This window comes from Lysobacter enzymogenes (assembly GCF_900106525.1).
GTDB classification, from domain to species: domain Bacteria; phylum Pseudomonadota; class Gammaproteobacteria; order Xanthomonadales; family Xanthomonadaceae; genus Lysobacter; species Lysobacter enzymogenes.
Genome location: NZ_FNOG01000009.1, coordinates 187,021 through 233,509, shown reverse-complemented (window position 1 = coordinate 233,509; position 46,489 = coordinate 187,021). Strand labels below are relative to the sequence as shown.

General features: G+C 69.5%; 43 protein-coding genes and 2 pseudogenes. 22 read left to right on the top strand and 23 right to left on the bottom strand.

What is annotated here, in order from left to right; translation table 11 throughout:
- Nucleotides 1-77 precede the first annotated feature (77 nt).
- The 6 genes from bioH to folE all read left to right on the top strand — a co-directional run bounded on the left by bioH (nucleotide 78) and on the right by folE (nucleotide 5,964).
- Nucleotides 78-872 (top strand): pimeloyl-ACP methyl ester esterase BioH, encoded by a 795-nt coding sequence (gene bioH, locus BLU84_RS21310; protein ID WP_074871873.1) that lies wholly within the window; start codon nucleotides 78-80, stop codon nucleotides 870-872.
- An 8-nt stretch (nucleotides 873-880) separates the two neighbouring features.
- A complete protein-coding gene (gene bioC, locus BLU84_RS21305) occupies nucleotides 881-1,792 on the top strand; it encodes a malonyl-ACP O-methyltransferase BioC (protein ID WP_074871870.1) in 912 nt (303 codons plus the stop codon).
- On the top strand, nucleotides 1,789-2,781 hold the full coding sequence (locus BLU84_RS21300; protein ID WP_233431198.1) for a multidrug resistance efflux transporter family protein: 993 nt from the start codon (nucleotides 1,789-1,791) through the stop codon (nucleotides 2,779-2,781). The genes bioC and BLU84_RS21300 overlap by 4 nt, the downstream gene beginning before the upstream one ends.
- 142 nt (nucleotides 2,782-2,923) lie before the next feature.
- A complete protein-coding gene (locus BLU84_RS21295) occupies nucleotides 2,924-4,624 on the top strand; it encodes a sensor domain-containing diguanylate cyclase (RefSeq protein ID WP_074871868.1) in 1,701 nt (566 codons plus the stop codon).
- A gap of 173 nt (nucleotides 4,625-4,797) precedes the next feature.
- A complete protein-coding gene (locus BLU84_RS21290; RefSeq protein WP_074871866.1) occupies nucleotides 4,798-5,139 on the top strand; it encodes a hypothetical protein in 342 nt (113 codons plus the stop codon).
- 231 nt (nucleotides 5,140-5,370) lie between these two features.
- A complete protein-coding gene (folE, locus tag BLU84_RS21285; protein ID WP_074871864.1) occupies nucleotides 5,371-5,964 on the top strand; it encodes a GTP cyclohydrolase I FolE in 594 nt (197 codons plus the stop codon).
- Nucleotides 5,965-6,159: 195 nt separating this feature from the next.
- On the opposite strand, the gene BLU84_RS21280 is transcribed toward folE, so the two are convergent.
- The 3 genes from BLU84_RS21280 to gltB all read right to left on the bottom strand — a co-directional run bounded on the left by BLU84_RS21280 (nucleotide 6,160) and on the right by gltB (nucleotide 12,880).
- A complete protein-coding gene (locus BLU84_RS21280; RefSeq protein ID WP_074871862.1) occupies nucleotides 6,160-6,525 on the bottom strand; it encodes a hypothetical protein in 366 nt (121 codons plus the stop codon).
- Between the two features lie 153 nt (nucleotides 6,526-6,678).
- On the bottom strand, nucleotides 6,679-8,211 hold the full coding sequence (locus BLU84_RS21275; protein WP_074871860.1) for an FAD-dependent oxidoreductase: 1,533 nt from the start codon (nucleotides 8,209-8,211) through the stop codon (nucleotides 6,679-6,681).
- 181 nt (nucleotides 8,212-8,392) lie between these two features.
- A complete protein-coding gene (gene gltB, locus BLU84_RS21270; RefSeq protein WP_074871858.1) occupies nucleotides 8,393-12,880 on the bottom strand; it encodes a glutamate synthase large subunit in 4,488 nt (1,495 codons plus the stop codon).
- A 532-nt stretch (nucleotides 12,881-13,412) separates the two neighbouring features.
- Here gltB and BLU84_RS21265 point away from each other — a divergent pair.
- Nucleotides 13,413-14,693, top strand: coding sequence for a TCR/Tet family MFS transporter (locus tag BLU84_RS21265; protein WP_074871856.1), 1,281 nt, complete (start codon nucleotides 13,413-13,415; stop codon nucleotides 14,691-14,693).
- Between the two features lie 89 nt (nucleotides 14,694-14,782).
- Nucleotides 14,783-15,019, top strand: a complete 237-nt coding sequence (locus BLU84_RS21260) for a hypothetical protein (protein WP_074871854.1) — start codon at nucleotides 14,783-14,785, stop codon at nucleotides 15,017-15,019.
- Between the two features lie 299 nt (nucleotides 15,020-15,318).
- Here the strand turns inward: BLU84_RS21260 and BLU84_RS21255 are convergent, their stop codons facing one another.
- The 3 genes from BLU84_RS21255 to BLU84_RS21245 form a co-directional block, all read right to left on the bottom strand.
- Complete coding sequence (locus BLU84_RS21255; RefSeq protein WP_074871852.1) at nucleotides 15,319-15,756, bottom strand: barstar family protein; 438 nt, start codon at nucleotides 15,754-15,756, stop codon at nucleotides 15,319-15,321.
- Nucleotides 15,753-16,199 carry a guanyl-specific ribonuclease gene (locus BLU84_RS21250; RefSeq protein ID WP_074871850.1) on the bottom strand — a complete coding sequence of 149 codons (447 nt, stop codon included), beginning with the start codon at nucleotides 16,197-16,199 and terminating at the stop codon, nucleotides 15,753-15,755. Before BLU84_RS21250 ends, BLU84_RS21255 begins: the two co-directional genes overlap by 4 nt.
- 81 nt (nucleotides 16,200-16,280) lie before the next feature.
- Nucleotides 16,281-16,685, bottom strand: a complete 405-nt coding sequence (locus BLU84_RS21245) for an I78 family peptidase inhibitor (protein ID WP_074871846.1) — start codon at nucleotides 16,683-16,685, stop codon at nucleotides 16,281-16,283.
- A gap of 72 nt (nucleotides 16,686-16,757) precedes the next feature.
- Here BLU84_RS21245 and BLU84_RS28865 point away from each other — a divergent pair.
- Nucleotides 16,758-16,907, top strand: a pseudogene (locus BLU84_RS28865) (DUF6053 domain-containing protein); the annotation flags it as partial.
- A 15-nt stretch (nucleotides 16,908-16,922) separates the two neighbouring features.
- Here the strand turns inward: BLU84_RS28865 and BLU84_RS21240 are convergent.
- Nucleotides 16,923-17,225, bottom strand: a complete 303-nt coding sequence (locus BLU84_RS21240) for an I78 family peptidase inhibitor (protein WP_074871844.1) — start codon at nucleotides 17,223-17,225, stop codon at nucleotides 16,923-16,925.
- 214 nt (nucleotides 17,226-17,439) lie between these two features.
- On the opposite strand from BLU84_RS21240, the gene BLU84_RS28860 reads away from it, so the two are divergent.
- On the top strand, nucleotides 17,440-17,601 hold the full coding sequence (locus BLU84_RS28860; RefSeq protein ID WP_425479430.1) for a DUF6053 domain-containing protein: 162 nt from the start codon (nucleotides 17,440-17,442) through the stop codon (nucleotides 17,599-17,601).
- On the opposite strand, the pseudogene BLU84_RS21235 reads toward BLU84_RS28860, so the two are convergent.
- The 3 genes and pseudogenes from BLU84_RS21235 to BLU84_RS28855 all read right to left on the bottom strand — a co-directional run.
- Nucleotides 17,533-18,258, bottom strand: a pseudogene (locus BLU84_RS21235) (ribonuclease H-like domain-containing protein); the annotation flags it as partial. The gene BLU84_RS28860 and the pseudogene BLU84_RS21235 sit on opposite strands and share 69 nt — an antisense overlap.
- Before the next feature lie 428 nt (nucleotides 18,259-18,686).
- The gene (locus BLU84_RS21230; protein ID WP_074871840.1) at nucleotides 18,687-21,161 is read right to left on the bottom strand and encodes a DEAD/DEAH box helicase; all 2,475 of its coding nucleotides are present in this window, start codon (nucleotides 21,159-21,161) and stop codon (nucleotides 18,687-18,689) included.
- Nucleotides 21,162-21,206: 45 nt separating this feature from the next.
- Entirely contained in the window at nucleotides 21,207-21,371 is a 165-nt protein-coding gene (locus BLU84_RS28855; protein ID WP_425479429.1) for a DUF6053 domain-containing protein, read from the bottom strand.
- A gap of 53 nt (nucleotides 21,372-21,424) precedes the next feature.
- On the opposite strand from BLU84_RS28855, the gene BLU84_RS21225 reads away from it, so the two are divergent.
- From BLU84_RS21225 to BLU84_RS21210, 4 genes are all read left to right on the top strand, one after another.
- Nucleotides 21,425-22,792, top strand: a complete 1,368-nt coding sequence (locus BLU84_RS21225; RefSeq protein ID WP_074871838.1) for an Hsp70 family protein — start codon at nucleotides 21,425-21,427, stop codon at nucleotides 22,790-22,792.
- Between the two features lie 76 nt (nucleotides 22,793-22,868).
- Entirely contained in the window at nucleotides 22,869-24,002 is a 1,134-nt protein-coding gene (locus BLU84_RS21220) for a hypothetical protein (RefSeq protein ID WP_139175168.1), read from the top strand.
- Nucleotides 23,999-24,634, top strand: a complete 636-nt coding sequence (locus tag BLU84_RS21215) for a DUF938 domain-containing protein (RefSeq protein WP_074871833.1) — start codon at nucleotides 23,999-24,001, stop codon at nucleotides 24,632-24,634. Before BLU84_RS21220 ends, BLU84_RS21215 begins: the two co-directional genes overlap by 4 nt.
- 77 nt (nucleotides 24,635-24,711) lie before the next feature.
- Entirely contained in the window at nucleotides 24,712-26,091 is a 1,380-nt protein-coding gene (locus BLU84_RS21210; protein ID WP_139175167.1) for a sialidase family protein, read from the top strand.
- Here the strand turns inward: BLU84_RS21210 and BLU84_RS21205 are convergent.
- Both BLU84_RS21205 and BLU84_RS21200 read right to left on the bottom strand, forming a co-directional pair.
- Nucleotides 26,001-26,603, bottom strand: a complete 603-nt coding sequence (locus BLU84_RS21205) for a YiiX family permuted papain-like enzyme (RefSeq protein WP_074871829.1) — start codon at nucleotides 26,601-26,603, stop codon at nucleotides 26,001-26,003. The two genes, BLU84_RS21210 and BLU84_RS21205, sit on opposite strands and share 91 nt — an antisense overlap.
- A 10-nt stretch (nucleotides 26,604-26,613) precedes the next feature.
- Entirely contained in the window at nucleotides 26,614-27,141 is a 528-nt protein-coding gene (locus BLU84_RS21200; RefSeq protein WP_074871827.1) for a GNAT family N-acetyltransferase, read from the bottom strand.
- 139 nt (nucleotides 27,142-27,280) lie between these two features.
- On the opposite strand from BLU84_RS21200, the gene BLU84_RS21195 reads away from it, so the two are divergent.
- On the top strand, nucleotides 27,281-28,096 hold the full coding sequence (locus BLU84_RS21195) for a nucleotidyltransferase domain-containing protein (protein WP_074872108.1): 816 nt from the start codon (nucleotides 27,281-27,283) through the stop codon (nucleotides 28,094-28,096).
- A 202-nt stretch (nucleotides 28,097-28,298) separates the two neighbouring features.
- Here the strand turns inward: BLU84_RS21195 and BLU84_RS21190 are convergent, their stop codons facing one another.
- On the bottom strand, nucleotides 28,299-28,925 hold the full coding sequence (locus BLU84_RS21190; protein WP_074871824.1) for a thymidine kinase: 627 nt from the start codon (nucleotides 28,923-28,925) through the stop codon (nucleotides 28,299-28,301).
- Nucleotides 28,926-29,009: 84 nt separating this feature from the next.
- Nucleotides 29,010-29,786 (bottom strand): SEL1-like repeat protein, encoded by a 777-nt coding sequence (locus BLU84_RS21185; protein WP_074871822.1) that lies wholly within the window; start codon nucleotides 29,784-29,786, stop codon nucleotides 29,010-29,012.
- A 121-nt stretch (nucleotides 29,787-29,907) separates the two neighbouring features.
- Between BLU84_RS21185 and BLU84_RS21180 the strand changes: the two genes are divergently transcribed.
- From BLU84_RS21180 to BLU84_RS21170, 3 genes are all read left to right on the top strand, one after another.
- Complete coding sequence (locus tag BLU84_RS21180; protein ID WP_074871820.1) at nucleotides 29,908-31,890, top strand: UvrD-helicase domain-containing protein; 1,983 nt, start codon at nucleotides 29,908-29,910, stop codon at nucleotides 31,888-31,890.
- 205 nt (nucleotides 31,891-32,095) lie between these two features.
- Nucleotides 32,096-33,121 (top strand): DUF4272 domain-containing protein, encoded by a 1,026-nt coding sequence (locus BLU84_RS21175; protein WP_074871818.1) that lies wholly within the window; start codon nucleotides 32,096-32,098, stop codon nucleotides 33,119-33,121.
- A 90-nt stretch (nucleotides 33,122-33,211) separates the two neighbouring features.
- The gene (locus BLU84_RS21170) at nucleotides 33,212-33,712 is read left to right on the top strand and encodes a GNAT family N-acetyltransferase (protein ID WP_074871816.1); all 501 of its coding nucleotides are present in this window, start codon (nucleotides 33,212-33,214) and stop codon (nucleotides 33,710-33,712) included.
- A gap of 7 nt (nucleotides 33,713-33,719) precedes the next feature.
- Here the strand turns inward: BLU84_RS21170 and BLU84_RS21165 are convergent, their stop codons facing one another.
- From BLU84_RS21165 to BLU84_RS21155, 4 genes are all read right to left on the bottom strand, one after another.
- Entirely contained in the window at nucleotides 33,720-36,134 is a 2,415-nt protein-coding gene (locus BLU84_RS21165; protein ID WP_139175166.1) for a hypothetical protein, read from the bottom strand.
- Between the two features lie 15 nt (nucleotides 36,135-36,149).
- Complete coding sequence (locus tag BLU84_RS21160) at nucleotides 36,150-36,554, bottom strand: hypothetical protein (RefSeq protein WP_074871811.1); 405 nt, start codon at nucleotides 36,552-36,554, stop codon at nucleotides 36,150-36,152.
- Nucleotides 36,555-36,646: 92 nt separating this feature from the next.
- Nucleotides 36,647-36,922 carry a hypothetical protein gene (locus BLU84_RS27600; protein WP_139175165.1) on the bottom strand — a complete coding sequence of 92 codons (276 nt, stop codon included), beginning with the start codon at nucleotides 36,920-36,922 and terminating at the stop codon, nucleotides 36,647-36,649.
- Between the two features lie 179 nt (nucleotides 36,923-37,101).
- A complete protein-coding gene (locus tag BLU84_RS21155; protein WP_074871809.1) occupies nucleotides 37,102-37,557 on the bottom strand; it encodes a hypothetical protein in 456 nt (151 codons plus the stop codon).
- A 506-nt stretch (nucleotides 37,558-38,063) separates the two neighbouring features.
- Between BLU84_RS21155 and BLU84_RS21150 the strand changes: the two genes are divergently transcribed.
- The 3 genes from BLU84_RS21150 to BLU84_RS21140 all read left to right on the top strand — a co-directional run bounded on the left by BLU84_RS21150 (nucleotide 38,064) and on the right by BLU84_RS21140 (nucleotide 39,690).
- Nucleotides 38,064-38,576 (top strand): GNAT family N-acetyltransferase, encoded by a 513-nt coding sequence (locus BLU84_RS21150; RefSeq protein ID WP_170849219.1) that lies wholly within the window; start codon nucleotides 38,064-38,066, stop codon nucleotides 38,574-38,576.
- Between the two features lie 68 nt (nucleotides 38,577-38,644).
- A complete protein-coding gene (locus BLU84_RS21145; RefSeq protein WP_083382979.1) occupies nucleotides 38,645-39,115 on the top strand; it encodes a RidA family protein in 471 nt (156 codons plus the stop codon).
- On the top strand, nucleotides 39,112-39,690 hold the full coding sequence (locus BLU84_RS21140; protein ID WP_074871804.1) for a hypothetical protein: 579 nt from the start codon (nucleotides 39,112-39,114) through the stop codon (nucleotides 39,688-39,690). The genes BLU84_RS21145 and BLU84_RS21140 overlap by 4 nt, the downstream gene beginning before the upstream one ends.
- Before the next feature lie 76 nt (nucleotides 39,691-39,766).
- Here BLU84_RS21140 and BLU84_RS21135 read toward each other — a convergent pair whose 3' ends face one another.
- Entirely contained in the window at nucleotides 39,767-39,979 is a 213-nt protein-coding gene (locus tag BLU84_RS21135; protein ID WP_074871801.1) for a hypothetical protein, read from the bottom strand.
- Between the two features lie 51 nt (nucleotides 39,980-40,030).
- On the opposite strand from BLU84_RS21135, the gene BLU84_RS21130 reads away from it, so the two are divergent.
- Complete coding sequence (locus BLU84_RS21130; RefSeq protein ID WP_074871798.1) at nucleotides 40,031-40,963, top strand: 5'-nucleotidase, lipoprotein e(P4) family; 933 nt, start codon at nucleotides 40,031-40,033, stop codon at nucleotides 40,961-40,963.
- Between the two features lie 557 nt (nucleotides 40,964-41,520).
- Here the strand turns inward: BLU84_RS21130 and BLU84_RS21125 are convergent.
- Genes BLU84_RS21125 through BLU84_RS21110 form a run of 4 tightly spaced genes read right to left on the bottom strand, consistent with a single transcriptional unit; the run spans nucleotide 41,521 to nucleotide 46,205 of the window.
- A complete protein-coding gene (locus tag BLU84_RS21125; protein WP_074871796.1) occupies nucleotides 41,521-42,540 on the bottom strand; it encodes a Csu type fimbrial protein in 1,020 nt (339 codons plus the stop codon).
- On the bottom strand, nucleotides 42,537-44,897 hold the full coding sequence (locus BLU84_RS21120; RefSeq protein ID WP_139175164.1) for a fimbria/pilus outer membrane usher protein: 2,361 nt from the start codon (nucleotides 44,895-44,897) through the stop codon (nucleotides 42,537-42,539). Before BLU84_RS21120 ends, BLU84_RS21125 begins: the two co-directional genes overlap by 4 nt.
- Before the next feature lie 4 nt (nucleotides 44,898-44,901).
- Entirely contained in the window at nucleotides 44,902-45,660 is a 759-nt protein-coding gene (locus tag BLU84_RS21115) for a fimbrial biogenesis chaperone (RefSeq protein WP_139175163.1), read from the bottom strand.
- 11 nt (nucleotides 45,661-45,671) lie between these two features.
- Nucleotides 45,672-46,205, bottom strand: coding sequence for a Csu type fimbrial protein (locus tag BLU84_RS21110; protein ID WP_233431197.1), 534 nt, complete (start codon nucleotides 46,203-46,205; stop codon nucleotides 45,672-45,674).
- Nucleotides 46,206-46,489: the final 284 nt, after the last annotated feature.

Here is a 46,489-nt window from a genome sequence, read left to right as displayed (position 1 = left end):
GCGAAAACGCACCACCCTCCGTCGCATCGCCCCCGCGCTGCGACGGCGGCACGCAAACGCAGCAGCACGGACTTTCCATGTACATCCAAACCGCCGGCGCTCCCGCCGGCAGCGGGCGCCCGGCGCTGGCGCTGATCCACGGCTGGGCCATGCACGCCGGCCTGTTCGCGCCGCTGGTCGAACGCCTGGGCGATGCCTTCACCGCGCACCTGATCGATCTGCCCGGCCACGGCTACGCCCGCGACGACGCTACGGCGCTGGACCCGAAGGCCCTGGCCGACGAGCTCACCCAGCGCATTCCCGATGCCTTCTGGCTCGGCTGGTCGCTCGGCGGCCAGGTCGCGCTGCGCGCGGGCCTGGACCATCCCGAGCGCGTGCGCGGCCTGATCCTGATCGCGTCCTCTCCTCGCTTCGTGGTCGGCGACGACTGGCCGCACGGCGTGCAGCCGAGCCTGTTCCGCAACTTCGGCGAAGCGCTCGAGCGCGATTTCCGCGGCACCCTCGACGGCTTTTTGGCGCTGGAAGCGCTGGGCTCGGCCAAGGCCCAGGAAGAACTGCGCCATCTGCGCCAGCTCGCCTTCGAGCGCGGCGAACCGGCGCCGCGCGCGCTGCAGGAAGGGTTGGTGCTGCTCGACGAATTCGACGTGCGCGCCGAACTTCCGCAGCTGCGCGTGCCGAGCCTGTGGATCTCCGGCCGCCGCGACCGCCTGGTGCCGGCCGGGGCGATGCCGGCCGCCGCCGCGCTCGCGCCGCACGGCCGCAGCGAAGTCATCGCCAGCGCCGGCCACGCGCCGTTCCTCGGCGCCACCGACGAAGTCGCCGCCGCCATCGAAGCCTTCGCCGCGCAGGCGTCGGCCGCCGTCGCCTCTTGAGTTCCGCCATGACCGATCTGTTCGACCACCGCCAAGTGCGCCGCTCGTTCTCGCGCGCCGCGCACGGCTACGACCAGGCCGCCGCGCTGCAGCGCGAAGTCGGCGCGCGCCTGAGCGAAACCCTGGATTACCTCGAAGAACGCGTGCCCGACGTGGTCGTCGATGTCGGCTGCGGCCCCGGCCATCTCAGCGCGGCGATGCAAAAGCGCTGGCCGCGCGCGCAAGTGGTCGCGCTCGACCTGGCGCTGCCGATGCTGCGCCAGGCGCGCGAGAACTTCGGCGGCGGCGGTTGGCGTCAACGCCTGCTCGGCGGCGCGCGCCGGCCCGAGGCGGTGTGCGCCGACGCGCGCGCGCTGCCGCTGCGCGACGCCAGCGTCGATGTGCTGTTCTCCAACCTGTGCCTGCAATGGGTCGAAGACCTGCCGGCGGTGTTCGCCGGCTTCCGCCGCGTGCTCAAGCCCGGCGGCCTGCTGCTGGTGTCCACGTTCGGCCCGGACACCTTGTTCGAACTGCGCGGCGCCTTCGCCGAAGCCGACGCGGCGCCGCACGTGAGCCCGTTCGCCTCGATCGCCCAGTTCGGCGACGCGCTGATCGCGGCCGGCTTCAAGAACCCGGTGCTGGACCGCGACGAGTTCGTGCTCGGCCATCCGGACCTGGGTCATCTGATGCGCGAGCTGCGCACGCTCGGCGCCACCAACGCCAGCGTCGAGCGCCGCCGCAGCCTCACCGGCCGCGCCCGCTTCGCCCGCGCGGCCCAGGCCTACGAGCCGCTGCGCGGCGCCGACGGTCGCCTGCCGGCGACCTGGGAAGTCATCTACGCCCACGCCTGGGGCCCGGAGCCGGGCACGCCGATCCGGGTCGGCGGGGTCGACGAGGTGCAGGTGCCGGTGTCGAGCATCCGCGTGCGGCCGCGGCCGTGAGCGCGCAGCGCCGGGCCTTGTGGGCGGTGCTGATCGCGCTGGCCTCGGCGCTGTTCTTCACCTGCACCTACGTGCTCAACCGCGCCGCCGCCAGCAGCGGCGGGCATTGGGCCTGGACCGCGTCGCTGCGTTACCTGTTCACCCTGCCGATGCTGCTGCTGGCGATGCCGCTGCAAGGCGGGATCGTGCCGGTGTGGCGGGCGATCCGCGCCCATCCGGGGCCGTGGCTGGCCTGGAGCGCGATCGGCTTCGGCCTGTTCTACCTGTGCCTGAGCTACGCCGCCGCCAGCGGCCCGTCGTGGCTGATCGCCGCGACCTTCCAGCTCACCGTGATCGCCGGGATGCTGTGCGCGCCGTTCCTCTACCGCGACGAACGCGCGCGGGTGCCGCTGCCGGCGCTGCTGGTCGGCGCGCTGATCGTCGCCGGCGTGCTGCTGATGCAGCTCGGCCACGGCGGCGGCCGGCTCGACCGCGCCGGCTGGATCGCGCTGGTGTGCGTGGCGGTGGCGGCGGTCGCCTATCCGCTCGGCAACCGCGGCCTGTTGCTGCACCTGGAGCGGGCCGGGACCGAGCTCAACGCCACCCAGCGCGTGTTCGGCATGACCCTGGCGAGCCAGCCGCTGTGGTGGGCGACCGCGCTGTACGCCGGCGCCCAGGCCGGCGCGCCGCCGCCGGCGCAGCTGTGGCTGGCCGCGGGCGTGGCGCTGGGCGCCGGGGTGATCGCCACGATCCTGTTCTTCCAGGCCACCGGCATGGTCCGCAACGACCCGACCGCGCTGGCCGCGGCCGAGGCGATGCAGGCGGCGGAAATCGTGTTCGCCACCGCGATCGGCGCGCTGTGGCTGGGCGAGGCCTGGCCGCACGGCCAGGCGCTGGCCGGGGCCGGGCTGGTGGTGCTGGGCATCGTCGCCTTCAGCGCGGTCGCCGCGCGCGCCGCGGCCGGCGACGAGCGCCGGCTCAAGCGCCTGCGCAGCGATCGCGGCGGCTGAGCGCGGCCGCGCGGCCGCATCGCCGCGGCGCGATGCGCCGGCGCATGTTGCATCGCGCCAAGCAGTCGCCGCGCCGCCATCCCCGCGCGCGCCCGCAGCGGCTAGACTTCGACGTTCTTCGTAGGCGGGAGCGGACCGGGACATGCGCAAGGCGGTGTGGGCGCTGACGATCGCGATGCTGTGCGCGCTGCTGTTGGGCGCGCCGGCCGCGGCGCAATCGCTCAAGGTCGAGGTGCTGATGACCGAAACCGACCTGCAGACCCCGCCGGTCGGCGCGCCGGTGCTGCGCAGCATGGTCGCCGAGCGCCCGCACGACTTCGTCCGCTTCAGCCTGCCGCGGCGCGAGGCCGGCTACTGGCTGCGCCTGACCAGCCAGCGCACGATCAAGCCCGGCGACGGCCAGATGCTGGTGGTGCGCGGCTCGCGCGCGATGGGCCCGCTGCTGTACTACCCGCCCGGCGCGGCCACCGCGCGCGAGATCGACGACGCCGAACACGGCGGCGTGCCGCTGATGCGGCGCGGCTGGGTGATGCCGCTGCCCAACGGCTGGCCGACCTCGTCGGTGGCCTATGTGCGGATCAAGGGCCGCGCGGCCATGAGCGAGATCCGCCTCAACTTCGCCAGCATTCCCGAGCTGGCCCGGCAGGAGCGCGGCGACGCCCGCTTCATGGCCGCCGCCTTCACCGCGATGATGCTGATGGCGGTGGCGATGGTCGGCGTGTGGGTGGCGTTCCGCGATTTCGTCTACCTCGGCTACGGCGCGTACCTGGCGTGCATGGCCACCTACCTGCTGCTGCGCTCCGGCGACGCCTCGGAGATGTGGGGGCTGGCCGGGCTGGCCAGCGAACCGGCGGTGGGGTGGGCGCTGGCGACGCTGGCGACGATCTTCCAGCTCGGCTTCAGCGTGCGCTTCCTCGACCTGCCGCGGCTGATGCCGCGCATCACCTGGGCGCTGCGCATCGTGCAGTGGGCCAACATCGGCTGGCTGCTGGTGCTGCTGCTCCTGCGCGAGCACGTCTACGGCTGGTGGTACATCGGCGGCAACATCCTGCTGCTGTTGGGCGTGCCGCTGATGCTGGTGATCGCGGTCGCCGCCTGGCGCAAGGGCGCGCCGTACGCAGGCTATTACCTGCTGGGCTGGACGCCGATGCTGGTGCTGGCCGCGGCGCTGGCGGCCAACATCCTCGGCCTGCAGGACGCCGAATGGGCCGAGCGCGGGCTGGCGCTGACCGCGGTGCTGGAATCGGCGGTGCTGGCGCTGGCCTTGAGCCAGCACGCCGCCAACCGCCACCGCATCGTGCTGCTGGCGCGCCAGTCGGTGGAGCGCGACCCGCTCACCGGCGCGCTCAACGCCCAGGTGCTGGAGCAGATGCTGCAGGCGTGGTCGTCGCCGGGCAGCCTCAACGTCAACAACTACGCGCTGCTGCTGGTCGACCTGGACGGCTTCGCCGAGGTCAACGCGCGCTATGGCCGCGCGGTCGGCGATGCGCTGCTGCAGCAAGCGCTGTCGCGCATGCGCGGGGTGCTGCGCCCGGACGACACCATCGCGCGCATGGACGGCGACTGCTTCGGCATCGTCAGCGAATGCGAGCGCGGCGAAAGCGAACTGCTGGCGCGGCGCATCGGCGAGACCTTCGCCCAGCGCCCGTTCCGCATCGACAGCCACGAGATCGTGATGAGCGTGAGCATCGGCCTGGCCATGTCGCAGCGCGGCGAGCCGGTGCCGGATTTGTTCGAACGCGCGCGCCTGGCGCTGCGTCACGCCGTCGCCGCCGGCCGCAACGCGGTCAGCGTGGCCCAGGGCGGCGGCCGCGACGTGGCGGTGGTGCTGCAGGCGCAGTGAGGCCGCGGCCGCGGCGTACACGCGCGGCGACGGTTTCCGTCACGCAGCGCTAACGCATTCGCGGCTTTTCCGGGCGCAGGCTGAACGTCTTAAGCCGCAACGCAAATCTTCACCTGGGTTGCATCGTCGTGGGCCTAGCTTGGGCTCATGGAATTGGCAAGTCGATGCGAGCCATGAGCAATCACGACGAAACGGATGTCGGCGCGGCGGTCGTACAGGCGATAGACCCGGGCGAATATCGCGAGCATTTCCATCGCGAGTTCCGCTTCGCCCCGTACTACAGCGCCGGCCGCGAGTGGCCCGATTACGAACCGGCGTATCGCTACGGCTACGACTGTTATCTGCATTGCCGCGGACGGCGGTTCGAAGAGGTCGAACCGGCATTGGCGGCGCAATGGGACCGTTGCCGCGCCGCGTCGCGGCTGCACTGGACCGAAGCGCGCGAAGCGGTGCGCGACGGTTGGCACCACATCGAGCGCAACCTGCCCCACGCGCTCGACCGGCCTTTGCGCTGACAGTCCGCGCAAAGCCCACCGCTCCCCCGGCGCTCTCTCCCCGGGGAGCCGACTGGTCGCCCTGGTTGGGCGACCTTTTTTTTGCCCGGGCATCGGCAACGCAAGCAGGGAATAGAGAACGGGTTCAAGGCAGAAGCGGCAAGCCGCCAGGCGCGGCCGATCGCCGATTCCCCCGTCCCGATTCCGAGCTTGGTAGCATTCGTGTCCCCCCAAGCACACAAGGCCCGTCCCATGGCCGACACCCCCGACAAGCCCAGCCGCGAGCAAGCCGAGGCCGCGGTCCGCACCCTGCTGGCCTGGGCCGGCGAAGACCCGACCCGCGAAGGCCTGCTCGACACGCCCAAGCGCGTGGTCACCGCCTACGGCGACTGGTTCAGCGGCTACGACGACGATCCGCGCGAGTACCTGGCGCGCACCTTCGAGGAAGTGGCCGGCTACGACGAGATGATCGTGCTGCGCGACATCGAGTTCGAAAGCCATTGCGAGCACCACATGGCGCCGATCATCGGCAAGGCCCATGTCGGCTATCTGCCCAACGGCAAGGTCGTGGGCATCAGCAAGCTCGCCCGCGTGGTCGAGACCTACGCGCGCCGCTTCCAGGTGCAGGAGAAGATGACCGCGCAGATCGCCCAGTCGATCCAGGACGTGCTGCAGCCGCTGGGCGTGGGCGTGGTGGTCGAGGGCGCGCACGAGTGCATGACCACGCGCGGCGTGCACAAGCGCGGCGTCAGCATGATCACCTCGAAGATGCTCGGCATGTTCCGCGACGACGCGCGCACCCGCGCCGAGTTCCTGCGTTTCATCGATGTGGGGCCGGGGCGCTGAAGGCGCCCGGTTCGACGCGAGGCGCTGAAGGCGCCCGGTTTAGCACGAGGCGCTAAAGCACCCGGTTGAGCGCGAGACGCTGACGGTGTCCGGTCGAGCGCGAAGCGCCGCTGACCGCGCCGCTTCGATTCCGGCGTCGAAGGCGCCGGAGTCGGAACAACCCGCTCGATAGCGCGCCGCGCCAGCGGCCGCTGCTCAGCCCAGCTTCGGATCCGGAAACGGCAGCTTGCCCTGCGACTGGCTCGGCACCGCGATCCAGCGTTCGCCGTTCCAGTAGAAATCGGCCTGGGTTTCCGACGCGCCGGCGCCGCTCTGGATCTTCACCGTGCACGCGGTCTGGCCCGGGAATTCGGCGCCCACCGCGGGAATGCAGGTGCCCAGCACCACCGCCACGTCGCGGGTCGGCGCGGGGTCGCCGAACATCTCGGCGATGGCCGCGCCGGCCTGCGCGGCGTCGGGCAGCTTCGACGGCGCCGGCTGCGACGGCGCGGGGCGGTCGGCGCGCGCGCAGGCGCCGAGCAGCGACAGGCACAGCAGCGCGGTTGGAATGGCGATTCGCATGGGTCGTTCCTTCGAATGAGCACCGCGCCGCAGCCTGCGGCGTCCCCCGGTGTGCCGTTCCCGGCCCGGGCGAGTGTAGCGCGCGGGTCCCCCGATGCGAAGGCGAGCGCGGGCGGCGCCGCAATGCGCGCGCCGCCGCCCGCCGCGGCGCGCTCAGCCGGCCTTGGCCAGCGCCGCGTCGCGCTGCGCCGCCAGCGGCGCGCGTTCGCGCAGCAGCGACACGATGCCGGCCGCCGCCTCGCGGCCTTCGAACGCCGCGGTCACCACCAGGTCGGCGCCGCGCACGGCGTCGCCGCCGGCGAACACCTTGGGGTGGGTGGTCTGGTACGGCAGCGCGGCCGCGGCCTTGCGCCGGGTCGCGCAGCTTTCAGTGCTCGCCAGCACCTTGATCCGGCCGTTGTCGGCCAGTTCGATGCCCTGCTGCGCCAGCCACACCGGCGGGTCGGGCTGGAAGCCGAACGCGATCACCACCACGTCGGCGTCGAGCAGTTCCTCGCTGCCTTCGACGATCTCGGCGCGCTGGCGGCCGCGCGCGTCGGGCGCGCCCAGTCGGGTCTGGGCCACGCGCACGCCGCGCACAGTCTCGCCGTCGCCGCTGAGTTCCAGCGGCTGGCGGTTGAACAGGAATTGCACGCCTTCCTCGCGCGCATTGGCCACTTCGCGCGCCGAGCCGGGCATGTTGGCCTCGTCGCGGCGGTACACGCAGCTGACCTGCGCCGCGCCCAGCCGCACCGCGCTGCGCACGCAGTCCATGCCGGTGTCGCCGCCGCCGAGCACGATCACCCGCTTGCCGTGCAGGTCGGGCAGTTCGATATGGTCTTCCCAGCCGGCGATCGGCGCGGAACTCGCGTCGGCGCCCTCGCCGTGCACGATGCGCCCGTTCTGGACCAGGAACGGCAGCGCCGGCAGCACGTTGCGCAAGTCCTGGCCGGGCAGGCCGCCGTCGGTGTAGCGATAGGTGCCCAGGCCGAGGAACACCGCGTCGTAGTCGGCGATCAGCGCATCGAAGCCGATGTCGCGGCCGATCTCCACGCCGAGGCGGAACTGCACGCCCATGCCTTCGAGCACCTCGCGGCGCTTGGCCATCACCGACTTCTCCAGCTTGAAGCTGGGAATGCCGAAGTGCAGCAGGCCGCCGATGTGTTCGTAGCGGTCGAACACCACCGCCTGGATGCCGGCGCGGGCGAGGCGGTCGGCGCAGGACAATCCCGCCGGCCCGGCGCCGACGATCGCGACGCGGTGGCCCGTGGCCTTCACCGTCGACAAATCGGGGCGCCAGCCGTCGGCGAGCGCGTTGTCGACGATGTACTTCTCCACCGCGCCGATGGTGACCGCGCCGAAACCGTCGTTGAGCGTGCAACTGCCTTCGCACAGGCGGTCCTGCGGGCAGACCCGGCCGCAGATTTCCGGCAGCGGGTTGGTCTCGTGGCAGAGCGAGGCGGCTTCGTGCAGGCGGCCTTCGCGCGCCAGCTCGAGCCAGTTGGGAATGTAGTTGTGCAGCGGGCAGGCCCAGCCGCAGTAGGGATTGCCGCAATCCAGGCAGCGGCCGGCCTGCTTTTTGGCCTCGACTTCGGCGAAGCGGCCGTACAACTCGCCCCAGTCGCCGTCCAGGCGCAGTTGCAGCGGAATGCGCGAGGGCATCTCGCGCGGGGCGTCGCGGAATTGGAAGACCTGCTTCTTGCTCATGCTTGCTGGACTCGATGGCGTTGTCGACACACGGCGAGGGACGAATGCGCGGCGGCGGCGGGTTTTACCGGGGAAATGCCAAGGCCGTGGTTGCGCGAAATTCGGTTCATCGTCGTCGCCTTCCAGGTGAGCGTCGCCCGCGTCGCCGACGCGGGACGGGTGAGTGCGGCCGCGCGCGCGATCACGCCGCGCTCCGCAGGGTTTCGGCCAGCGATTCCAGGCTCGCCGCCTTGGGCTTGACCAGCCAGAACTTGCCCAGGTAATCGCGCATCTCGTCGAGGATGCGCCGCGCCCAGGCGCTGCCGGTCAGCGCCACGTGGGTTTCCAGCAGGTCGTGCAGGTGCGAGCGGTGGTGCTCGAAACCGTCGGCGGAGATGCGCAGGATGTCGATCAGCTCGTGGTTGTAGCGATCGACGAAATCGCGCTCGACGTCGAGCACGTAAGCCATGCCGCCGGTGAAGCCGGCGCCGAAGTTCAGGCCGGTGCGGCCGAGCACCGCGACCACGCCGCCGGTCATGTACTCGCAGCAGTGATCGCCGGCGCCTTCCACCACCGCGGTCGCGCCGGAGTTGCGCACGCCGAAGCGCTCGCCGGCGCGGCCGGCGGCGTAGAGCTCGCCGCCGGTGGCGCCGTACAGACAGGTGTTGCCGAGGATCGGCGTCTCGTGCGCGGCGTAGCGCGCGCCCGCGGGCGGACGCAGCACGATGCGGCCGCCGGCCATGCCCTTGCCGACGTAGTCGTTGGCTTCGCCGGTGAGCTCGAACTGCAGGCCGCCGGCCTGGAACGCGCCGAAGCTCTGGCCGGCGGTGCCCTGGAAACGCAGGGTCAGCGGTGCGTCGTTCATGCCGCGGTCGCCGTGGGCGCGGGCGATGCGCCCGGACAGGCGCGCGCCGATGCTGCGGTCGGTGTTGCGGATCTTGTAGCTGTACTCGCCGCCGGCCTTGTGCGCGATCGCCGCGGCCAGCTCGGTGTCGAGTTGCAGCGCCAGCCCTTCGGGTTCGGCCGGCGGCGCCGGCATCCCGCAGTGGCCGCCGTGGGCCAGGCCGGAGCCGGCCAGCAGCGGCGACAGGTCGAGCCGATGCTGGCGCGCGCTGTCGCCGTCGCGCTGGCGCAGCAGGTCGGTGCGGCCGACGATTTCGCCGAGCGTGCGCACGCCCAGCGCGGCCAGCCAATGCCGCACTTCCTCGGCGAGCAGGCGGAAGAAATTCTCGACCCGTTCCGGCAGGCCGGTGAAATGATCGCGGCGCAGCGCGTTGTCCTGCGTCGCCACGCCGGTGGCGCAGTTGTTGAGGTGGCAGATGCGCAGGTACTTGCAGCCCAGCGCGATCATCGGCGCGGTGCCGAAGCCGAAGCTCTCCGCGCCCAGCAGCGCCGCCTTGACCACGTCCAGGCCGCTCTTGAGCCCGCCGTCGGTCTGCAGGATCACGCGTTCGCGCAGGTCGTTGCCGATCAGCGCTTGCCGCGCCTCGGCCAGGCCCAGCTCCCACGGCGTGCCGGCGTAGCGGATCGACGACAGCGGGCTGGCGCCGGTGCCGCCGTCGTGGCCGGACACGGTGATCAGGTCGGCGCCGGCCTTGGCCACGCCGGTGGCGATGGTGCCCACGCCGGCGTGCGAGACCAGCTTCACCGAGATCAGCGCTTCGGGATTGACCTGGCGCAGGTCGTGGATCAACTGCGCCAGATCCTCGATCGAATAGATGTCGTGATGCGGCGGCGGCGAAATCAGGCCGATGCCCGGCATCGCATAGCGCAGCCGCGCGATCAGCTCGTTGACCTTGTGCCCCGGCAACTGGCCGCCTTCGCCGGGCTTGGCGCCCTGGGCGACCTTGATCTGCAGCACTTCGGCGTTGACCAGATACTCCGGGGTGACGCCGAAGCGGCCCGAGGCGATCTGCTTGATCTTCGACACCTTGTCGCTGCGATAGCGCGCCGGATCCTCGCCGCCTTCGCCCGAGTTCGAGCGCCCGCCGAGCCGGTTCATCGCGATCGCCAGCGCTTCGTGCGCTTCCGGCGACAGCGCGCCCAGGCTCATCGCCGCCGAATCGAAGCGGCGCACGATGGCGTCGACCGGTTCGACGTCCTCCAGCGGTATCGCCCGCGCCGGATCGGCTTCGAGTTCCAGCAAGTCGCGCAGCGCCGCGGTCGGGCGCTCGTTGACCGCTTCGGCGTAGTGCTGCCAGTCGCTCCACTCCCCGCTGCCGACCGCGCGCTGCAGGCGGGTGACCACGTCGGGATTGAACAGATGGTATTCGCCGCCGGGCGTGTACTTGAGCAGGCCGCCGATCTCCGGCAGCCGGTTCGGGTTCCAGGCGATGTCGGCCAGGGTTTCGTCGTCGCCCTGCAGCAGCTCGAAGCCGGCGCCGCTGATGCGCGAAGGCGTGCCGGTGAAGCACAGCTCGACCACCTCCTTGTCCAGGCCGATGATCTCGAACAACTGCGCGCCGCGGTAGCTGCCGATGGTGGCGATGCCCATCTTGGAGATGATCTTGAGCAGGCCCTTCTTGATCGCGCGGCGATAGCTGCGGCCGATCTGCGCGACCTCGCCGTGCTTGGTGCGCAGGATGCCGCGCGCGCCCAGGTCGTGAAGAGTCTGGTACGCGAGGTACGGATACACCGCGGTCGCGCCGAAACCGATCAGGCAGGCGAAGTGGTGCGGATCGCGCGCGGTGCCGGTTTCGATGATGAGGTTGGCCTCGCAGCGCAGGCCGACCCGGACCAGATGCTGGTGGATCGCGCCGGTGGCCAGCAGCGCGTGCATCATCAGCGCGTCGCGGCGCGGGCGGCGGTCGCTGACGATCAGCAGCACGATGCCGTCGCGGGTGGCCTCCTCGGCCTCGCGGCACAGCCGCAGCAGCGCCGCCTTGAGCCCTTCCTCGGCGGTGTAGTTGAGGTCGATGTAGCGGTGCGACTGGTCGTAGGGCGACATCGCCAGCAACTGGCGCAGCTTGCGCTGGGCCAGCACCGGCGAGTTGAGATGGATGTGGCCGACGTTGCCCGGCCCGTCGACGAACACGTTGCCCTCGCGCCCGATCTGGGTGGCGAGCGACATCACGCAATCCTCGCGCAGCGGATCGATCGGCGGGTTGGTGACCTGGGCGAAGGCCTGGCGGAAGTGGTCGTACAGCGGCCGCACCTGTTGCGAGAGCACCGCCATCGGCACGTCGTCGCCCATCGAGCCGGTGGCTTCCTGTTCGATCTCGGCCAGCGGGCGCAGCACTTGCTCGCGCTCCTCGCGGGTGAGCTGGAACAGCTTCTGGAAGCCGGCCAGGGTCTCGTGGTCGAACGGCTCCGCGGCCAGGTTCGGATCGATCAATTCGCTGTGCAGGTAGGTCATGCCCTGCTTGAGCCAGCGCTTGTACGGCGCGCGCGCGCGGTTGACCCGGTCGATGGCTTCCGAATCCAGCAGCTCGCCCTGGTACAGGTCGACGGCGATCATCTCGCCCGGGCCGAGCTTGCCCTTGGCGTCGATCTCTTCGGCCGGCAGCTCCCACACGCCGGCTTCCGAGGCGATCAGGAAATGGCGGTCGCGCGAGCGCAGCCAGCGCGCCGGGCGCAGGCCGTTGCGGTCGAGCGTGCAGGCGGCGTAGCGGCCGTCGCAGGTGACGATGCCGGCCGGGCCGTCCCACGGCTCGGTGTTGAGCGCGTAGTACTCGTAGAACGCGGCGAGGTCGGCGTCCTTGTATTCCAGCGATTGGGTCGCCGGCGGGATCAGGATGCGCATCGCCTTGAGCAGGTCCATGCCGCCGGCCTGCAGCACTTCCAGCATGTTGTCGAGGCTTTGCGAATCCGAGCCGTCGACGCTGACGATGTGGTCGAACTCTCGCAGGTCCAGGTTCGGCGTGCGCCAGGCGTGCGCGCGCGCCTGCGCCCAGGCGCGGTTGCCGGCGATGGTGTTGATCTCGCCGTTGTGGGCGAGCAAGCGGAACGGCTGCGCCAGCGGCCAGCGCGGCGTGGTGTTGGTGGAGAAGCGCTGGTGGAACACCACCGCGCTGGCGGCCAGTTCGGGCCGTTGCAGGTCCGGATACAGCTGCATCAGCCGGTCGGGCAGGACCATGCCCTTGTAGCCGATGCTGGCCGAAGACAGGCTCACCACATAGAAATCGCGCAACTCGCGCAGACGCTGTTCGGCGCGGCGCCGGGCCAGGAACAGCGAGCGCTGGAACGCGGCCGGATCGAACGGGCTGGCCGCGTCGACGAAGATCTGTTCGATCCGCGGCATGGTGGAGCGCGCCAGGTCGCCGCAGGCCTCCAGATTGGTCGGCACCACGCGCCAGCCGGTGACCCGCATGCCTTCGTTACGCAGGGTCTCGTTGAGGGTGTCGCGGGCGCGTTGGGCGGCGTCGGCGTCGTGCGGCAGGAACACCAGACCGGCGGCGAAGTGCGCGCCCGGGCGGATGTTGGCCTCGCGCGCGATCAGGCGCAGGAACGCGTCGGGATGGCGGATCAGCAGGCCGCAACCGTCGCCGCTGAGGCCGTCGGCGGCGACGCCGCCGCGATGGGTCATGCGCGACAGCGCTTCCAGGGCGCGGTCCACCAGGGCGCGGCTGGGACGATCGTCGAGCTGCGCGATCAGCCCGAAACCGCAGCTGTCCCGCTCGTCGCGGGGATCGTAGAGCCCGGGGGAGTTCGCAGAACTCGGAAGGCTCGCACTGTCTTGCCTGGCTTGCATCGCATCTCCGGGACGATGAGTGTTCCGTGGATCGCTAGCTCGCTACCGCTGCGCGTTGTGGTCCTGCCTCGGTCGGGGCGCCGCCGCGGGTGCGCGGCATTGCGTCGGGTTCCGGCGTTCGGCTGTGTCCTGGAGTTCGCTTCCTGAGGTCCGCAACGCGCGTCGCGTTCGCGACGTCGCTAAGTCTGGTGGTTTTCGCTCGAAGACCGTCCACCGCCGGCGAGGACGTTGGTCCGCACCGCAGCGTTGAAAACCGAGCGAGTCCCGACTTAAGCACAAATTGTGCGATGCGGCAATTCGCCCAGGGGCGCGGAAATTCCAAGACTTGAGCGGCGTCGCGCTTGTGAGCGCGCGCGCTCACAGCCGATTTCGTAAGCCGATGATCGCAATGGAAAAATAACCGGGTCGCGGGCGCATTAGTAACGTCGGAAACCATTGCCGCATGACATTCGTCGGTAGTCGCCGCGCGGGCGGGCGCTAAACTGCGCGGCGAGCATCCCTCGCACCCTCTTTCAGGCCGGCCGCCGACCCCATGACTACCGCATCCGCTCCCGCTCCGGGCGCGCGCCGCGCTGCGCTCGTCTTCATCTTCGTCACCGTGCTGATCGACGTGCTGTCGTTCGGGCTGATCATTCCGGTGCTGCCGCACCTGATCGAGAAGTTCGTCGACGGCGACACCGCGCGCGCGGCCTATTGGGTCGGCCTGTTCGGCACCGTGTTCGGGCTGGTCCAGTTCGTGTTCTCGCCGATCCAGGGCAGCCTGTCGGACCGCTACGGCCGCCGGCCGGTGATCCTGCTGTCGTGCCTGGGCCTGGGCCTGGACTTCATCCTGATGGCGGTGGCCAACACCTTGCCGCTGCTGCTGATCGGCCGGATCGTCTCCGGCATCACCTCGGCCAGCTTCACCACCGCCAACGCCTACATCGCCGACATCACCGCGCCGGAACAGCGCGCCAAGAGCTTCGGCATGATCGGCGCCGCGTTCGGCGTGGGTTTCGTGCTCGGGCCGTTGATCGGCGCGTATCTGGGCGAGGTCGACTTGCGCCTGCCGTTCTGGTTCTCGGCCGGGCTGGCGCTGCTGAACTTCCTCTACGGCCTGTTCGTGCTGCCCGAGTCGCTGCCGAAGGAAAAGCGCACCGCGCGTTTCGATTGGAGCCACGCCAATCCGCTGGGTTCGCTGATGTTGCTCAAGCGCTATCCGCAGGTGTTCGGGCTGGCGGCGGTGGTGTTCATCGCCAACATGGCCCATTACGTCTATCCGAGCATCTTCGTGCTGTTCGCCGACTACCAGTACCACTGGGGCCTGCGCGAAGTCGGCTGGGTGCTGCTGGTGGTGGGCGTGTTCAACATCATCGTCAACGTCGCCTTGATTGGCCGCGTGGTGGCGCGCCTGGGCGAGCGCCGCACCTTGCTGCTGGGACTGAGCTGCGGCGTGATCGGCTTCGTCATCTACGGCCTGGCCGAACAGGGCTGGTACTTCCTGCTCGGGCTGCCGATCAGCGCGTTGTGGGCGATGGCCGCGCCGGCGACCCAGGCGCTGGTCACCCGCCAGGTCGGCGCCGACGCGCAGGGCCGGGTGCAAGGCTCGCTGATGAGTCTGATCGCGCTGGCCGGCGTGATCGGGCCGGCGTTGTACGCCGGCAGCTTCGGCTATTTCATCGGCAAGGGCGCGCCGGTGCATCTGCCGGGCGCGCCGTGGTTCATCGCCGCGGCGCTGCTGACCCTGGGCCTGCTGATCGCCTGGCGCTATGCGCGCGCGCCCACGGCGCCGGCCGCGCCGGCGCAGGCGGGCACGGCCGAAGCGACTGTCTGAATGCACGCTCCTCCCCACCTGACTGATGGCACAGGTAGGCGAGCGCAGCGCGCCGGCATGGTCGTGGTTCGTACAGCCAGGAGAACCCCATGCGCGCAGTCACCGTTTTGATTCCGCTGCTCGCCGCCGTCGCCTTGAGCGGCTGCGGCGGGGTGTCGTATCGCGACACCAACGCCGCCGTCGACGCGCGGCCCGAATGCGCCAGCGGCCCGACCCGCCCGGGCGAAACCCCGCCGTCGTGGTGCGAGCGCAAGCAGGAAGTGGATTGGAAATCCGATCGCGGCAGCGAGAAGGTCGACTTCAAGAAGAAGGACGATCAGCGCTGAGGTCGGGGCATTGCGCTGAAGTCTCTGGATCCCCGCCTTCGCGGGGATGACGACTTGGAGCGGCGCGGTCAAACCCACTTGCTGTGCAACCCACCCATCGTCATGCCCGCGAAGGCGGGCATCCAGGGCTTTATCGAGGCATGGCTCTGAGGTCTCTGGATCCCCGCGTTCGCGGGGATGACGACTTGAACAGGTGCGGCGAAACCGACTTGCCGCGAAACCCACCCATCGCCATGCCCGCGAAGGCGGGCATCCAGGGCTTCACCGCGACACGGCGCTGAAGTCCCTGGAAACCAAGCTCAAGGCGCCATCTGCCCCAGCTCCGCCTCCGGCAGCGGCAGCAACGCCCAGAACGGCACCCGGGTCTTGGCCCAGTCGCGCGCGGCGTCGCCGAGGATTTCCACCAAGGTCGCCGCGTCGTCGGCGTTCGCCGCCTGCCACGCGCCGGCGCGTTCGATCAGCAACAGATAGCCCGGCGCCGGCCACCACGACAGGTCGTTGACGCTGTCGTCGAGCGCGTCCCAGTTGCCGCCGAACCACTCGGGAAAGCGCAGGCCGGCGGCGATGCGGGCCAGCGCGTCGTCCTTGTCGCGGCAACCGGCGAAGTCCACCCGCGCGAGCGCGAACTCGAGTTCTGCGGCCGCATCGGCCAGGGCTTGGCTGTCGCGCGCATCGATGAAGTAGGCGCCGGCCTGGGCCGGGTCGGCGAGCAACGCGCGCGGGTCGATGGCGCTCATCGCGCGGCTCCTTGGGCGGGCGGGTCGAAACGGCGGAAGCTGCGGTAGTGATCGTCGCTGTAGTAATACTCGGCCGGCGGATCGCCGCCGGTGACGATGCGGCGCGCGCCGCGGTCGCCGGAGCCCGGCGTTTCCACGGTGTACTCGCGGTAGTAGCCGCGCGGCTGCGAAGGCAGGCGGCGCTCGCGGTTCTGGAAGGTGCTGCCGTCCTGGCGATGCTCGAACGGGCCGCCAGCGGCGATGCGGCGCAGCACGTCGTGGGCTTCGTTCGGCAAGAACGCGGGGTAGGCGGCGTCGCGTGCGTTCTCGTTGCGCGGCGCGCGCGAACCGTCGGCGACGGCGACCGGGCCCGAGGCGGTCGCAGCAGGATGAGGGCCGAACTGGTTCCAGGCCCACAGGCCGATCAAGACGACGACGGCGAGGGGCCAAAGAGTGCGGCGCATGGCGAGAGGCTCCCGGAAAAGGTCGGGAGTTTAGGCGAGGCGGGCTCTACGCGACATGAGCGGCGGCGCGCCGCGCGCGGCTCAACCGCAACCCACGTCGACGATGACGTTGCGCTCGTCCACATGCACGTTGACCCGCCCGTCCAGATATTCCTTGGTGATCATCTGCCCCGGCTTGAGCACGCGCACCGTGTGGCCGCCGGCGGCGGTGCGGGCGCGCTCGACCGTGGCGGCGTCGGCGGTCTTGCCGATCAGGCTGGATTTGGCGGCTTCGGCGTTGCAGCTCGGGCGCGGCGGCAGTGGGGCGGGCTGCGCCGGCGCGGCCGGCTCGGCGACGGTCTGCCCGGTGGCGACGGCTTGTTCGGTTGAACTGGGCATCTCGGCGGCTGGGCGGGAGGCCGCGCAGGCGCTCATCGCCAGCGGCAACGCGGCGGCCAGGCACAGGGCGGGCAGAAGGCGGCGGACGGCGACGGTCGGTGCGGACATGGCGGACTCCTTCGCGATGCGCGCGGGGCGCGGTCGCTCGAGCCTGCGCCGGGGCGGCTGTGTCGCGGGTTAATGCCGGCGCGCGCGATCGCCGATTCGCGACTGCGCGCACAGCGCGGGAGATCCGGGTGTCTTTGTTGTGGGAAGGCCTTCAGGCCCGATGCGTTCGTTTCGATCCGAAACAAGAGCATCGGGCCTGAAGGCCCTCCCACAAGGGCTTCGCTGCAAGCGCGCGGATCAGCCGCAGCGCAGGCCGGTGATTGCGCCGCGGTCGTTGACGTCGACGTTGATGCGGTCTTCGCGGTAATCCATGGTCGCGGCCGTGCCCGGGGTCAGCACGCGCACGTCGCGGCTGTGGGTTTCGCTGCGGATGCGCTCGACCGTGGCGGCGTCGGGCGCGCGGCCGATGGCCCAGCGCGCGGCTTCGGCGTTGCAGCTCTGGCCGACGTTGGTCGGCGGAATCGGGGTGGCGCAGGCCGACAGCATCAGGCCGAGCGCGGCGACCGGCAGGGCGAGGCGGAGAGAGACGGGGGAGGACATGGCGAGGCTCCTGTATGAGGCATGGACGGGAGTGCCGCGAGCCTGGGCCCGGCGGCGTGTGCGGCGCATGAAGGCCGGCATCGCGGCAACGGCGCGGCGGCGAAGGCCATGTCTGGCGCGTTGCCGCGTTGCGTCGCGACCGGGTCGTTCCCGCGAGGCAGGGCGAGTCTATACGAGGGCGATGAACGCGCATGTATCGCGCTTGTAATCGCTTGTGTCCGGCGTTGTGGGAGGGACTTCAGTCCCGACGCTTTTCGATCGGGGCGGCAACGAACGCGTCGGGACTGAAGCCCCTCCCACAAACGCGTCAGGACGCCAGCAACGCCGCATCCGCCTGCGCTTGCGCCTGCACCAACCGCTGCATCAACTCGGCTAAGGTGACCACGTCCTGATGATTGTGCGCGGCGACCCGCCGCAGCAGCGACGACGCGCCGCCGCGCAGGAAATGCAGCCACGCCGCCGGCGCCTGCGAACCGGGCAGGTCGTCCTCGCGCACGATCCGCAGCAGTTCGCGTTCCATCGTCGCCAGCTTGCAGTTCTCCCACACGCCGCGGTACAGGCGCCGGGTCGGGAACAACAGGTCGACGTGGTCGAGCCCGGCCAGCGGATTGGCGATGCGCGCCAGCCGGTAACGGGTGTTGAGCAGCGGGGCGTCGTAGCAGCGGCCGTTGTAGCTCGACAGCACCGTGTCCGGCGTCAGCCAGCGCGCGAACTCGCGCAGCATCGCGCTCTCGGCCGACAGCGTGGAGATCATGAGTTGGCGGATGCGCAGGCCGTCGCCGCGCTGCGGGTCGTCGTACCAATCGGCCGCGCCGATCATGAAGGCGCGGGTGCCGGTGCCGCCGGCCAGGCCGGTGGTTTCGGTGTCGAAGAACAGCAGCCGGCGCGGATCGACGTGGTCGTCGCGGCGTTTGGCGAAGGCCAGCGACAGCGCCTCGCATGGGCCCGGCAGCGGCAGATGGGCCTGGATCAGGTGCAGGCCGGGCGCGATTTCCTCGCCGGGCAGGGAGCGATCGACGGGCAGGGCGCGCACGCTGCGCGGCGCCGGTGCGTCCGGCGCGCGTGCGGGCAGGCGCGGGCGTGCGTTCGTATCGCGCGCGTTCGCATCGGGATCGCGCCGGGCGGGTGTGGCGGCGGGCGAAACGGTCGTCGGCTTGCGCTCGCGCAGCGCGATCATGCGGCGCAGGGCGTCGAGGTCGGGACGTTGCGGGCGGCTAGGCGCGAGGCCGTCGGGACCGAAGATCGCGTCCGCGCCGCCGGATGGGTTCGCAGCGGCGTCGCTGCGCGCGTCGCCGGTTGCGGCAGCGGCGACCGATGCATCCACCGACGTAGCGCCGTTCGGCGCCTCGTGCGGCTCGCGCCGCACCACCGGGAACGCCGTCGGCGCCGCATCGCGCTGCGGCGCCGCCTCGCTGCGTCCGGCCTGCTTCTGCAATGCGCGCAGCTTGGCCAGGTTCAAGCTCATGCGTCGGCATCCGCGAGCAGGTGCAGCACCTTCAGCGCCAGCGCGCGCGGCGTGGCGCCGTGGCCTTCCTCGTCGCTGGCCAGCACCGGGCCGACGCAGGCCGGGCAGCCGGCGCGGCAATCGCAGCTGGCGACCAACTCGCGCGCGCGCAGTACCAGTTCGGCCTGACGCTGCCACAACGGCTCGCTGAGCCCGACGCCGCCGGGGAAGTTGTCGTACAGGTACACCGTCGGCACGAACTGCTGCACCTCGCCGACCAGGGCCATCGCGGCATGGCCTTCGCCGCCGCCGTCGCCGGCGCGGATCTGCCCGTGGCCGTCCTTGTCCTGGGTCGCGAACCACGCGCCGTCGCCGTTGCCGACCGACTTCTGCAGATCGCGCGCGTCGGCCATCACCGCCACCGTGGCGACGATGTGCAGCGCGTGCGCGGCGCCGAGAAAGCCGTCGAGCGCGTCCTGGCGCGAATCGAAACGCGACAGCAGCACGCCCTGCGGCAACTGCCACCACAGCGCGGTGGTGTGCAGTTCCTGGTCGGGCAGGTTGACCGGGCCGTAGCCGATGCTCTCGTGGGTGTAGTAGCGGATCTTCTTGTAGCCGGCCACGCGCCGCACCACGTGCACCTCGCCGTGATGGCTGTCGCCGCGGCCGGCCTCGCCGCCGTCGAAGCGTTCGAGCACCTTGAGCTTGGTGTAGTCGATCGAGTCGGTGTAGTAATCGACGTGGGTGCGGGTGACGTAGGCCTTGCGGCCGTCCCAGTCCAGCCGTTCGACCTGATACGGCACCGACTGGATCATGTGGATCGCGCCTTCGTACAAGGTCAGTGCCGCGGCCGAGTAATCGACTTCGGCGATGATGGTCTGGCGCCCGTCGCTGCGGTCGACCACGACGAAGTTGCCGTCGGCGACCGAGCGCAGGCTCACCGCGTTGGCCGGATAGCTGTCGGCGATCCATTCCCAGCGCTCGCCCTCGCGGTGGACCACGCCGGTTTCGGCCAGCGCTTCCAGGAATATTTCCGGATCGACCGGGCCGAACGCTTCGCCCTGCTGGAACGGCAGCTCGAACGCGGCGCAGCGGATGTGGTCGAACAGGATCAGCGGCTGGTCCGGGGCGATGCGCGCGTGCTCGGGCGAGGCGTCGGCGAAGAAATCCGGATGCCGCACCACGTACTGGTCCAACGGCTGCGAACTGGCGACCATCACGCCGAGCGAGGGTTGCTGGCGGCGCCCGGCGCGGCCGAAGCGCTGCCAGGTGGCCGCGACCGAGCCCGGATAGCCGTTGAGCACGACCACATCGAGGCTGCCGATGTCCACGCCCAGTTCCAGCGCCGAGGTCGCGACGATGCCGTCGATGCGGCCGTCGCGCATCGCCCGCTCGGCCTCGCGCCGCTCGCTCGGCAGATAGCCGCCGCGGTAGGCGCGGATGCGCGCGGGCTTGCGCGGATCGGCGTCGAACACGTCCTTCAAGTACTTGGTCAGCACCTCGACCATCAGCCGGGTCTGCGCGAACACCAGGGTCTTGAGCCCGGCCTTGATCGCGATGCGGGCGATGCGGTTGCTCTGCGAGCGCGCCGAGGCGCGCAGGCCGAGGTCGGCGTTGATCACCGGCGGGTTCCACAGCAGCACGTGCTTGTCGCCGGTCGGCGCGCCGGAATCGAGGATCGCGCGCACCGGCTGCTCGATCAGCGCTTCGGCATGCGCCTGCGGATTGCCGATGGTGGCCGAGCACAGGATGAACTGCGGGCGCACGCCGTAGAACGCGCAGATGCGCTTGAGCCGGCGCAGCACCCCGGCGACGTGGCTGCCGAACACGCCGCGGTAAGTGTGTACTTCGTCGATCACCACAAAGCGCAGGTTCTCGAAGAACTGCGCCCACTTGGTGTGATGCGGCAGGATCGCCTGATGCAGCATGTCCGGGTTGGACACGACGATGTCGCCGTGCAGGCGGATCGCCTGGCGCGCATCGCCGGGCGTGTCGCCGTCGAAGGTGAAGGCTTTCACGCCCAGGTCGCCGGCGCGGTTGAGCTCCAGCAATTCGGCTACCTGGTCCTGCGCCAGCGCCTTGGTCGGAAACAGATACAGCGCCTTCGCGCCCGAGGTCATCGCCGCGCTGACCACCGGCAAGGTGTAGCACAGCGACTTGCCCGACGCGGTGGGCGTGACCACGGCGACGTGCTCGCCGGCCTGCGCGGCCTGCCAGGCCTCGGCCTGATGGCTGTAGAGCCGGTCGATGCCGCGCGCGCGCAGCGCGGCCTTCAGCGGTTCGGGCAGATCCTCCGGCAGCGGCGCATAGCGGCCCTCGCGGCCGGGGAGGGTGAAGTGCCCGGTGATGCGGTCGCGATAACGCCGCTGCAGGCGCTGGGCCAGCGCGGCGCCGTGGCGCGCCGGCAGCGGCGCGTCCTCGCCCTCGGCCTTGCGCGCGTTGGGGTGGGCGGGGACGAGGTCGTGGTGCGCGGGGTCGATAAGAGCGGACATGGCGGGGCCGGACGGGGCGTCGTCTCGTTGTACGCGACTGGGGTCTCAGCGTGTGAGACGGGGACGTGGCGGGCGCGACGGCTTTGCCGTTTGTGGCGGCGGCCCATACTTTTGCGGCAGCGCCTTTGTGGGAGGGCCTTCAGGCCCGATGCCTTTGTCTCGGCTCGCCGCGACCTGACCGAAAGGCATCGGGCCTGAAGGCCCTCCCACAAAAGCCGGCCGCGGCCTTGTATCCTTGCGCGCCGCGAATTTCCCCGCTCCCCATGAAGATCGGCATCGATTTCGGCACCAGCTATTCGGCCGCCGCCGCGGTCATCGACGGCGAGGTCCGCACCGTGCGCTTCGGCGAGGAACGCCAGTTCCGCACCACGGTGTATTTTCCCGAGGCCGTGCCCGACCCGGACAAGTTCGAACTCGACGACGCGATGGAGGCCGAGGTCGACGGGCTGGTGCGCAGCGCGCGCGCCGAGCAGAGCCGCAACCCCGGCCAGGCCCGCCGCAGCGACATCGAGCTGCGCCGCGATGCGGTGCGCGCGGTGCGCCGACAGTGGCTGGAGCGGCAGGTGCGCGAAGCGCGCGCCTCGGCCGCCTCGCTGCAGAACGCGGTGTACGGCGAGGAAGCGGTGGAGGCGTATCTGGCCGAAGGCTTCGGCAATCTGGTGCAGTCGCCCAAGTCGATGCTCGGTTACCAGCTGGCGCCGCACGTGCGCCAGACCATCGTCGGCATCGCCGGCTACATCCTCGAACACATCCGCCTCAGCGCCAGCCAGCAGTTCGGCGCCAACGTGCGCGCGGCGGTGCTGGGCCGGCCGGTGCAGTTCCGCAGCTCGATGGGCGCGGCCGGCGGCGACCAGGCGCTGGAGATCCTGCGCGAGGCCGCCGCGTCGGCCGGTTTCGATCAGGTCGATTTCCTGGAAGAACCCGTGGCCGCGGCGCTGGGCCATCACGCCGGCAGCGCGCAGCGCCACCGCGCGCTGGTGGTCGACATCGGCGGCGGCACCAGCGACATCACCCTGGCCGAAGTCGGCGGCGCGCAGGCGCCGCGGGTGCTGGGTTCGTGGGGCATCGCCCGCGGCGGCGTCGACGTCGATCTCGCCCTGAGCCTGTCGCGCTTCATGCCGCTGTTCGGCAAGGGCGCCACGCGCGTGCCGGCGCACCATTTCGTCGAAGCCGCGACCGTGCACGACGTGATCCGCCAGCGCGATTTCCAGCGCCGCGACGCCTACCGCGAGGTGCCCGAGCCGTTCGGTCCGCGCCTGATCGCGCTGCAGGACACCGGCAACACCACGCGCCTGAGCCGCGCGGTGGAAGCGGCCAAGATCGAGCTGAGCTCGCACGAGCGCAACCGCGCCGCGCTCGACTACATCGAAACCGGGCTGACCCAGGACGTGCTCGCGCCCGACCTGTCCGCGGCCGCCGAAGGCTTCCTCGGCTTCCTGACCGAACTGCTCGGCGAAGTCGCCGCGCAGATCGGCGAACCGCCGCAGGTGGTGTTCCTCACCGGCGGCATGTCGCGCGCGCCGTACGTGCGCGCCGCGGCGCAGCGCTGCTTCCCGGATGCGCAACTGGTGGCGGGCGATCCGTCGCTGGGCGTGGTGTCGGGGTTGGCGTTCGCGGCTGCCGAGAAATGATTTTTCGGCGTAGCAGCGCATAGCGAAATCGTTTTGGCGTCTGTGGCAATTTAAAAGCATCGGCACGGAGGCGACGATGCAAAAAATCAAGAAAAAGGCCACAGAAAATACCGATGTTCCGGGCGGTAAAGTGCTGGACTGGTTAATACTTCAGTTCAGGCAGCACCCAAAAAGCGCAGTACTGACGACATCGATGCTTTGGGGCGGAATGATAATTCTGCTGCATTTCTATCGCATCGGTTACCTGCCGATACTCGCTTTGCCCGACCTGTTCGGAGTGGTTCTCTCCGCCGCGGCTATGGGCGCACTGCTAGTGCTGTCAGTGTGTTTCATCATGCTGATCCCCGGTCTGGCATTGGTTCATTGGGCCAGATGCGGCATGGGGCCAAGAAAGAATTCAGTTGTTCGTGAGGGGAAGCGGCCGGTCTTCCATTGGCGCTATCAGAACTTCGCCTTATGTACCGTTGCCGGAGCCGTAGCGGCTGCCTTGATCTATGGGGCTTTGTTCGCCAGTTTCGATGTCTGGCTTGAAGCGGTGCCATGGCTCATCACGGCGCTAGTCACGGCAGCAGGACTTTGTGTCGGTCTAATCTGGGTAGTTGCGGACACCGACTTCGGCAAGCGATGGGTCGTCGATCCGAGTAGGTGTTGGTGGAAATTCCTCTTGCTGCAGGTGCTTTCCTACTTCTTCTGGTGGGCTTATGCCGCGTTAATGTTGCTGTTCTGGGCGAATCGAACGGGATGGGACATGGCGCTCAATGTCGTTATCTTGCTGGTTTTGTCCGTGTTTTTGCACTTGCTGATGCTGGCGGTCTCGAAGAGATCAGCAAGGACCAAAGCCGTGGCCGTGCTGGGGATCGTCTGTTATTTCACTCTGGCGACCAATTCTTTGACGAGTTGGCAAAGCAGGATCGTCGCCCATTTCGACCTCGGTGAGGTGAGCCACGTAAATCTGATCCTCGACAGAACGGGCTGCGATGCGGTGAACTCGGCATGGAGCAAAAGGCCCTGCGTGGTGGTTCAGGGCGGCTCTCCACAGGCTTACCTGCTTTACGACGTCGATTTGATCACTCGTGTCGGGCCGTTCTACGTCGTAGGTGAATCGGGGGCGGTAAACGATCTTGAAGATCGAAGATTGCTGCGTGTTGCGATAAAGAGCGATAACGTTCTTGGTTGGTCACGGATCAGGTCCGAAAAGTCGCCTAAATGAAACCTCATTCGCCCTCCTGCGACCGCAACCGCGACCCCATCCTCGCGGTGCTGCGCGAACACTTCGCCGACCGCCGCGACGCGCTGGAGATCGGCAGCGGCACCGGCCAGCACGCGGTGCATTTCGCCGCGGCGATGCCGTGGCTGCGCTGGCAATGTTCCGATGCCGCGGCGTACCTGCCGGGCATCCGCGCGTGGCTGGACGAGGCGGCGTTGGCGAATACGCCGCCGCCGCTGGAGCTGCAAGCCGTCGTGCAGCCGGCGCCGGGTTTCGCACCGCCGCCGCCGTTGCCGCGCGACGCCGACGGCGCGTCGCGCGGGTTCGATGCGGCGTTCAGCGCCAACACCTTGCACATCATGGGCTGGCCGCAGGTCGAGGCGTTCTTCGCCGGGTTGGCGACGGTGCTGGCCGACGAGGCGGTCGTGGCCGTGTACGGGCCGTTCAACTACGGCGGCTGCTACACCAGCGACAGCAATCGCGCGTTCGATGGCTGGCTGAAGGAGCGCGATGCGGCCTCGGGCATCCGCGATTTCGAGGCGGTCGATGCGCTCGCCGCCAGGATCGGCCTGCGCCTGGTGCGCGACGTGGAGATGCCGACCAACAACCGCTGCCTGGTCTGGCGCCGCGGCTGAGCCGCGGCATCGCGGCGCTTGACCGCAGCGGCCGCCGCGTCCGCACAATGGCCCCTGGTTCCGAACCGGTCCCGACCATGCGCGCTTCGCCTGCGTACCCGTTGTTGTGCGTTCTCGCATTGGCCGGCGGTTGCGCGCCGGCGCCGGCCCCATCGAACGCGGCCGATGGCGAGGCGACGCCCTCCGCATCGGTTAACGCCGCGCCTGCGCCCGCCTGGCGCGTCGCCGACTGGCCGCTGCCGGCCGTCGCCGCAGCCGCGCAACCGGACCTGATCGCCGCGCCGGACGGCGGCTGGCTGTTGTCGTGGATGGAGCCCGGCGCGCGCGGCGGCCATGCGCTCAAGTTCGCCCGCGCCGGCAGCGACGGGCGCTGGGACGCGCCGCGCAGCATCGCCGCCGGCACCGACTGGTTCGTCAACTGGGCCGACACGCCGCATATCGCGCTGAGCGCCGACGGCGCGCTGTGGGCGCACTGGCTGCAGAAGTCGGCGCCGGCGACCTACGCCTACGACGTGGTGCTGACCCGTTCGGCCGATGGCGGCGCGACCTGGTCGAAGCCGCTCAAGGTCAACGATGACGGCACCGAAACCGAACACGGCTTCGTCTCGCTGTGGGCGGACGGTGCCGACGGGATCGGCGTGGCCTGGCTCGACGGCCGCCACACCGGCGGCGGCGCAGGGCACGGCTATGGCCACGCCGGCCATCGCGGCGCGATGAGCCTGCGCGCCGCGCGCTTCGACGCGGCGCTGGCGCGCTCGCTCGACAACGAAATCGACGCGATGACCTGCGACTGCTGCCAGACCGACGCCGCGCTGACCGCGCGCGGCCCGCTGCTGGTCTATCGAGACCGCGACCCGCAGGAGATCCGCGACATCGCCGCGACCCGCTTTGATGCCAGCGGCTGGAGCGCGCCGCGGCCGGTCCACGCCGACCGTTGGACCATGCCGGCCTGCCCGGTCAACGGCCCGTCGGTGGCGGCCCGCGGCGAGGACGCGATCGTCGCCTGGTACACCGCCGCGGGCGGCGAATCCAAGGTCCAGGTCGCGCGCAGCCGCGATGGCGGCGCCAGTTTCGGCGCGCCGCTCGTACTCGATCGCGGCGAGCCGGTGCAGGGCCGGGTCGAAGCCGCGCTCGGCGCGGACGCGGCCTGGGTGCTGTGGCTGCGCGAAGACCGGCAAGGCCAGACGCTGTGGCTGGCGCGCTTGGCGCCGGACCTGTCGCGCGAACTGCAGCGCATCGAACTCGCGCGCCTGCAGGGCCGCGGCCGCGGCACCGGCTTCCCGCAATTGGCCATCGGCGACGGCGTGGTGTCCGTGGTCTGGACCGAACTGATCAACGGCGCCGCGCGTCTGCGCGGGGCGCGGCTTCAGCCGGAGGCGGCGGTTTCCAGCAAGGGCGAGTCGAACATCGCCGCCGGCGAAATCACCGGTTCGTCCAGCGGCACGCGCGCGCCGTAACGCTCGCGCAGCTTGGCCTTCACCGCCGGGTCGTCGAGCTCGAACTCGCGCAAGCGCTGCAGGCGGCCGATGCGCACGCCCATCGCGCGGTCGTAGAGCTTGTAGGCCAGCTCGCTGCAATAGATACGCTCATCCGACCAACCGAAGCCGAGATCGTAATGCTTGCCGCGCAGTCGCTCAGCTTGCGTACGCAGGCGCCCGACCTGCGCCGCATCCGGCGGCGTGCGCAGCCGCTTGACCACGTAATGCCCGCCCTGGCCGCGCGCGATCCAGTCGGCCAGCGGCGTATAGCGCACCGGTTCGACCGCCTCGAACACGTAAGGCCGGCCGTCGCGGTGCAGCACCACGCCCATGTGGCTGTAGCGCGAACCGGTGGCGCGCTGGATCGCCAGGCTCTGGGCCGAGCGCGAGGCGTGGAAGATCAGGTCGCCGTCGCGCACCGGCGGCGGCGCGGCGCGGGCGCAGGCCGCGCTCAGCGTCAACAGTGCGGCCAATACCAGCGCGCGCATCATGCCAGCGCGCTCACGCCGGCTCGGTCGCCGCGGCGACGGTGGCGAACAGGCGCAGGTCGCGCGGCTCGTTGCCGTGGCGGATCATGCCCTGCGCGTGCATGCCCAGGCGTTCGAGCACCTTGATCGAGGCGGCGTTGTCCGGATTGACGATGGCCAGCACCCGCGGCAGCGCCAGCGACTCGCGCGCGTAGCGCAGCACCGCCGCGCCGGCTTCGACCGCGTAGCCGCGCTGCCAGTGGCGCTGCAGGAAGGCGTAGCCCAGGTCGGGGTCGGGCAGGGTGTCGCGGCACAGCAGGCCGCACATGCCGACCGGCTCGCCGCTGTCGCGCAGTTCCACCCGCCACAGGCCGTAGCCGTGGCGCGCGTAGCTGGCGGCGGGGCCGTCCTGGATGTAGCGCAGGGCGCTGTCGAGATCGCGCACGCCGCGGTCGCCGATGCCGCCGAGGAAGCCGGGTTCGTTGACCAGTTCGAGGATGAAGCCGGCATCGCCGGCGGTGAGTTCGCTCAGGGTCAGGCGTTGGGTCTGGATCGTCGGCATGGGCAGCGGCGCGCGCGGTAGGTCGGGCAACGATACGACAGTGGCGCGGCCAGGTGAGGGCGCGATGAAGTCGGCGCGGCCGCGGCTACACTGGCCGGCCCGCATCGACGCCTTCATCGCCATGGACGCGCCTTCCCGCCTGCACGAGATCCACCCCATCGCCGAAGACAAGCGCCGCGCCGTGCTCGACGCGCTGGTCCGGATCGAGCGCGAGCACGACGTGCGCGTGGTCTACGCCTGCGAATCCGGCAGCCGCGGCTGGGGCTTTTCCTCGCCCGACAGCGACTACGACGCACGCTTCGTCTACGTGCACCGGCAGCCGTGGTATCTCAGCGTCAACGAGCGCACCGGGCCGGGCGAGCCGCAGCGCGACGTGATCGAGCTGCCGATCGAGGCCGACCTGGACGTGGCCGGCTGGGACCTGCGCAAGGCGCTGCGGCTGGTGTCCAAGTCCAATCCGACGCTGTTGGAGTGGCTGCGCTCGCCGATCGTGTACCGCCAGGACCCGGCGATGGCGGCCGAGCTGCACCGCCTGGCCGAGCGCTTCTATTCGCCGGTCGCGGCCTGGCACCACTATCTGAGCCTGGCGCGCGGCACCTTCCGCTCGCATTTGGGCGGCGACAGCATCCGCACCAAGAAATACCTGTACGTGCTGCGGCCGGTGCTGGCCTGCCAATGGATCGAACGCGAGGACAGCGCGCCGCCGATGGCGTTCGAGCTGCTGCTCGATCGCCTGCTGCCGGACGGCCCGGTACGCGAGGCGATCGAGGAATTGCTGGTGCGCAAGCGCCGCAGCGCCGAGGTCGAGGCCGGGCCGCGGGTGCCGGCGCTGAGCGATTTCCTCGCCGCACAGCTGGAGCGGATGCAGGCGCAGCCGCCGCAATTGAAGCCGGGGCAAGGGCGCGGCGACGAGCTCGACGAGTTCTTCCGCGCGGCGCTGCAGCAGGACGGGTAATCCCGCCCGAAGCCCTTGTAGGAGCGGCGCGAGCCGCGACCAACCGCAGCGACGCACGAAAGCGTTTTGCCCGAAGCCCGGGCAATCGGCCGGCTTGTCCCGCGGGCACAGGCGCAGCTTCGGAGGCTGGCGTGGTATTTCGTCGCTGCGGTTGGTCGCGGCTCGCGCCGCTCCTACAGGGGGAAACCAAGCCTCGCGGAATTCAGTTCGACAACGGCAAGGTCTGCTGCAACGGCTCGATCGTGCCTTCGCCGCGCATCACCTTCTTGTATTCCTTGCGCGAGACCGAGATGTAGCGCTCGTTGCCGCCGATCTCCACCTGCGGGCCGTCGTGCACGGCGCGGCCGGATTCGTCCACGCGCACGGTCATGGTCGCTTTCTTGCCGCTGTGGCAGATGGTCTTGATCTCGGTCAGCTCGTCCGCCCAGGCCAGCAGGTACTGGCTGCCTTCGAACAGCTCGCCGCGGAAATCCGTGCGCAGGCCGTAGCACAGCACGGGGATGCGCAGCTCGTCGACCACTTCGCTGAGCTGCCAGACCTGGGCACGGCTGAGGAACTGGGCCTCGTCGACCAGCACGCAATGCAGCGCGCCGTGCGCGGCGATGTCGGCGCGGATCAGCGCCTCCAGGTCCTGGTCGCGCTCGAAGGCCTGGCCGTCTGCGCGCAGGCCGATGCGCGAGGCGACCACGCCGGTGCCGGCGCGGTGGTCCAGGCGCGGGGTCAGGATCGCGGTGCGCATGCCGCGTTCGCGGTAGTTGTGCGCCGACTGCAGCAGGGTCGTGGTCTTGCCGGCGTTCATCGCCGAATAATAGAAATAGAGCTTGGCCATGCCGCCAGTTTAGAGCGACAGGCCGCGCCGCTACAGACTTGACGGCCGCCGCGCGCTCTTGCGCAGGCGCCGGCCGCGGCGCGCTCAGGGCGTGCCGTTCAGGGTTTCCGGCAGGCCGACATCGACGCTGCCGGCGCTTTGCCAGATCGCGTCTTCCACCGCCCAGTAGCGGTGCGCGTCCAGGCGCCACTGCGCGTACATCGGGCGCAGGTCGATCGAATCGCCGCCGTCGAACAGCGAGCCGCCGCCGAGCGGGGCGCTGACCTGGACCCGGTCGACGCTGGTGCCGGTGCGGCTGCCGGTGACCTGCGCGCGCGCCCGCGCCAGCGCGCGCTCGAAGCGCGGTTTGGCCGCGGCGTCGCCGTACTGGTCGTACAAGGCGCGGCCCTCGCGCAGCGCGCGCTCGCGCTCGGCTTCGCTCAGTTCCAGCCACATCTTCTCGCGCAGCAGCAGGAACTGCGGGTAGCGGCGCTCGGCGGCGAGATCGGCCCAGGCGTAGGCCAGGGCGCGGTCGGCGGGCTGGCCCAGGCCGTGCCAATAGATCAGGCTCAGGCGGTGCTGCGAATACTTGTCGGCGTAACGCGCGGCGCGGCGGAACTGGTCGGCGGCGGCGCGCCACTCGCCCTTGCTGGCGGCTTCGGCGCCGTACAGGCGGTAGAGCTCGTTGGGATGGGTGGCGGCGATGCGGCGGCGGGTCTCGAACTCGCGCAGGTTGGTGCGGTCGGTCTCGGCCGTGGCCTGCTGTTCCGGCGTCGGCGCGGCGGGCGCCGCGGCTGCGGGTGGCGCCGCCGACGCCGCGGCCGGCGCCAGCGCGGCGAGCGCGGCCCAGGGGGCGATCCACAGGGCGAAACGTCGTTGCACGGCCGTCTCCGGCGGCCCGGCGGCGGGCCCGCAGGCGCCCAGCCTACCCCAGCCGCGCCGCCGCGGGCACGGCGGTTAGACTATCCGGCCAGTCCGGCCCCCGCCGGCGATGCGGCGTCCCATGCACGGTCTCAATCCCCCCCAACGCGCCGCCGTCCTGAACACCGACGGCCCCTTGCTCGTGCTCGCCGGCGCGGGCAGCGGCAAGACCCGCGTGATCGTGGAGAAGATCGCCCATCTGATCGCCTCCGGCCGCATGCCGGCCAAGCGCATCGCCGCGATCACCTTCACCAACAAGTCGGCCAAGGAAATGCGCGAGCGCGTGGCCAAGCGCATCCGCGGCGACGCGGCCGACGGCCTGACCATCTGCACCTTCCACGCGCTTGGGCTGAAGTTCCTGCAGATCGAGCACGCCAAGCTCGGTCTGCGCCGCGGTTTCAGCGTGTTCGACAGCGACGACAGCAACGCCCAGATCAAGGACCTGCTGCCGGCCGGGACCAAGCCGGACGTGCTCGACGACATGCGCAACCTGATCTCGCGCGCCAAGAACGCCGGCCTGTCGCCGGAGCAGGCGCTGGCCGAATCGCGCAGCCCGCGCGAGATCGAGGCGGCCACGCTGTACGAGCTCTACCAAAAGCGCCTGAGCACGTTCAACGCGGTCGATTTCGACGACCTGATCCGGCTGCCGGTGCAGTTGCTGGAATCCGATCAGGACGTGCAGCTGGCCTGGCGCGAGCGCATCGGCTACCTGCTGGTGGACGAGTGCCAGGACACCAACGACGCCCAGTACCGTTTGCTCAAAGGTCTGGCCGGGCCGCGCGGCTTGTTCACCTGCGTGGGCGACGACGACCAGTCGATCTACGCCTGGCGCGGCGCCAATCCGGACAACCTGCTGGAGCTGGGCAAGGACTATCCCACGCTCGAGATCGTCAAGCTCGAACAGAACTACCGCTGCAGCAACCGGGTGCTGCGCGCGGCGAATGCGCTGATCGCCAACAACCCGCACGAGCATCCCAAGACCCTGTGGAGCGATCAGGCCGACGGCGAGCGCATCCGGGTGTGGGAATGCCGCGACAGCGCGCACGAGGCCGAGAAGGTCGCCGCCGAGATCCACTTCCAGCAGCAGAAGCACAACGCGCCGTGGAGCGACTTCTGCATCCTGTTCCGCGGCAACCACCAAAGCCGCGCGCTGGAAAAAGCGCTGCAGCTGCTGCGCGTGCCGTATCACCTCAGCGGCGGCACCGCGTTCCTGGAGCGCGGCGAGGTCAAGGACGCCCTGGCCTGGCTGCGGCTGGTGGCCAATCCCGACGACGATGCGGCGTTCCTGCGCTCGGTCACCGCGCCCAAGCGCGAAGTCGGCGCGACTTCGCTGGCCAAGCTGGCCGAGATGGCGCGCCACGCGCAGCTGCCGATGTCGCGCATGGCCGAGTCGATCCACGCGATCAAGCAGCTCACCCCGCGCGCCGGCAACGCGCTCGACGGCTTCGTCAACATCGTGCGCTTCCTGCGCGACGAGGCCCAGCGCATCAGCCCGGGCGAACTGGTCGGCGTGCTGGCCGAACGCAGCGGCCTGCTCGCCTCGATCCGCGCCCAGTGCAAGGACGAAGCCAGCTATCAGCGGCGCAAGGAGAATCTGGCCGAACTGTCGGGCTGGTTCGACGGCGGCCGCGGCTCCGGCCCGGGCGAACTGGCCGCGCAGCTGGCGCTGCTGTCGCATGCCGACAAGGGCGAGGCCGGCAACCAGGTGCGGCTGATGAGCCTGCACGCGGCCAAGGGCCTGGAGTTCCGCTTCGTGTTCATCGTCGGCGTCGAGGACGGCAACCTGCCGCACGACGCCAGCCTCGACGAAGGCCGCCTGGACGAAGAACGGCGGCTCATGTACGTGGGCATCACCCGGGCCAAGGAGCAGCTGTACCTGTCGCATTCGCGCGAGACCCAGCGCTGGGGCGAGCGCATCCGGCTCAAGCCCAGCCGCTTCATCGACGAACTGCCGGCGGGCGAATTGCAGCGCGACGGCGCCGATCCGGTCGCCGACGCCGAGCGCAAGCGCGAGCGTTCGCTGGCTGGCTTCGCGGCGATCAAGGCCTTGCTCGAAGAGGGCTGAGGCGAGGGCTGCGCGTCGGTGCGGTCCGCGGTCCGCAGCGATGCGCGCCGCGGCGCTGCGACGGGCCGGACGCGCGTAGTTTCGCCATTGCGAACGCGTCGGCGGATTTTTGCCCGCGCCGTCACATCCGGCGCCGCCGCGCCACGCGACCGCGTCGCGCGAAACCGCTAGGCTGGCGTCCGAATCCCCCGAAGGGCCCCCGCCCATGCCCCTGCTGATCAACGCCTATTCCACGCTGGCCGCGCCGCTGCCGCCGCCGTTCCTGGCCCAGCCGCCGGCGCGCCGCGACCGCAACGATCCCGAGCTGGTGCCGCATCTGCAAGGCTTCGTCGGCTACGTGATGAGCACCGTCGCCGACGGTATGGACGCGCGCACCTTCGGCGTGCTGCGGCATCTGCAACGGGTGCAGACCCAGTTTTCCTTCGAAGTCGAAGAGCGCGACTACGACGCGCTGGCGGCCTGGGGCGAGAGCGCCAACGTGCTGTGCTTCCTGCCCGACGGCAGCGTGCGCGACGCCGCCGGCAACGTGCTGGTGAGCCGCGGCGAGCCGCCGGTGGAAGCCGACGCCGCGCTGCCGTACCCGGCCGACGCGCGCGAACGCAAACAGCGCAGCGAGGCCGAACTGCGCCAGCTCGGCGCCGCGCCGCCGGCGCATCTGCCGCCGGTGCTCGGCGCCGGCGAAGTGCGCCTGCGCGAGGCGCAGGAAACCATGCGCCGCATGCTGGCGCTGTGCGCGGTGGCGGTGCGCGCCGAATCGCTGAGTTCGCAGCCGCTGTCGGTGGAAGAAATCCGCGCCAAGCTCGGCCCCGGCGTGGCCGCGCTGACGCCGGCCGAACAGGCCTTCATCGCCGCCGACCAACCCGACGAAGAAACCTGGGCCAACCAGGGCTGGCGCTACGAAAGCGCGGCGCTGCTGCAATGGGCGCTGGGCCTGAGCGACATCCTGCCGTCACCGACCGCGATCTGCGACGCGGCGCGTGTCGCACGCACCGCCATCGACCACGCCGACGACACCGCCATCGCCGAGGCGCGCCTGCGCCCGCTGCCGGAACTGCTCGACGCGCTCGACTCGGTCTATCGCCGCCACTGGCTGGTGCGGCAGGCGCGCCTGGACGACCAGCCTGCGCCTATCGGTTTGCATCCCAGCGTCGTCTACGAGCGCCATTACGCGCTCAACTGGCTGCTGCGTTTCGATGAGCAGGATTGGGATGAGGTGGGTACGCCGACGTGAGCGGCACGGACGCCGGCGGCCCGCCGCGCCGCGGCGGCTTTCTGCATTTTCGTTAAAGCCCTGTCGCCGGCGGCTGGGCATACTCGGCGCATGAACCCGATACTGCGCCCCGCCACCGCGGCCGACTACCCGGCCGTGCTCGCCCTCAACCTCGAAGCCGAAGCGCTGATGAGCCCGATGGACGAGCCGCGCCTGGCGATGCTCGACCGCCAGAGCGCGTACCACCGCGTCGTATGCGACGGCGACGCGGTGATCGCGTTCCTGATCGCGCTGGACCAGGCCGCCGATTACGACAGTCCCAATTACCGGTGGTATCGCCAGCGCTACCCGCGCTTTCTCTACATCGACCGCATCGCCGTCGCCGCCAGCCACCGCGCGCGCAAACTCGGCGGCCTGCTCTACGCCGACTTGTTCGCGTTCGCGCGCGAACGCGGCTTCGACTCGGTCGCGGCCGAGTTCTACATCGAACCGTTCAACGAAGCCTCCAGCCGCTTCCACGCGCGACATGGCTTCGCCGAGGTGGGTACGCAGTGGGTGGCGGACGGGAAGAAGCGGGTGTCGCTGCAGATCGCGCCGGTAACGACGCAGTAGGCGGCGATCAGGATTGCGCGCGCGCGGAGCCGGCTTGCCGCTCGCCTTGCCGCTGTTGTTCGACGTCTCTTTCCTGCGCCTGCTTCTGCGCTTGCTCTTGATCGAACTGCTGCGCGCCGCGCAGCGTGTCCTGCATCGACGGCGCCGGTTGCGCCAGGTTCACGCCGGTGTGGAAGCCGGGAACGGCGCGATCCATCCACAACGTGCCGTCCACGACGCCGGCCGGCCTGAGGCTGTCGGCGTCGGGAATGCCGTTGCGCTTGGCCGCCAGCATCGCTGCCGCGACCTGCTCGTCGGTCACGGTGTCGGACACATGGGCGCGGATCTTCGTCATCATCGCTTGGTCGTTGCGCGAGAAATGCGATGAGTCGACGGGAAACTCGGCGGCATCGGGTCTGGTGGCAGCGCGCAGTTCGGTATGGCCCGACAGGTTGGGCTGCGCTGGCTCCGGAGCCGGAGTCCGCTGTAGATCCCTGCCCAACACCTCTTCGCGCGCCTGCAGGATGTCTTGCGTGCTGGTGACGGCGACCAGACGATTCACCCCGTCCGCACCGCGCTGATAATGGGCGATGGGGCTGTCGGCGCCGTACGCGCCGTGGCTGCGCTGGAGTTGCAGCGCGCCCGGCCCGTCGATCCCGTGCGCTTCGCGCGTGCGCTGCACCGCCAGTTGGATCGCCTCCTGCCACTGCGGCGTGAGCTCGGTCTTCTCGCCCGTGATCCGGTACTGATGCAGAAGCTCGTTTTGTTGCCGCTGTTCCGCGCTGGGCGCGGGTCTGGCGTCGAGTTCGGCGACGCGCGCATGCAATCGTTCCAGGGACGGTTCGCGGGCCGTCCGCGTCAGTTCCAGCTCCAGCGCCAGATTGTCCACCGCGATGTGCTGGCCGCTGGCCCAATCCCCGTGCGCATCGCGCCGATAGACCAGCCCGTCGGAGCCGGTGAGTTGGTCGGATCTCGGCAGCGCGGCCTGCACCGCCGCCGGCACGGGCACGAAGTCGCGCGATCGCTGCGCGGCGTAGTTCTCCAGGTAGACGGCGGCGACGGCTTCGCGCCCGCCGGCGATGTTGTGCTCGATCCGCGCGACCGCTTCCCGGTTCAACTCCATCGCGCGTTCCGGCGACGCGGTCTGCTGTTCATAGATGCCGCGGTCGTTGGCGCCGGTCACGCCGGTCTTCACCTGACGCTGCCATTGCTCGGTTTCCGGGTTCCGTCGCCAGTTCTGATTGTCCAAGCCCATGCGGTCGTCCGGACGGGCCGGAATGTCGAACGGATCCTGCGGCTTCGGCGCCTTGCCCAACGCCAGTTCCACCGCGGTGACGCTGGCGCGGGCGCCCAGCTCGCGCGCCTTCTCGTAACCCGCGCCCAACGGGCCCTCGATCGGGTTGTCGCGTCCATCGGCGGTCTTGTCGATCAAACCGTCGTGGACCCAGTTGTTGCCGTTGAACGCCCAGGCCACGCCCTGCCTGTCGGTCTGGTGAGTGATGTCGCGGTTTTCCTTCAGGTCGACGGCTTTGTCGAAGGCCTTGCTCATCAGCATCGCATCGGCCATCACCACCGCGACCGGCACATAGCCCGAGGTGCCGACCAACGCCGCCGCGCTGGCGCCGCCCACCCAGCCGCCGACATTGCGCGCCGCCGCGTGCGTGGCCTCCGAGCGCGCGGCGGTGGGATTGTCCTGTTCCAACAAATCTGCGGCGCGCTGCGCGCTCGCGGCGAGATCGGCGCCGGTGGTCAGCAAGCCGCCGGAGCGGATGAGCGTGTTTCTGGGTATCTCGCCGATCAGCAACTGCATCGAGGCGGCCCCGCGCTGCCCGGGTGGGGCGCGCAAGGAGGCTTCGCCTTCGGCGAGTTCGGGGAGGCCGGATAGCGCGGGGTCGAATGCGCGCAGGCGGGGGCTGTCCTGGAAAACCTGGTTGGCCAGGTAGCTTTTTACGTGCTGCTGGTACTCGACGTCGGTGATCAACCCGTCGCGGAAGGTTTGATCCAGTAGTTCGGCGGTGGTTCTCGTCTGCAAGTCCGGTAGGTCGCGCTGCAACTGGCGCCGGATCTGCGGAGAAGCGAAGTGCCGGTCGTCGGACCAGATGACGGTGCTGCGGCCTTCGGCTTGTTCGCGGTAGGCGATTTCGAGGAGGGAGCGTTCGCCTGCGTTTTTGGCTAGCCTTGCTTGTTCGGCGGGATCGAGCGTGGCGCTCAATTGCTGTGCAATCTCTGGCGTCTCAAGAATCTGCATGTCTCGATCAGCGATATATTGTCCAAGCTCATGTCTGAGAGGACCTTTCGCGATCTCGGTCGCGACCGTTCTGGAGATGGCCGGTTGGAGACGATTTGCGTCTGCAAATTCCAGATATGTGTCGAGCAACTGAGGCCCACCCGCTCGATAGGCGTAGATCAAACTATTGGCGTCGGCCAGAAAGTAGTTCGCCATGTCGATGCTCCCTGGTCAGATCAAGTGCGAATCGACGTAGTCGCGGAATTTGACGAATAGGCCGGTGACGTCAGATTCATCCATGTCAGGCATCCAGCTCAGCATCAAGCGGCGAACTTCCCATGCCAGTACTGCATCTATCTCGTTGAATTCCTTTTCTTGTCGGAGGAATTCCATATGGTCTTCCGGGCGCTTTTCACGGAAGTACTGCGCGAAAGCGATCACTTCATCGTCCCGCCACTTCCTCAACCGGGCTTGCTGCTCTTTCGCTATCTTGTGTCTGGATGTCATCGATTCGAATATTTCCTCGCTAGTCGCCAGCTTCTTCCCGGGGTTTGTGATCACCCGAGTGATTCTGGCTTTGAGGCTTTCGTCCTCGAGTGCATCGATCTTGGCTTGAAGTTCAGGGCTTATGGGCATGGCATGGATCTCTGAGATCGGTATTCTTCATTTCGGATCACAACAGGCGATGGCGATCAGGCTCTAAATATTCAGAAGCAGCGGGTTCGCGATCATTCGATTTCTCTTTGTGCGGCCAGCTGAGATCTGGCGTAGCGGCGAAATTTTCGGAACAGACCTCTGCGGTCGGAAGAGTCCAAATTCGGAATCCACTTCGATATGAGTTGGCGAACTAGCAAAGCGAGCCCGGGTTCGATCTCATTGAACTCGTGTTGCTGTCGTAGGAATTCCGCAAAATCGTTTGGTTGACTTTCTCGGAAGTACTGCGCGAACGCGATCACTTCGTCGCCCTTCCATTTCCTCTGCCGGGCCTGCTGTTCTTCGGACATTAGGTGGCTAGACATCATCGAGTCGAAAATCTCCTCGTCGGTCCCCTGTCTCTTACCAGGCCCGTGAGTACATAAAGAATCCTGGCTCTGAGGTCTTCGTCTTCGAGTTCATCTATTTTTTCAGTTCAGGGATGATGGGCATGGCTTAGCTCTGTGAAGTCGGCAGGTTTCACATCAGATCACAGTTGACGGCTGGCTGAAGTGGGTTCGCGATCATCAATTGCGTTCGATGCTGCCGCCTGAGACTTGGAGTAGTCGCGAAACTTACTGAACAGTCCGCTGCAGTCACGCAAGTCCAAGCCCGGCATCCACTCCAAAATGAGCTGGCGAACTCCCCAGGCGAGCCCGGACTCAATCTCATTGAACTCGTGTTCTTGTCTCAGGAACTCAGCGTAGTCTTCTGGTTTTCTTTCCTTGAAGTAGGCGGAAAACGCGGCGACCTCGTCTTCGCGCCATTTCCTCAATCGGGCCTGCTGTTGTGTGGCCATCTCGTAGCCGGAAATCATGGTTTCGTAAATGGCTTCGTCACTCGCGCGTTTCTTTCCCGGCCCTGTCAGTACGTCGATGATTTCGGCTTTGAGCCTCTCGTCTTCGAGTGCGTCGATCTTGGCTTGAAGTTCAGGGTCGATGGACATGGCTATGCCGCTCTGCAGTTGCTCATGTTCAAGGGAGCGCTTTTGCGTTCGGACTCTACATTCCGGAACGTGTCTGAAGCCGCTGGAAGTCGTGAGGGAAGGTCGCCCTCTGCGTCGTATGGCGCAACGCCCTTCATGGGGACGGCTTCGCCTTCCGAGCGTCGAATGCGATGAGTGCATGCACTGTCCATGTCGGGCCTGTGTAAGCAACTTCGCCAATCATCTAATGTGGCGAGAACTTGAGAACGTCCGCTGACGCACGTCCTTATAGAGGTGGCCATGCGCCAATACCTATATCGGATCGGCGCAATAGGCTTGTGAGCGACAGGGTGAACTCCCGAATCAGCGCGAGTCAAGCCCGCTCATCCTGCGCATGCGGTTTATGCGCACGAAAGAAATCACGCTTATTGCTCGAAGCCACAAAGCTGCCATGATCGAAACAGAATCGAGGCATCCCAGAATCAAATGATCTCGTCCAACCATCCAGTTCCGCGGGCTTTCTTATGATGCCGACCCTCGCCCGCGTCGGCCTGCACTTGCGCCCCATCGCCATGGCCGACGCGCCGGCCTGGTTCGCCTATCTGTCGTTGCCCGGCGCGGTCGAACACACCAGTTGGGCGCTGGACGGCATCGAGGTGTTGTATCCGCAGATCGCCGCGTCCAATCCGTTCCAACGAGATGCGCCGGCGTTGTTCGCCATCGTCGACGATCTCGACGAACTGGTCGGCACGGTCGGTTTCCACACCGTGCTCGACGAGCCGCGCGGCGGCGAGATCGCCTACAACCTGCATCCGGCGCATTGGGGTCGCGGCATCGCCAGCGAGGCTTGCGCGGCGGTGGCGCGTTGGGGCATCCAGGACCGCGGGTATCGGCGGGTGGATGCATATGCGCTGGACAGCAATCTGGCCAGCCAGCGCGTGCTCGACAAGTGCGGGTTCCGGCGCGTGCGCCTGGAACCGGGGCTGCGCGCGGTGCGCGGGGCGTCGCGCGATTTCTGGCTGTACCGGCGCGAGGCTTGAGCGCGCGCTTGCCAGCGGCGCCGCCGCGGCCGATGATCCGGCCACTTCATTGGATGAGGGCAAGGATCATGCGTCGGTTTGCTGCTGCGACTGTGTTGGGCCTGTGTTTTGCCGCCGCCGCGCATGCCGGCGAGCGCCCCGAGTTTCTGAGCTCGCCCGATCCGGCCGCGGCCAAGCTGCCGTTCTCCGAAGCGGTGCGCAGCGGCGACTTGTTGTTCCTGTCGGGCCAGATCGGCACCGTGCCGGGTGCCGACAACGCCTTGGCCAAAGGCGGGATCGGGCCGGAAGCCGAGCAGACATTGAGCAACATCCGCAGCGTGCTCGAGCGCCACGGCGCGTCGATGCGCGACGTGGTCAAGTGCACGGTGTTCCTGGCCGACATCGCCGATTGGCCGGCGTTCAACGAGGTCTACCGCAAGCGTTTCAGCGCGCCGTTCCCGGCGCGCAGCGCGCTGGCCGCTTCGGGCCTGGCGCTGGGCGCCAAGGTCGAGGTGGAGTGCATCGCGCAGGCGCCGCGCAAGACGGGCAAGGCGCGATGAGCCGACGGGTGGGGCCGTCGCAACGCGCGCGCGCGGCATGGGCGCGCGCGGCGAGTGTTTCGCTGGCGCTGTGGCTCGCGGCCGCGCCGTGCGCGCTGGCCGACGAACCCGAGGGATACACGCCGCCCGGCGCCAGTCTTTCGCAGCCGCGCGCGCATCCGGACTGGCCGTGCCTGGCCTCGCTGCTGCAGCAGATCGTCGACGACCAGGGCGCGGCCGGCCGCCATGTCCTGCACATCGGCCGCGTGGTCACCACCGCCGAGGACGGGAGTTCGTTCGTGCGCGTGTACTGGCCGCGGCAGCGCGCGATCCTGCTGGTGTCGTTGAACCGCGACGGCTGCGCCGATCCAGGCTACCGCCACGACTCGCTTGCGCTGGGTTGGTATCGGACCAAGGCGCGCATCGATCTCGATGAGGGTGTGCGCGCGACCGAGGCGGAGGTCAGCGGCAGCAGCTATCTGGTGACGCAGGCCTGGGCGGATGCGGTGATCGCCGAGTGCACGGCGAACGGCACCGAGCTGGCGCTGCGACGCGCGCGCCGGCGGCGTTCCGATGCGGACGCCGACGCGCTGTGACACAGGCTTCCTAACGCTCGACCAGCGATGCCTCCAGTACGTCGTGGCGCTGATCCATGCCGGTTTCCATCGCCAATTACGCCACGCCGCCGCGGATCTCGCGGCTGGCGGCGTCGAGCATTTCGAGGCGCCGGGCGATCGCCGGTTCGCTCACCGCGAACGTTCCGACCCGCCCGTTCATCGAGACATCGCCGAGCGCGAGCCGGGCCAGGATCGCGCGCCGGGTCGGGCCGGCCGGAGCGGCAGGATCGGCCCAAGCCGCTTCAATGAACGGCGCGGCATTCGACACGCTTTCGCGCCGCGGCCTAAACTCCCCGCCTTTCCTTCGGACCCTCAGCGCATGCGAATCCGCGCCCCTCTTACCGTCCTGGCCTGCGCGCTGGCGCTGGCCGCGTGCAAGCCGCAGCCGGGCCAGCCGGCCGCCGCCGCGCCTGCCGCCGATGCCGCCGATGCCGCCGCCCAGCCCGCCGCGCCGGCGCCCGCCGTCGCCAAGCCGAGCGGCGCCGACGACAACCTCAACGCCGTGCTGTGGATGCAGCGTTCGGTCGAATACCGCGCCAGCGCCGAGACCATCTATCGCGCCGCCGCCGACAAGCTCGACGCCGCGCTCAAGCAGCCCAACTGGGACGCGCTGGTGCCGGAGGAGCGCGGCAACGCCGCCAAGGGCCTCAAGCCGGCGGTGGTGATGGACGTCGACGAGACCGTGCTCGACAACTCGCCCTACCAGGCGCGCCTGGTGCGCGACGGCAAGGAATACGACGAAGTCACCTGGGACGCGTGGGTGGCGGAGAAGAAGGCCAAGCCGATCCCCGGCGTGGTCGAGTTCGCCAAGGCCGCGCAGGCCAAGGGCGTGACGATCATTTATCTGTCCAACCGCGCGGTGCACCTGAAGGACGCGACGCTGGCCAACCTGCGCAGCGTCGGTTTGCCGGTCGCCGACGACGAAGTGTTCCTCGGCCTGGGCACGGTGGTCGACGGCTGCGAGCAGAACGGCAGCGAGAAGAACTGCCGTCGCCTGTTGGCCGGCAAGAAGTACCGCGTGCTGATGCAGTTCGGCGATCAGCTCGGCGACTTCGTGCAGGTGGTGGCGAACACGCCGGAAGGCCGCGACGCGCTGTTGCAGCAGTACCACGATTGGTTCGGCGAGCGTTGGTGGATGCTGCCGAACCCGAGCTACGGCTCGTGGGAAGCGATGACCTTCAACAACGACTACAGCCAGTCGCGCGAGGCGCGGCGCGAGGCCAAGCGCCGCGCGCTGGATGTGGCGCCGTAAGGCGTCTCAGCTGCTTCGGCGACATTCTGTTTATTTAAATCAATAAGTTACATCGCAATACTTCAGGTATTGCATTAACTTGATCCCGGCGTTAGTCTGCTTGCATCCCGGCTGCGGCCGGGGCCATGCCACAACTCGTACTCTCCGGCGCAAGCCGGTTTTGAAGGAGGCCTCGCGCCTCCTTTTTCTTTTTTAGCGGCGATGTTTCGTCGGCTTCCTGTAGGAGCGGCGCGAGCCGCGACCGCGATACATCGCTTACGGCGAACGCTGGACAAAATATCGCCACGCGCAGACGCGGGGTTTTTGATTGCGCGTGCGGTTCACCGTATTGCGGATGGTCTCGTCGCAACGGAATTGGCGCGGTCGCGGCTTGCGCCGCTCCTACAGGTAGGCCGTGCGGCTGAGTCAGTAGATGACTGCTGGACAAAAAATCGCCACGCGCAGGCGAGGGGCTTTTGATTGCTCGTGCGGTTCGCGGTGTTGCGGATGGTTTCGTCGCAACGGCATTGGCGCGGTCGCGGCTTGCGCCGCTCCTACAGGTAGGCCATGCGGGGGCGTCAGTAGGTGACGGTCACGATGACGGTGTCGCTGTAGCTGCCGGGCGTCGCCACTTGCGGCGCTACGCGGCCGTACACGGTTTGCGATTGCGCTGTGCCCGTGCCGGTGCCGGCGACCGTGTCGGTGCCCAGGGTCGTGCCCCAGCGTTGGCTGCGGCCGCTGTCGCGGTACAGCTCGTAGGGCACGAACTGGCCGCCGGGGCCGATCATGCGCCGGATCGTGCCGCTGGCGTTGAGGCCGTTGCCGATGCCGAGTTGCCAGGCGGTGCGGCCGGTGCAGGTCAGGCTGATCGCGGTGGTGCGGTCGACGTTGCTGAGGATGCGGCCCGGCACGCTGCCGAAGGCGAGGTCGGGCACCGGCTTGGGGCTCAGCGTGCAGGTGTTGGGCACCGAGCCGGAGACGGTGAATGGGAACGTGCTCGCCGTGCCGGTGCTGCCGCCGCTGATGCACGAGGCCGGCATCGGCGGGGTGCCCAGCAATGCTTCGGCGAACTGGAATTCGATCTTGGTGTCGGCTGCGCCGGTGAAGCGGTTGGCGTAGCTGCCGGCATTGAGCGCGGTCTGCGCGGGGATGCGGCCGTACAGCGTCGCGGTGAGGGTCTGGCTGCCGCCGAGCAGCGGCACGTCGTAGTCGAACTGCAGCGGCAGGAAGTTGGGTACGGTGGCGTTGCCGCGCGCGCCCCAGATCTGGCTGCGCGCGCCGTCGGTGTACAGCTGCATCTGCAGCGGGTCGGAGAAGCCGTTGATCATGCGCCGCGGCGCCAGCGTGCCGCCGCCGTCGGTGCCGCTGAAGATGCTCACGCACATGTTGACCCGCGCCTTGGCCAGCAACGACAGCGCGCCGGTGGTGCAGGTGACGGTGAGGGTGGCGGTGGCGTCGGTGACCGCGCCGGTGGTCGCGGCGAAGGTCAGGTTGGTCATGCTCGCCGTGCACGAGGTCGCCGCCTGCGCCGGCGCGCACAAAGCCAGCGCGGCGAGCAGCGCCAGCAGGCCGCGCAGCAGCGCAAGGCGCGCGTTCATCGCGCCGCCTCGCGCGCGCAGGTCAGCGGGCCGATCCGGGCGATGCCTTGTGCGTCGGCGGGGTAGTCGAAGCGCACGACGCATTCGCCCTCCGCTGCGTTCACCCGCAGCTCGTTGCGTTCGAGCAGTTTTTCCAGATACGTCTCGCCGTCGTAGCCGACCGTCGCGCGCTCGCCGTTGCCGCTGAGCACGGCGCTGCCCAGCGGCAGCGGCGCGCCGGCGGCGTCGCGCAGGATCAGCACCGCGGCGCGGATCTTCTCGATCGAGAAGCGCACCACGGTGCCGGAGCGGTCGCGCGGCGTGGCCAGGGTTTCGACCCGGTCCAGGCGCGTGTCGGCCGGCAGTTCCATCGGGTCGATGCCGATGCGGTTGCGTTGCCAGGCGTTGAGCGGCGTCACCAGCAGCGCGCCGGAGGCGTCGGTGCGGCCGAACGGGCGGTTCTCCAGCAGCACCGGCACGCCGGGCACGCCGGTGGACACCACCGCGAACGCATCGCTGACGCTGCGCGCGGCGAAGCCGTGGCCGCCCATCCACACCAGCGCGCCGCTGGCGCTGGCGTAGCCGTAATCGCGCGAGCCTTGCCGCGCGTAGCCGAGGTTGAAGCGGCCCGCGTCGGTCAGCCACGCCGCTTCGGCCAGGCCGCCTTCCTCGCCGTCGCCGCCGCGCGCCTGCAGGCGCCAACCGAAACCGCCGTCGCCGGGCACCGGCCGGGTGAGTTCGATCGCGCCCTGGTCGAGCCCGCCGGCGCGCTGCGCCGACACGCTGAGCTGGGTGCCGGGGCGCGCCGGATCGGGCTGCAGGTTGAGGTTGAAGCCGAGATAGACGGTGCGGTCGCGGCTGCGCTCGAGGTTCTGGTTGTACGACAGGCTCAGCGCGGCGCGGGTACCGAGGTTGCGGCTCCAGGTCGCGCCGGCGTAGCGCGCCGGCGCTTGCCCGCGATAGAGCAGGCGCACGTAGCTCAGGCCGAGGCTGCCGATGCGCGCGTCGCTCCAGCCGACCGTCGCGCGTTCGCTGACCCGCGGCGCGCCCAGGCCGTAGCGCGAGGCGAGGTCGTGGTAATCGCCGTGGGTGCGCTGGGTGTCGGCGGTGAAGTTGAAGCGGCCGTTGCTCCAGTTGTAGCTGGCGGTGTATTGCCAGCCGGCATCGGCGCCGTCGCGGCCGTGGCTCAGCGAGGCGCCGAACACGCCGGCCTGGCCGAGCAGCCAGGCCGCGCCGGCGCCGGCGTTGACCACGCCGTCGCCGCCTTCGCCGTGGGCCTGAACGGTCAGGCGGTCGCTGACGCCGTAACGCAGATCGGCGCTGAGCAGGGGGTCGTGGCCGTAATCGAACGAACGCAGCGCGTAGCTTTCGCGCGCCACGCCCAGGCTCACCGACCAGTCCGACAGGCCTTTGGCCAACAGTTGCTGCGCGGCGTAGAACGGGAAGTCGATGGTGCGCACGCGGCCGAACGCATCGGTGACCACCAACTGCGCGCTGCCGGCGCCGGTGATGCCGGGCACGGTGGTGAGCTGGAACGGGCCCGGCGCGACGTCGCCGCTGTATTGGCGCAGGCCGTTGACGTACAGATCCACCGCCGAAGGCACCGCGACTTCGCCGACCAGCGTGGGCAGCGGCGTGGTGATGCGATACGGCTGCAGGCCGAAGTCGCGGCCGAAGCGCACGCCGCCCAGGCGCAGCGGGCGGGTCCAGTCGAGTTGGCCGCTGATCACGTCGCCGACGGCGACGGCGAACATCGATTCGGGTTTCGACCAGCGCCAGCTGGTGTCCAGGCGGACCGAATCGGTGCGCCGCGGCGCGCCGTCGTCGCGGTAGTGGCGGATCACCCCGGTCTGGCTGAAGACGCCGTCGCCGAAGCCGAACGCGCGCGCCTCGAAGAACGCGGTGGCGTTGTCGCTGCGGTCGTCGCGGCTGGCGTAGAGGTCGTAGTTGAGCAGCAGGCCGGGCGAGGCGGTGGCGCGCGGCACGTCGGCGCCGGGCGCGTTGAGGCGGCTGACTTGCAGGTCCAGCAGCGACAGCGGCGCGTCGATGGCCGCGCGCTGTTGCGCCGGGTCGAAGCGCACGCTCACCCCGGGCAGTGCATCGGGCGCGAGGATGTCGCCGCTGTCGCGATCGGTCAGGGCGAAGCCGATCGCGCGCAAGGTGGCGACGCTGGCGTAGAGCCGGCCGTCGCGCAGTTCGAACGGTTGCGGCGGGCCGTAGGCGGTCTGGTTGAGGCTGACTTCCAGGTACAGCGCCATGTTCGCCGCGCTGGCGGCGGCCGCGGCCGCATGCACGCCGGGCACGGCCGGCACCGTCGGCGGCCGTGGCGGTTCGGCCGCGCGGCCGAACTGCGACGCCAGGAGCAGGCCGGCCGGCATGGCTTCAGCGAGCCGGCGGGTCCAGCGCCAGCGCCTGCTCGGTGGGTTCGCCATTGATCCTCGCTTTGAGCTCGCCCGCGCCGTGCAGCGGTTCGGCCGCCGTCTGCAGCGGCCAGCGCATGCGCTGGCCGGCCAGGGCGTAGCCGAGCAGGCCGGGCGCGAGCGGGTGGCGCCGGCCTTGCGCGTCGACGAAAGCCACGTCGGCCAACTGCGCGCGGCGGTCGCCGCGGTTGTCCACCGCCAGCCACGGCCGCTCGCCTTCGAACTGGAACTGCGCGCGCAGCCGCGGCGCGCCGGACGCGCCGCCGGCCGGGGCCAGGAACACCGGCACCGAATAGCGCAGCACGAACTGCAGGCCCGGCGGCGCCGGCGTTTGCGCGGTCGGCAGTTCGTCGACGATCAGGCGGTAGGCGCCCTCGCGTTCGGGTGGGGCGCCGAGCCGGATCACCCGCACCAACTGGCGCGCGCCTGGGGCGAGTTCCAGCATCGGCGGGCTGATCGCCAGGCCCGGGTCGGGATCGAGCCGTTCCTGGCCGTCGGCCTGACTCCAGCGGAACACCCGCACCTGCGCGCGCAGCGTGGCCGGGCCGGTGTTGCTGAGCCACAGCGCGTCGGCCGGGCGATCGTGGGCCAGGGTCAGGCTGGTCGGGGTGACCTGCAGCCCGGCCGCGAGCGCCGGCGCGCTCGCGGCGGCCAGCGCTGCGCTCAGCGCGAGCCGGGCAACGGGACCGCGGACGATCTGTTCGCGCCGGTCGCCGCCCATCGCGCGGGCGGTCAGTAGGTGATCGTGGCGATCACCACGTCATTGTAAGTACCAGCGGGAAAGTTGGTGCTGGGCGTGCGCCCGTACACCGGCACGTTGACCGCCGCGCCGGTGCCGCTGCCGGCCAGCACGTTGCCGCCGGCGCCGGTGGTGCTGCCCCACACGTCGGTGGGGCCGCGCGCGGCGGCGCGGTAGAGCTGGTACGGCACCAGGTTGGCGCCGTTGGCCATCTTGCGGCTGTTCACGTCGGTGCCGTTCTGGCCGTTGTCCAGGGCGATGGTGTAGGCCGTGCCCGGGGTGCAGTTGACGGTCAGCTGGCCTTGCTGGTCGACGTTGGTGGCGCTGGAGGACACGCTGCCGAAGTTCACCGGCAGCGGCGCGGTGGTGTGGATGTCGCAGACGCTGGTGATGGTGATGGTGACGTTGAGGTTGGCGGTGTCGCTGGCCGCGAACGCCGGGCTCGCGGCGGCCAGGGCCAGGGCGGCGAAGCAGGCGCTGCGCAACAGCGGGCGGCGCGACGTGGAACGCATCGACGGGAATCGCATGGTTCGTTCTCCTGCGCTTGAAGCGCGGTGGTCGGGCGAGCTTTTACTGCCGGTTTTGCCCGTTTAGAACGCATAAAACATGCCAGCGCGGGCACCTTAGCCATGCCTGCGCAGGGCAGGGGTGATGCCCTTCACGAGATCGGGCTGCGCACCTGTTCAGCCGCATATTTGAGATATTCATCACAAAATACGAGTGACGTGTTGAGTCTTCACGTATCGACCTTTGCCGTCGCTTACTGTGCGTTCGCGTCGTAAGCGTGAGCGTGCGTGAGCCCGCGCTTGTG

What these genes read in the sequence shown, in the direction of transcription:
- bioH (WP_074871873.1), top strand. Translation starts at nt 78, where the DNA reads ATGTACATCCAAACCGCCGGCGCTCCCGCCGGCAGCGGGCGCCCGGCG.
- bioC (WP_074871870.1), top strand. Translation starts at nt 881, where the DNA reads ATGACCGATCTGTTCGACCACCGCCAAGTGCGCCGCTCGTTCTCGCGC.
- BLU84_RS21295 (WP_074871868.1), top strand. Translation starts at nt 2,924, where the DNA reads ATGCGCAAGGCGGTGTGGGCGCTGACGATCGCGATGCTGTGCGCGCTG.
- BLU84_RS21290 (WP_074871866.1), top strand. Translation starts at nt 4,798, where the DNA reads ATGAGCAATCACGACGAAACGGATGTCGGCGCGGCGGTCGTACAGGCG.
- folE (WP_074871864.1), top strand. Translation starts at nt 5,371, where the DNA reads ATGGCCGACACCCCCGACAAGCCCAGCCGCGAGCAAGCCGAGGCCGCG.
- BLU84_RS21280 (WP_074871862.1), bottom strand. Translation starts at nt 6,525, where the DNA reads ATGCGAATCGCCATTCCAACCGCGCTGCTGTGCCTGTCGCTGCTCGGC.
- BLU84_RS21275 (WP_074871860.1), bottom strand. Translation starts at nt 8,211, where the DNA reads ATGAGCAAGAAGCAGGTCTTCCAATTCCGCGACGCCCCGCGCGAGATG.
- gltB (WP_074871858.1), bottom strand. Translation starts at nt 12,880, where the DNA reads ATGCAAGCCAGGCAAGACAGTGCGAGCCTTCCGAGTTCTGCGAACTCC.
- BLU84_RS21265 (WP_074871856.1), top strand. Translation starts at nt 13,413, where the DNA reads ATGACTACCGCATCCGCTCCCGCTCCGGGCGCGCGCCGCGCTGCGCTC.
- BLU84_RS21260 (WP_074871854.1), top strand. Translation starts at nt 14,783, where the DNA reads ATGCGCGCAGTCACCGTTTTGATTCCGCTGCTCGCCGCCGTCGCCTTG.
- BLU84_RS21255 (WP_074871852.1), bottom strand. Translation starts at nt 15,756, where the DNA reads ATGAGCGCCATCGACCCGCGCGCGTTGCTCGCCGACCCGGCCCAGGCC.
- BLU84_RS21250 (WP_074871850.1), bottom strand. Translation starts at nt 16,199, where the DNA reads ATGCGCCGCACTCTTTGGCCCCTCGCCGTCGTCGTCTTGATCGGCCTG.
- BLU84_RS21245 (WP_074871846.1), bottom strand. Translation starts at nt 16,685, where the DNA reads ATGTCCGCACCGACCGTCGCCGTCCGCCGCCTTCTGCCCGCCCTGTGC.
- BLU84_RS21240 (WP_074871844.1), bottom strand. Translation starts at nt 17,225, where the DNA reads ATGTCCTCCCCCGTCTCTCTCCGCCTCGCCCTGCCGGTCGCCGCGCTC.
- BLU84_RS21230 (WP_074871840.1), bottom strand. Translation starts at nt 21,161, where the DNA reads ATGTCCGCTCTTATCGACCCCGCGCACCACGACCTCGTCCCCGCCCAC.
- BLU84_RS21225 (WP_074871838.1), top strand. Translation starts at nt 21,425, where the DNA reads ATGAAGATCGGCATCGATTTCGGCACCAGCTATTCGGCCGCCGCCGCG.
- BLU84_RS21220 (WP_139175168.1), top strand. Translation starts at nt 22,869, where the DNA reads ATGCAAAAAATCAAGAAAAAGGCCACAGAAAATACCGATGTTCCGGGC.
- BLU84_RS21215 (WP_074871833.1), top strand. Translation starts at nt 23,999, where the DNA reads ATGAAACCTCATTCGCCCTCCTGCGACCGCAACCGCGACCCCATCCTC.
- BLU84_RS21210 (WP_139175167.1), top strand. Translation starts at nt 24,712, where the DNA reads ATGCGCGCTTCGCCTGCGTACCCGTTGTTGTGCGTTCTCGCATTGGCC.
- BLU84_RS21205 (WP_074871829.1), bottom strand. Translation starts at nt 26,603, where the DNA reads ATGATGCGCGCGCTGGTATTGGCCGCACTGTTGACGCTGAGCGCGGCC.
- BLU84_RS21200 (WP_074871827.1), bottom strand. Translation starts at nt 27,141, where the DNA reads ATGCCGACGATCCAGACCCAACGCCTGACCCTGAGCGAACTCACCGCC.
- BLU84_RS21190 (WP_074871824.1), bottom strand. Translation starts at nt 28,925, where the DNA reads ATGGCCAAGCTCTATTTCTATTATTCGGCGATGAACGCCGGCAAGACC.
- BLU84_RS21180 (WP_074871820.1), top strand. Translation starts at nt 29,908, where the DNA reads ATGCACGGTCTCAATCCCCCCCAACGCGCCGCCGTCCTGAACACCGAC.
- BLU84_RS21175 (WP_074871818.1), top strand. Translation starts at nt 32,096, where the DNA reads ATGCCCCTGCTGATCAACGCCTATTCCACGCTGGCCGCGCCGCTGCCG.
- BLU84_RS21170 (WP_074871816.1), top strand. Translation starts at nt 33,212, where the DNA reads ATGAACCCGATACTGCGCCCCGCCACCGCGGCCGACTACCCGGCCGTG.
- BLU84_RS21165 (WP_139175166.1), bottom strand. Translation starts at nt 36,134, where the DNA reads ATGGCGAACTACTTTCTGGCCGACGCCAATAGTTTGATCTACGCCTAT.
- BLU84_RS21160 (WP_074871811.1), bottom strand. Translation starts at nt 36,554, where the DNA reads ATGCCCATAAGCCCTGAACTTCAAGCCAAGATCGATGCACTCGAGGAC.
- BLU84_RS27600 (WP_139175165.1), bottom strand. Translation starts at nt 36,922, where the DNA reads ATGTCCGAAGAACAGCAGGCCCGGCAGAGGAAATGGAAGGGCGACGAA.
- BLU84_RS21155 (WP_074871809.1), bottom strand. Translation starts at nt 37,557, where the DNA reads ATGTCCATCGACCCTGAACTTCAAGCCAAGATCGACGCACTCGAAGAC.
- BLU84_RS21150 (WP_170849219.1), top strand. Translation starts at nt 38,064, where the DNA reads ATGCCGACCCTCGCCCGCGTCGGCCTGCACTTGCGCCCCATCGCCATG.
- BLU84_RS21145 (WP_083382979.1), top strand. Translation starts at nt 38,645, where the DNA reads ATGCGTCGGTTTGCTGCTGCGACTGTGTTGGGCCTGTGTTTTGCCGCC.
- BLU84_RS21140 (WP_074871804.1), top strand. Translation starts at nt 39,112, where the DNA reads ATGAGCCGACGGGTGGGGCCGTCGCAACGCGCGCGCGCGGCATGGGCG.
- BLU84_RS21130 (WP_074871798.1), top strand. Translation starts at nt 40,031, where the DNA reads ATGCGAATCCGCGCCCCTCTTACCGTCCTGGCCTGCGCGCTGGCGCTG.
- BLU84_RS21125 (WP_074871796.1), bottom strand. Translation starts at nt 42,540, where the DNA reads ATGAACGCGCGCCTTGCGCTGCTGCGCGGCCTGCTGGCGCTGCTCGCC.
- BLU84_RS21120 (WP_139175164.1), bottom strand. Translation starts at nt 44,897, where the DNA reads ATGCCGGCCGGCCTGCTCCTGGCGTCGCAGTTCGGCCGCGCGGCCGAA.
- BLU84_RS21115 (WP_139175163.1), bottom strand. Translation starts at nt 45,660, where the DNA reads ATGGGCGGCGACCGGCGCGAACAGATCGTCCGCGGTCCCGTTGCCCGG.
- BLU84_RS21110 (WP_233431197.1), bottom strand. Translation starts at nt 46,205, where the DNA reads ATGCGATTCCCGTCGATGCGTTCCACGTCGCGCCGCCCGCTGTTGCGC.